Here is a 45,490-nt window from a genome sequence, read left to right on the forward strand (position 1 = left end):
TTCATCCACATCGATCCGGTCCGCGCGGCACAGACCCCGTTCGGCGGCACGATCGCGCACGGCTTCCTGACGCTGTCGCTGATGCCGCTGCTGTCGTCGAAGGTGCCCGACGCGCCGACCATCGAGGGCGCGAAGATGGGCGTCAATTATGGCGGCAACTCTGTCCGCTTCCTGACCCCCGTCCGCTCCGGCTCGAAAGTCCGCGGCCGCTTCAAGCTGCTCTCGTTCGACGAGAAGCGTCCCGGCCAGTGGCAGCAGACCAACGCGTTTTCCGTCGAGATCGAGGGCCAGGAAAAGCCCGCCCTGATCGCCGAATGGATCAGCCAAGTCTTCGTTTGAAACTAATTCCCCTCCCGCTTGCGGGAGGGGTCAGGGGAGGGTCCGATATAGCCGCGATTGCGCCGGCTGCTCTGGCCACCCCCTCCCCCAACCCCTCCCGCAAGCGGGAAGGGAGCAGATAAGGATAAAATCATGCGTTCAGCCGTCATCGTCTCCACCGCCCGCACCCCCATCGGCCGCGCCTATCGCGGCGGCTTCAACAACACCCCCGCCCCCACGCTCGCCTCGCATTCGATCAAGGCCGCGGTCGAGCGCGCCGGCATCGACGGGGCGGAAGTCGACGACGTCGTCTTCGGCTGCGCGCTCCAGCAGGGCCACCAGGCCGGCAACATCGCCCGCACGTCGTTGCTGCGCGCCGGCCTCCCCGTCACCGTCTCGGGCATGTCGGTCGACCGCCAGTGCGCCTCCGGACTGATGGCGATCGCCACCGCGGCCAAGCAGATCATCACCGACAACATGGACATCACGATCGGCGGCGGCGTCGAGAGCATCAGCCTCGTCCAGACCCCGCAGATGCGCGTCGCCCCCGATCCCCAGCTGATCGCGATGCACAAGGACGTCTACATGCCGATGCTGCAGACTGCCGAAGTCGTCGCCAAGCGCTACGGCATCAGCCGCGATGCGATGGACGCGTACGCGCTCCAGTCGCAGCAACGCACTGCCGCCGCACAGGCAGCCGGTTATTTCGATGCCGAGATCGTGCCAGTCGATGCCAACATGGCCATCGTCAACAAAGAGACGAAGGAGGTCACGTACAAGGACGTGACGATCACCAAGGACGAGGGCAACCGCGCCGACACCACGCTGGAAGGGCTCCAGTCGCTGAAGCCCGTGATGGGCCCCGACTTCACGATCACCGCGGGCAACGCTTCGCAGCTCTCGGATGGCTCGTCGTCGTCGGTACTGATGGAAGAGAAAATCGCCTCGCAGCGCGGTCTCCAGCCACTCGGTCGCTATGTCGGCATGGCGGTCGGCGGCACCGAGCCCGACGAGATGGGCATCGGTCCGGTCGTAGCGATCCCCAAGCTGCTAAAGCGCTTCGGGCTGAAGATGGACGATATCGGCCTGTGGGAACTGAACGAGGCGTTCGCGGTCCAGGTCCTCTATTGCCGCGACCATCTCGGCATTCCCGACGAGTTGCTCAACGTCAGCGGCGGCGCGATCTCGATCGGCCACCCCTACGGCATGACCGGCGCCCGCGCGACGGGCCACGCGCTGATCGAAGGCAAGCGTCGCGGCGCAAAGTATGTCGTCGTCACGATGTGCGTCGGCGGCGGCATGGGCGCGGCCGGGTTGTTCGAGGTGCTGTAAATTCGAAATGCAGCGCCGGTGTAGCCCACGTACTACACCGGCGCTGTCCCCATCGTCTTGCCTATATGGTCCCCGGCCGTGTTAGCAGCTCCGTTCAATATTCTGGAACAGCACGCAGTCGGGTCCCTACGACGCATTACGAAACTAAAACGCCGCCCGGCCCTTCTATTACTGAACTGCTCGACGCCTGGCTACGCCTGCTGCGGCTACTCGACGCGCCGCAGGACATCACGGTATTGGCGCCGCTTTGCGAGCATGGATCCCTTACCGCCTACTTCAGGGCGCGCAGGGAGCGATCGTCCGCCAGATCGCGCGTGCGGATAGCCGCCTTTCGCAGGTCGCCGCGCGATTAAGCTAACGCGAACAGTTCGACCAGCCTTTACGCGTCGAAGCGTTGACCGATGAGGCAGGCATGAGTTCGGCTTCGCTACATCGGCATTTTCGAACGGCAACGGCGATGAGCCCGCTACAGTATCAGAAGAGCTTGCGATTGCAGAAGGCTTGTCGACTAATCGTCAGCGGCCGCGATGTTGCCGCGGCCGGCTATGCCGTCGGGTACGAAAGCGTATCGCGATACAGTCGCGAGTATGCCCGGCTCTTTGGCTCACCATCCTCTCGCGATACCAAGAGCGCAAACGCCGCAGACCAATTCAGCGAGGTTTTCGCGGAACGAGGCAACCCGGCCCAATTCCGGACACTCGGACTGCCTTGCGACACCGCCAGCTTCGGTCCCGATACGGCGCCGGATCTGTCGGCATCGCGGTATGCGTCAGGCAAGGCTGTTGGCGAGCACCACGTCGAGCAGGCCCGGGAAACGCCGGTCGAAATCGGAGCGTCGCAGCGTGTTGATCATCTCGCGCCCAGCCTGCGTCGTCTCGATCAGCCCCGCGGCGCGAAGCAGCTTCAGGTGATTGGACAGCGTGCTCTTGGGGATCGACTCGCATGGTGCCGCGTCGGTGCAGCTCAGCCGCTCGGTCATGGCCAACCGTGCCACCATTGCCAGCCGATTGGGATCGGCCAGCGCGTGGAGAGCGAGATCGAGCGGAACGTCCTCAAGACGGGGATGCGTGAAACGGGGCATCGGGCTCATATAATGGAGCGGCTCCACTTTAATAGTTCGGATATGTTGAACTGTGGAAGCGTCAGCTTATGTTCCCTCTTGCCGACAGCACACGACGGCGTGATCGCGGGCCACATTTCGGAGAATTGACATGTCACTTCAGGGCAAAAAAGCGCTCGTCACCGGTGGATCACGCGGCATCGGCGCAGCAATTGCCAAGCGACTGGCTGCCGACGGTGCAGCCGTCGCGATCACCTACGCCGGCAACAAGGCTGCCGCCGACGCTACCGTGGCGGCAATCGAGAGTGCCGGCGGCACTGCCTTCGCATTCCAGGCAGACGCTGCCGACCCTGCATCGCAACGCGCGGGCGTCGAGCAGGCCGCCGCCGTGCTCGGCGCGATCGACATCCTGGTCCACAATGCCGGCGTGGCGGAATTCTCTGCCGTCGCCGACGATACGGACGAGACCTTCGATCGCCAGTTCGACGTCAACGTGAAAGGCCTCCACGTTGGCACACGCGCGGCGCTGTCGCACCTGAACGACGGTGGGCGGATCATCCTGATAGGCAGCGTCTCGGGCGAGCTCGCCTTCCCGGCGACCGCGGTCTACAGCGCGACCAAGGCGGCCGTTGCGGCGTTGGCGCGAGGCTGGGCGAAAGATCTCGCATCACGCAATATTCTGGTGAACACGGTGCAGCCAGGCCCGATCGACACAGACATGAACCCCGCCAACGGCGAGTTTGCGCAGCAGATGATCGGATACATTCCGCTTGGCCGCTACGGCAAAGTCGAGGAAATCGCGGGTGCGGTCTCGTTCCTCGCCGGTCCCGATGCGAGCTATATTACGGGTACCACGCTCAACATCGACGGAGGCGCGGCTGCCTAACGCTACCGGTCAGCCCCTCCGCCAAGTTGGAGGGGCTGATCGCGCTTGGGCGAGGGTGCGATCGAAGGGAGCACGGCTGTCCTGGAGTATCTCAAGCTGATCGCATCACCCGGGCTTGGCGCATCCTGCGTCTCAGTGCCAAGTACGCTGTTTCGACACTTTCGAACTCGAGGAAGATCTGTGCGGAAATAGCGCGATGAGCGACTAACCGGCCATGACGGCGGCCCCTTGCGAATGGCAAGTAGACGTTGGCGAACACGCTTGGACGGTCCGGATTGCTCCAGGAGATTGATCGGGATCTTGGCGATATGCAATCAGCCTTGCAGCGCTGGTGGAAGCCTCAGAACAACGTGATCAGGCTCAGGTAGCCGTTCAGTGCTGGCCCGAACCTTGGGCTGAAGATCGGATGCACCGTTACTCCCAAGCCCGGCTGGATATAGATCCCCGCCGCAGCGCGATAGGCGTAGCTGGCCGTGGCAGCCCAGGTACCTTTGTAGAATGATTGGTTTGTCGGGACACGAGCGCGCAGTCCCTCCGGACTATACACGTTATACGTTGTTACCAACGACGCCAGATCGAACGGACGGCTTTTGATGAGACCGACGCCATAGACGCGGCCTTCGTAATATTGCGTGAAGAAGTTCTGTTCCGGTGGCGCGTAGTTGAATGTCGCTCCGGCATAGATTCCGCGAAAGGGTTTCGCCGGATCGGTCTGCGTCAGCTGTCGATCGGCAGCGACGAAAACGGCCCAATTATCTTTTTGCGCACCATCCGAGAAATGCGTGTAGCGCGTCGAATTATGAATGCCGCCGAACCGTACCCAGGCAGATTTCGTTCCGGGCGCCGATGCCCGATTGAAACCGATTTCGTCGATCAATAAGACGCCAGTACCTGGCGGAGAGAAACGAAAACCTCCCGGGTTCACGGCGTTCTCCGCGGTCGCACCCCCGGGTGGCAAGCTGCGCTGAATACCGAATTTGTTGTAGAAGCCGGTCTTCGATCGTACCCGGACGTTGATACCGGGCGCTGCGAACCCGCCATAACTCAAACCGAGTTGGAACGGGATCGTCGCCTGCGGTCCGAGGTTTCCGGTTGCCAGATTGCCACCGACGTTGATCCCGAGGAACTCCTGCGTGTTGTCGATGTAGCCCGCTTTGAAGTCCAACACCCCGGCGATCACATCCTGATAATAGTGCAGACGACCGATCCGGATTTTCTTCGGACCGTTCACTGCTGGAAAGCTGTTGTCGACGATGCTCAATGTCGTTGCGATCTGTCCACCCTTGAGGCCAATACGGCCGAGATCATAGGTCGCGGTGAGGCTGGCCGTGGTATTGGTTCGTGTTATCCGCTGGCCGTTATAAAGCTGTGGTCCACGATAGCCGCGATCGTTCTGCAAGAAGTCATACTGGAAATTAGCCGTATTGATCGGCGAAATGCCGATGCCGATATCGGCGAGCGCATCACGAACGCCCAGATGATCGGCGAGGATCGTATCGGCGACCTTGGGATACGAGATCGCCCATCCCTTCAGACTAAGATCGTCGAACCGCTTGAAGCGATCGGGCGTGGGCAAGACGCTGTCGTCTGGCAGTGCGCTGGTTGTCGCAGGCTGTGTCGTCTGTTCGGGGGGATCCGGTCGCGGGGGCACCTGAGCAAGAGCCACGGAGGGCGCTGACACCGCCAATAGCGCTGCAACGCAGCAGAATGCGGTAGGATCGGACATACGCAACTCTCCAAATATCAGCGACGCGTCGCGCGCTCCGCCTGCGCCCAGGCCAGCGCCATCAATTCGGGCAGCACCGCGACGCGCTGGCGTGCCTCGGCAGACGCCGCCGTACCGTTCAGCACGCGGCCCTTTATTCCGTGGAAGATCGCGGCGAGGCGGAAGAAGTTGAACGCGATGTAGAAGTCGTATCCGGGCATCGAAGCCAAGCCACGCCGGGCACAATAGGCTTGCAGATACGCTTGTTCGGACGGGATCCGGAGCGACGCCGGATCCACACCACCAAGCCCGGCGACGATATGTGCCGGCATCCGGTACATCATGGCATGATAGGCGAAGTCCGCTCCCGGATGCCCGAGAGTCGACAATTCCCAATCGAGTACGGCCAATATCCGGGGTTCGCTGGGATGAAAGATCAGATTGTCGCAGCGGAAGTCGCCATGCACGATGGATGACGCATCGTCGTCGAGGGGAATGTTCGCCGGCAGCCATTCGACGAGCCGGTCCATATACGGATCCCGCCCTGCGGCATCGTCGGACAGATACTGGCTCGACCAACGCGCGATCTGACGTTCGAAGTAATTGCCGGGCCTACCATAGTCCGCGAGCCCGATCGCGTCTGGATCGATCCCGTGAAGCTGCGCCATCGTCGCATTCATCGCATCGAAATACGCAGCCCGCTCCTCGGCAGGTACGTCAGGGAAGGTCGCGTCCCAGACGACGCGCCCTTCGACCATGTCCATGACGTAGAACATCGTGCCGATCACCGTGTCGTCCACCGACAGTCCGTAAACGTGCGCCACCGGAAAGCCGGCACGCTCGAGTGCGATCAGCACCCTAGCTTCGCGGTCGACGGCATGAGCGCCCTTCAGCAACGGCCCGGGCGGCTTGCGACGCAGGACGTAACGTCGCTTCGGCGTGGCCAGATGGTAAGTCGGATTGGATTGCCCACCGCGAAACTGCGTGACGATCAGCGGCCCCTGATAGTCCGCAACATGCGCCCGCATCCACGTGTCCAACGCGCCTTCGTCAAGCTCGAAACCCGGGCGTACTGGCGTGGTCCCCAGATTGGCATCGGAGACCCGCGTCATGACGTGCTCGACCCCCAACTTGCGGCGCCGCGGTAGCCGTTCACCGGGAAAACCAGCGTCAGTTCGGCGGTGCGACACGCGGTATGGCACTGACCAACCCTGGTATGCCAAACCCTCAAAGCGTCTGTCCGTCGTCGATCGTCATCACCGAACCGGTCAGGTTCCGGCTTGCATCGGACGAGAAATACAGGATCATCGCGTCAAGCGCGTCGCTGTCCATAACGCGCTTTCGTGGAAAGGACGCGAGCAGCCCCTGCCCCGCCGGCTGATCCCAAAGCGTCTCGTTCATTTCGGTGGAGATGTAGCCGGGGCAAAGCACGTTGACGTTGATGCCCTTGCGCGCCCAGTCCTTCGCCAGCGATCGCCCCATCTGGGCGACGGCAGCCTTTGTCGCACTGTACGGCGCAATGCCCGCCCCCGGCTGATGCGCGGTGATCGACGATATTATCGTGATGCGACCATGTTCGCGGTCCTGCGATCCGGCTGCCACCATGCGCCGCGCACCTTCGCGTGCCGTCAGGAACACACCGCGCAGATTGACCGCGACGATCCGGTCGAAGGCGTCGGCCTCCAGCCCGAGAGAACTGCCTGCGACGTTCAGTCCGGCGTTGGCAATGACCGTATCGACCGGGCCGAAGCGTGCTGCGGCTTCGTCATAGGCCGCGATGATCGAGGCCTCGTCGGTGACATCCATCGCCAGCGGCAGCGCTTCGCCGCCATTGTCCGCTATCTCCTGCGCAAGCGTGTCGAGCAGTTCGGCACGCCGCGCGCCGATCACCGCTTTCGCACCGCTCGCCGCCAATATGGTCGCAAACCGACGCCCCAGTCCCGAGGATGCCCCTGTGACCAGCGCGACACGGCCGGTCAGATCGAACGAAAATCCAGTCATGCCGACACCAGTGCGGCAACCGCACGCGCGGCCATGGCCTTCTTGTCGAGCTTTCCGGTCGCGCCGATCGCCATCTCATCGACCAGGACCAGATGTTCCGGCCATTTCTTGCGCGACATGCCTTCGCGTTGGAGATGCGCGATCATCTCGTCGAAACTGATTGGCGACGCGCCATCGCGTATCCGACAGACTGCGCAAGCCTGCTCGCCAAGCTTGCGTTCCGGAACGCCGACCACTGCCACTTCGGCAAGTGCCGGATGGCGCAGTAGCGCGGCTTCGATCTCGGCGGGGTCGATGTTCAGGCCGCCGCGAATGATCTGGTCCTTGATCCGACCCACCACCCGGACATATCCCTCATCGTCGCGCACGATCTCGTCGCCGGTCAGGTAGTAGCCGTCGGGCGTCATGCGCTCCTGTCCGGCTCCCAGATTCTCGGCATAGCCCAGGAACAGCGAGGGTCCGCGCACGCCCGCCTGTCCACGCCCACCGCGTGGCAGCGAGCGACCATCCAGATCGAAGGCTTCCTCGAGCGTTCCCGGGAAGGGTCGCCCATCGGTCGATTGTCGCCGCAACAGCGTGTCTGCCGGCACGGTCGAACAATGTCCCATGCATTCCGACATGCCGAACATACGCAGCGCCTTCAGGCCCAGCAGAGCATCGGCATCGGCGATCAATTCAGGCGTCATGGCACTACCGCCAACGGCCACGGCGCGTAACGGCAATCGCCCCGACCACGCGCCTGTCTTTGCCGCCTCCACCATCGTATAAAGGTGCGTCGGCACCATGATCGCCCAGCCGCAGCCATGAAGGGTCGCACGTCGCATCGCTGTCACGGGGTCCCATGGATCGATCAACACGAGGGGGTGGCCAAGCGACAGGGCGAAATGCGCGGTGAACGTGAAGCCCGGCGCGCTGTCGAGCGGTACGATCCCCAGGATCGAGTCTCCTGGCTTCAGGCCGGCGTTGGCAGCGCAGGCACGCGTCGCGTAGTTCAACGCCGTCGACCCGTGCATCACACCCTTGGGCACGCCTGTAGTACCGGACGTGAACCCGATCAGCGCGGCGTCGCGGTTGCGAAAATCGTTGGAGCGAGCTGTCGAAGGAACGGGATCGATACGGATCGCGTCGTCGGGATCCACGAAGATGTGCGCGGCATGGCTCAGCCGGCTCTCCAGCATCGTCCGGTCGGCGTCGGACAATTTCGGCGAATAGGGGCAGAAGATCGCCTCGCACGCCGATACGGCGAGCGCGATGACCAAGGTGCTCGCACGCTTGTGCCCGGCGACCAGCACGCGGGATCCTGCGCCGACTCCCGCCGCACGCAGACGGACCTGGAGGGTATCCGCCTCGGCGCGAAGCTCGCCCCGTGTCCATCGTCGATCATCGCAATCGACCAGAGCCGTCGCGACTGGATCTTCGTCGGCCCTCGCCACGAACTGCGGCCACAGCCGGTCGTCCGACCAGACAAGTCCATCCGCGCTCAGGTCAGCCAATGGATTGCCCTCCGTCCACGAGGAAAGTCTGGCCGGTAATGAAACTGCCGGCCTGGGAGGCAAGTAGGGCCAGCGTACCTGAGACTTCGTCGGGGTGTCCGAAGCGCCCCATCAGGATGCGTGCCCGAGTTTTTTCCTGAATCGCGGGATCGAGCGTCTCGGTCATGCCGGTCTCGATCGATCCGGGCGCGATCGCATTCACGCGTATGCCGTGTTCAGCCCATTGCGCAGCCAGATCACTCGTCAGGTGGACGATAGCCGCCTTGCTCGTCGTGTACGGCACGACCTGGCCATCCGCAGGGCGGTAGGAGATGAAGGCGCCGACCGAGGCGATGTTGACGATCGCACCACCGCCATGCGCGATCATGTGCCGTGCCGCATGCCGGCACGCGAGGAACGTGCCGGTGACGTTCACCTCCATGACCTTGCGCCAGCCCTTGAGCGGAATGTCCTGTGGGAGCCCCCACCACGAGGCGCCGGCATTGTTGACGAGGATATCGAGACCGCCAAGTCGCGCGATCGTCTCGGCCATGGCGGCCTCGACGGAGTCCTCATCCGAAATATCGCAGGACAGTCCGATCGCCTGCGTGCCAAAGCGCTCGGTGATCGTGTTGGCCAACGCAACACATTCGTCGCCGTTGCGGGAGGCGAGTGCCACGGCGCAGCCTAGATCCGCCAAGGTCGCGGCCATTGCCTCCGCTAGTGCGCCGCGTCCGCCCGTGATGAGCGCACGCTGGCCGTCCAGTCGAAAGCCTTGCGCCATAAAGCCAGGAGAGAGTTCACTCATCTCCATACTCCTTCGACCGAACCGGCCCTTCCAGCAGATCGACCTCCTCGGTGATCAGGATGATGCGGCGGCCGCCCATTCCCCGGGTCTGGGCGGTCGCCGCCTTCCATTCGGGCGAGGCGAAGGCGACGTCGAGCGCCGCCTGATCAACGAAGGTCAGCACGGCGTGCCCGTCCCATCCCGGCGTTTCGGGACTGTCATAGTCCTTCGTCACGACGCCGTGGCGATACGCGACGAGACCAGGCAGCACCCGGGCGGCATCGGCATGGGGCCCGCGCCACCACTCGGTGAAACGCGCCTGCGTCCAGTCGTCGGGACGGCTTGCGAGCACGACCATGCTGACCTTCGTCACCTTAGTTGCCCGTCCAGACCGGCTTGCGCTTCTCGAGGAACGCGGCGACGCCTTCCTTCGCATCGGCGGAATGGTGGACGACGTTGCAGGTCATCGTCTCAAGCGTGATGAGCGTGTTCGTGTCCGCGTCCATGCCGCGGTTCAGCGCCATCTTGGTCATCCACATGCAGAACGGGCTCTTGTCGATCAGCGGCGCGCAGAAGTCGGCGATCAGCGCATCGAACTTGTCGGCGGGCGCAGACGCGTTGCACAGGTTCCACTCGACCGTCTCGTCGCCGGTCAGCAGCTTGCCGGTCAGCATCAGTTCCTTAGACTTGCGCATGCCGATGTAGCGCGGCAGGCGATAAATCGGTCCGGCACCGCCGAATAGCGCGCGGCGGATATGGAAATCGCCGATCTTCGCCTCCGATGCAGCCAGTGCGAAATCGCACGAGATCATCAGCTCGAAGCCACCAGCGACGGCATAGCCTTCGACTGCAGCAATGGTCGGCTTCGACATGTTGTAGATCTTGTCGTAGGTCCGCGCCGAATCGATCGCGAGCTGTAGCGAAACCGTGCTTTCGTGCAGCACCGGACCGACCAGCTGATCCAGATCGGCGCCGGAGCAGAACGTGTTGCCGCGTCCGCGAAACACCACGGCCAACGCCTTCTTGTCGGCAGCAGCGCGATCGACTGCGGCCTCGAGTTCGCGCAGCAGCTGAGGGCTGACGCAGTTCCGCTTGTGAGGCCGGTTCAGCCAGATCGTGCAGATACCATTATCCGCCAGTTCATACTGGATGACGTCTTTTTCGAGTTCCATGTCGCTCTCCGTTTTTAGTGATGGAAGTACTTGTAGAAAGTTCAGTCCGCTGCCGGTTCCAGCAGCGCGCCAACGGCCATCCAGGCGGCAACCCCTGCTGCGGGGATCGCGCAGAGCACCGCTTCGGCGATTTCCTCGTCGCTGGCGCCCGCCCGGCGGGCACCGCGAACATGCGTTACCGCCATCGGGCTATACCCGGCTGCGAGGATCGCCAGCAGCAGCAGTTCGCCATGCTTGGGCGACAGCGGGTTCGCGTCGATGCTGCCCCGACGCATGAGATAATATGCGTCCGCTGCCCGCGGCACGAGCCGCAGCAACTGGGCGAGTGGCGGCGGAATCGTTCCGAAATACGCCTCGAAATTGGCGACCGCTTCGCCAGGCGCAGCGTCGGGTAGCTGCTGTGGTTTCGGCAACTCGCCCAACGCCATGGCGCTGGTCACCAGTTGGGCGAATTCCAACGCCGCACCTTCACCGCGCAGGCTGCTCAAGACGATGATTCCGGCGGTTGCCTCCGTCACGGTGAGACCCAGACCCACGCCACGAACAAGTTCGCGGCGAGCAAGATCGGGATAGCGCCGATCGATCGCCGTGACCGCGACGAACAACGCCTTCAACCGCGCCGGAACGGCTCCGTCCCGATCGATGACGTCGCGAAAGGCCGCATACCCAGCCAGCGTGTAAGGGGCGTGAGACCGCAGCAATGCCGCGTCTTCCAGCCCGTTCGACGAACTCATCAGCACTATCCTCTCTCGCCGCCAATTGTGTCGACCGTCCGGTCGGGCGTCAATCTATTTTCTTGGTTGGCGGTCCGGTGGTCGCGATTACCACCCTGCCAAACCGATACTCCAACGTCAGTATCTAAGCACCGTCCGACCGGACGGTCGCCTGTCTAATTGGTCAATGGATATCCGAATCGATCTCTGCCGAACCCGGCGATTTGGCGCGTCCATGTTCCGCCCCAGGCGCCACAAGACCGGTTGACAGCCGACCGGTCGGTCGAATAGCTCTGGCAGGACACGACCGACCGGTCGATTGAGTGATCATTTATCCGTTAGGCAGGGGTAGCCGCATGAATTTCGAGCATTCGGATCAATCGCAGGCCTGGATGGCCCGTGTCCGCGCCTTCATGGACGAGCATATCATTCCTGCCGTCCCGGTTTATCACGAGCAAGCCGCGAAACTGGATCGTTGGAAAGATATTCCACCGATATTCGAAGAGCTTAAAGACAAAGCCCGCAACGAAGGATTGTGGAATTTCTTTATGCCCCCGTCGGAGCATGACGGTGAGTTCTTCACCAGTCCCGGGCTGACGAACCTCGATTACGCCCCGATCGCGGAGCTGATGGGTCGCGTGTCGTTCGCGAGCGAAGTCTTCAATTGCATGGCGCCCGACACCGGCAATTTCGAGGTCCTTCACCGCTATGGCACGCCGGCACAGAAGGCGCGTTTCATGGTGCCGCTGCGTGACGGGATCACGCGGTCTGCGTTCCTGATGACCGAACCCGCCGTCGCCTCGTCCGACGCGCGCAACATACAGACCGCGATCCGCCGCGATGGCGACGAGTATGTCATCAACGGTCGTAAATGGTGGTCGTCCGGTGCGGGCCATCCCAAGTGCGACTTCTTCATCCTCATGGGCAAGACCGATCCTGACGCGCCTGCCTATAAACAGCAGTCGATGATCCTGGTACCGCGCGACACGCCGGGCGTGACCTTGCTGCGCCACCTGCCCGTATTCGGTTACGATCACGCGCCGCACGGCCATTTCGAGGTATTGCTCGAGGACGTTCGCGTGCCCGTCGACAACATGCTGCTCGGCGAGGGACGCGGCTTCGAGATCGCGCAGGGCCGCCTCGGGCCCGGCCGAATCCATCATACCATGCGCAACATCGCGACGATGGAAGTGGCGCTGGAAAAGATGTGCCGGCGACTCCTGACCCGCCATACGTTCGGCAAGGCGATTGCCGAACATTCGGTGTGGGAAGAGCGGATCGCGCGCGCGCGCTGCGAGATCGAGATGACGCGCCTCCTATGCCTGAAGGCGGCCGACATGATGGACACCGTGGGCAACAAGGCCGCCCGCGCGGAAATCGCGATGATCAAGATCGCCGCGCCCCGCATGGCGCAGCAAATCGTCGACGATGCCATTCAGGCGCATGGCGGTGGAGGCGTCAGTGACGATTTCGGACTGGCCGAGTTGTGGGCGAACACCCGCATCGTCCGTCTGACCGATGGCCCCGACGAAGTGCACGAACGTCAGCTCGCACGCATGGAATTCGACAAGTACCGTGGGGAGTTGGCGGCATGAGTGCTCCCGCTGCAACGATCGGCCAGACCGAAGCAGTCGTGCCTGGTACCCAGTTCGACGAGGCGACGCTGAAGCGTTACCTCGTTGGGGCAGTACCTGGGTTTTCTGGTCCCATGGCCGTCGATCAGTTTCAGGGCGGCCAGTCCAATCCGACATTCCTGCTGACGACTCCGGATGCCAAATATGTATTGCGCCGGAAGCCGGCTGGCGTCCTGCTCGCGTCGGCGCATGCGGTGGATCGCGAATATCGCATCACGCGCGCGCTGTTCGAAGCGGGGCTGCCCGTTCCCGAACCGCTGGTGCTGTGCGAGGACCTCGATGTCATCGGCACGATGTTCTACGTCATGCGACATGTACCCGGCCGCGGCTTCTGGGACCCCCGCATGCCGCAATTGTCCCCGGCCGAGCGCGCGGCGGTGTATGATTCCGCAAACGACACGCTCGCCCGACTTCATCGCGTTGATTATGCGGCGCTCGGTCTCGCCGACTATGGTCGCCCGGGAAATTATTTCGTCCGTCAAATCTCGCGCTGGACGCGCCAATACGAGGCGTCACTGACGGTCGATATACCAGAAATGGACTGGCTGGCCGAGTGGCTGCCAGGGGCCATTCCGCCTAGCGACGAACGCACGACGATCATCCACGGTGACTATTCGTTCCACAATCTTCTGATCCACCCGACCGAACCGCGCGTCGCGGCGGTGATCGACTGGGAACTGTCGACGTTGGGGGATCCGCTCGGGGACCTGACCTATCACATGATGGAGTGGTTTCGCCCCGAGGGGGTTGATGTGCGCGGAACGTTGCGCGGCGCCGACCTGACGGCCCTCGGTATCCCGACGCCCGAGGCTTATGCCCGGACGTATTGCGAACGCACAGGGTTCGACGTCGACCCCACGCATCCCTTCTACACCGCGTTCAACCTGTTCCGGGTTGCGGCCATCTTGCAAGGCATCGCCGGGCGCGCGCGAGACGGTGTGCAGACCGCCGCCAATGCAGGCGAAATCATCCAGCGGATCCGTCCCCTCGCCTTGGCCGCATGGCATTCAGCGCGCGAAGCCGGAGCAGGCTGACCTTCCTTTCGTGGCCCGAAACCTACCGTCGGGTCACAGCGACCATCTGACTACGGAGCGAAACAAGCGACCATCAGATCCGACAACAGATCGGACGATATAAAGGAGAGGATTACATGACGCGATCGATGATTCCGTTGGCGCTAGGTGTTTCGACGCTAGCCCTGCTTACTCCGATGACGGCTTATTCCCAAGCCGCCGGCACCACGACGCCGGGGGAACAGGAACCCGTTATTCCGACTACGCCAGCCCCCCCGGCCGGCAGCGTGACGGACGCGGTACCGACGCCGCAGGCAGCAGCGGCAACTGGCATCGCCGGCGACATCATCGTCACCGCGACGCGGCGGTCCGAACGTCTCCAGAATGTACCGATCGCCGTCAGCGCGCTGGGGGAAGAGCAAATTCAGGCTCGCAAGGTCGACAATTTCGCCGAGATCGTGAAGATCGCACCTGGCCCCACCTTCGTACCGGTCAAAGGTACATCGGTCGTTACGGTACAAATCCGTGGTCAGGGTACCATCAATGATTCACCCGGTCTGGAAAGTCCGGTCGGGGTGTATATCGACGACATATTCTACGGGACGCTCGCGTCCTTCGACGCCAATCTCTATGACGTCTCCCAGGTGTCGATACTTCGCGGGCCGCAAGGAACGACTTTTGGGCGCAACGCCGTGGGCGGCGCGCTCGTCGTCACCAACAACATGGCCGAGATTGGCGTGAACAGCGGCCGCGCGACGTTGACTGGGGTCACTTATAAAGGTGGTCGTGGCGGATTGGAGGCTGACGGATTCATCAACGTACCGATATCGGAAACTCTCGCCGGACGTTTCGCTTACAGCGTGAAGTCGGTTGGCGGATATCAGCACAATTTGATCACCGACAACTACCTCGCGAATAACAAGGTATCTTCCTATCGGGCGTCTGTTCGCTGGCGGCCCAACGAGAAATGGAACATCGTCGCGAGCGGCTCCTACCTACGCCGCGTTGGGTCCGGCGATGGCCCTACCATCGTCGGCGACGGCGCCCTGGCAGCATCGGTACAAGAACGAACGAACGGCAATCTCCACAAAGTGCTTCTCGATGACGATGGGTTCACGCGGCGTACGATCGGCACCGCGTTGCTCAATGCGAGTTACGAGACCGCCATCGGACAGATCAGTTCGATCACGGGATACCGATATCTGAAGTCGAGGCTGGCGGAAGACGCCGATGGAGGCCCGAACCCCGTCAACTTTCCTTCACTCAACACGAACGACGAGTGGCAGGTAAGTCAGGAATTCCGGTTCACATCAGACCTTGGCGGCCCCTTCGATTTCGTCGCGGGCGCATATTTCGGCTATGAGGACTTGAACCACAAGATCACGTTCGGTTTCGACGGTCGCGATCCGAACCTCTTCTTCTCGGTCCTCAATGCGGGTCGATATACGCCAGGTCAGACGTTCGAGGGACAGATCGAGAATCGCAGCTTCGGACCGTATGCCGAGGGAAAATACAAGTTCACGGACAAATTGTCGCTGACCGCCGGCCTTCGTTACAGCTACGAGCGCAAAACGGGCTACACGCAGCATATCGGATCGTCTCCGTTCCAGGGCGGTCCTTACTTCCAGCAACTGCCGGCCAATGACGATGCGGTCGACAGCTGGAAAGGTTGGACCCCGCGCGTCATCGCGGAGTATCACCCATTCCGTGGCAGCCTGTTTTACGCATCGGCGTCGCGCGGCTTTCAGGGTGGCGGCTGGTCGTTCAACGTCCGAACGCCGCTGGCTGCCGCTACACCGCTGCGCGCCCAAACGACATGGAGCTATGAGGTCGGCACGAAGACCGATCTCTTCAATCGTGCTCTCACCATCAATATCGCTGCCTTCCACGCCGACACGGCTAATCTCCAAGTGCGCTCTCAGGTGGACGGCGTGTTTCAAGACTCGAATGCAGGGAAGCTTCGGTCTCGCGGCGTCGAAGTCGAGGCAGTGTTACGTCCCACGTCCAACCTGTCGATCGGCGCCAATTATGCTTACACCGATGCTTTTTACGCGAGTTTCGTCGGATGCACTGCAGCAGGTCTGAATTGCACCGGCAATCAAGCTCCATTCACGCCAGAGCATGATTTTACTGCCCTTCTCGATTATACTGCCGACCTTGCGAGCGGCGCTTCGGTGATTTTTCACTTCGATACGAAGTTTGCCAGCCCGTTCCAAGTTACCTCAACCGGACTTGGCCAGCCCGCAGTACGACTGACCGAGCGCAAGAATGTTGCCAATACTTCTTTGACTTTCAAACCGGCCGCCGCCGACTGGGATATCCGTGTCTGGGCGCGCAATCTGTTTGACAAACAATATGCCACCAACGGTCTCCAGTATAACTTCTATCATGTGTCGCGCGCCGAAGTGGCCGCTGCAGGTGGCTTGGGCAATCTTGACGTTGAACGGATCACCGTCGGCGCACCGCGGACGATCGGTGCGACCCTGACGATACGATATGGGAAATGATATGATGGGACAGGCCGCAGATACCCCGACGACGGCATCACGACGGATCGCATTGCTGGTGTTGATCGTGGTGTCGGTGTTCAACTATCTCGATCGGACAGTGATCTCGATCCTGCAGGTGCCGATCAAGCGCGACCTGTCCCTCAGCGATGCTCAGCTCGGCGCGTTGACCGGGCTGACCTTCGCCCTGTTCTATTCCACGCTTGGCGTTCCGATCGCGCGGCTGGCCGATCGGTACAGTCGCAGGATCGTGATTGCCGGATCGTTGTTGTTGTGGAGCGCGATGACTGCGGTAAGCGGGTTCGCTGGCAGCTTCGCCATGCTTGTCTTCTTCCGCATCGGCGTGGCGCTGGGAGAGGCTGGCAGCATTCCCGCAAGCCATTCGATGATCGCCGACTATTATCCGCCGGAGCGCCGAGCGACGGCACTCGGCATCTGGGGGCTCGCACTGCCGATCGGGGTGATGCTGGGGTATCTGTCGGGCGGCTGGCTCGCCCAGGCGATCGACTGGCGGGCCGCATTGTGGATTATCGGAGGGATCGGCGTCGTGCTGGCACCGATCGTCCTGATGATGCTCCGGGAACCGGTTCGCGGGCGCTACGATGCCGGGCCCGCCCCCGACGCCATGCCGTGGCGCGACGGGCTGGCGCTGATGGCGCGACGGCCGAGCCTGTTGCTGCTGTTCGCCGGTGGCGCGCTGAACAACGTCGTGCTCAGCGTCGCGCTGAACTGGAACGCGCCATTCTATACGCGGCTGCACGGCATGGCGCTTGGTGACGTCGCAACTGCGCTGTCGCTGATGACAGGCCTTGGCGGGGCGATCGGTATTTTCCTGGGAGGGTGGCTGACCGACCGTATCGGGGCCGACAAGCCCCATCTCCGGCCGGTATTAACCGGAATTGCGCTGATCGCGGTCACGCCTGCCGCACTCGTCCAGCTGTTGTCGCCATCGACCACGGTATCGCTGATCGCGTGCGCGGTGACGGTCATGCTGCTGTTCTTCTATTATGCGCCGATCATCGCGATGACCCAGACGCTGGTGCCCGCATCGATGCGGGCATTCACGTCGTCCATCCTGCTACTGTCGGTCAATCTTATCGGGCTCGGCCTTGGGCCATGGCTGACGGGCGTCCTGAGCGACGTCATCGGCATGGGCGACCAGTCGTTGCGTTATGCAATGGCCGCGATGTCCTTCGTCGGAATTTTCGCAGGGTCGTGCTTCCTGCTCGCCGCCCGTTATTACAAAAAGGATCTGGCAAAATGAGCGATTGGTCGAACGGCTGTGCCGTGATTACCGGTGGCGGCAGCGGGATTGGCGCTGCGCTTGCGCGCCACGCAGCGACATTGGGCATGAACGTCGTGCTCGCGGATATCGCGGTCGAAGAGGCGCAAGCGGTCGCCGACGAGATCGGCGCCGACCGTGCGATCGCGCTGCGCTGCGACGTGTCCTCCGAAGCGGACGTGGCCGCGCTTGCCGATGCCGCGGAAGCCAGGTTCGGCCGTGTCGGCCTGCTCTGCAACAACGCGGGGATCGTGCCTGGTGGGCGTCATCGACGCGTGTGGGAATATACCGAAAACGACTGGCAATGGTCGCTCGGCGTCAATTTGGGGGGCGTATTGAACGGCATGCGCGTGTTCGTGCCCCGGCTGTTGGCGGCGGAAGCGCCTGCGCATATCATGAACACGGCCTCGGTTGCCGGGCTGGTCAGCGGCTCGGGATCGGCCTGTTACGGTGCGGCGAAGCACGCCGTGGTCCGCGCGACAGAGGCCCTGTATGCTGGCTTGCAGGAAATGGACGCTCCGATCGGCGTCACGTTGCTCCTGCCCGGACTGGTAGCGACGCGGATCTACGATGCCGAGCGGTCTCGTCCGCAAGCGTTGGCAGGGCCAGGTGGCCCGCCCAGCGAGTCCGCCGCTCTGGAAGCGATGCGCGACGATCTCTATCGCGGTGCACTTACCGCCGAACAGACCGCCACGATCGCCTTCGACGCGATCCGACAGAATCGCTTCTACGCGACGACGACCGACGCGTTCGATGCCGCAATTCGCGCCCGTGCCGATGCGATCCTCTCCCGGACGAACCCCCATTTCGAGAGCATCGTCGACATGAGCCGCAAGGATGCCGGATTGGCCGTCACGTCGGCCGGATGAGCTTCGTCGGCCGCTCCGTACTGATCACCGGTGCGGCAATGGGCATCGGCCTCGCTACCGCGCGTCGTTTCCTCGAACGTGGGGCCGATGTCTGGCTCGCAGACCGAGACGAACGCGCGCTCGCGTCTGCGTGCGGTGAACTCCCCCTTGCCCGCCGCGATCGTACCATCGTGCTCGACGTCACGAACGAAGATAACTGGGCGGACGCCGCCAGTCGCATCGCCACGGCCGGCGGGTTGGACGTGCTGATCAACAACGCCGGGCGGGGTCATTTCCGTATGCTCGCCGAGACCAGCCTTGCCGAGTGGCGCGAGATCCGGGCGGTCAATGTCGACGCGCTGTTCCTGGGCACACGCGCGATGCTTCCGATGCTTGTCGCGTCGGGATCGGGTGCGATCGTCAACGTCGCGTCGATCCGGGGCATGATCTCGGGGCCGGGATCGGGTTCGTATAGTGCCGCAAAAGGTGCGGCGCGCATGTTCGGCAAGGCGGCCGCGTTGGAGTTCGCGGCGCTCGGCAACGGCGTGCGCATCAATACGGTCAATCCCGGCCTGATCGACACCCCGCTATCGCGTGCGGTATTCAACGATCCCACTGCGTCTGCCAGGCGATTGGCGGACATCCCGCTCGGTCGCGCCGGGACTGCGGGAGGAAGTCGCGGACGCTATTGTCTTTCTCGCGAGCGACGAGGCCGCCTATATCACAGGTGCGGACGTGACGATCGATGGCGGCCAAACTGCGGGCTGACGCCTCACGCCGTGACCAGCAGCGTCCCGTCATTGCTTCCGTCAAACAGTGCAACGAACGCTTCGGGCAGACGCGCGAACCCGGCGCGCTCGTCGATGCGGACGGTGAGCCGGCCTTCGTCAGCCCAGTGCCGCAACTTGGCGCGCGCGACAGCAGCGCGCCCGACGAAATCACCGACCACGAACCCTTCCATGCGGATGCGGCCATAGACCAGCTTCATCATGTCTCGCGGCCCTGGAGCGCCGCCTGCCCGGTCGTAGGACGAGATTTGCCCGCACAAGACGATACGGCCGCGGTCCGCCATCGCGTTCGCCGCAGCCTCGAGCTGCTCGCCACCGACATTGTCGAAGAACACGTCGATGCCACCGGGACACAGTTCAGCCAAGCGGGCTGGAACGTCATCGTTGCGATAATCGATCGCTGCCGTCGCACCGAGTTCTTCGACCAGCTTGCGACATTTGTCGGGGCCCCCTGCGATACCGATCACGCGACAGCCTATGATCCCCGCGATCTGACAGACAAGCGAGCCTACCGATCCTGCCGCACCTGATACGACGACGGTTTCTCCCGCCAAAGGCCGTCCGACGTCCAGCAATCCGAAATAGGCCGTCAGACTGTTGGGTGAATACAGGCCAAGCGCCTCGATGAACGTCACGTCGGAAGGTATCGGAAATGGCGGAACCGGGGCTGCACTCGGACGAAGCACGCTCCAGTCCTCCCACCGCGCCATCGCGACCATCCGCGTGCCAACGGGATGATCCGGATGGTTCGACTGCACGACCTCACATGCTGTCATGCCTGCGATCGTGCCGCCGATCGGGATCGAGCCGCGATAGCTCGCGGGTCCGGCGTTCAACCAGTTGCGGATCGTCGGGGCCACTGCGAAGATATGGTTGCGGACCAACACTTCGCCTTCGTCCAGCGCGGGAGGCGCGAATGGCTCGGTCAGCATGACAAAATCGTTTGTCGCGACCCGCCCGTCGGGCCGCTTGGCCAAAGTCCACTTGCGGTTGAACGTCACGCCGCGAGCGCCACGCGCGCCTCGCTGGCGCTGCCAAATGCACGTGCCAGCAGCATGACCCGGCGCAGGCCACGTCCGACCGGGAGTTCGTCGGTCACGCCCATCCCGCCGTGAAGGTGCACCGCCTCCTCGGCAAGCCGCTGTGCCGCGTCCGCGACATAGGCCTTGGCGCCCAGCACACCGCGCACGAACCCGGCGTCATCGCGGTCGACGATCGCGGCTTTCAGCATAAGCGATCGCGCCTGTTCAAGCGCGACGAACATCCGCGCCAACTTGTGCTGAACGACCTGAAAGCTGCCGATCGCGACGCCGAACTGCTGGCGTTGGCGCACATACTCCACGGTCTGCTCGTACAGCGTAGACATCGCCCCCACCAATTCTGCGACGTGGCAAAGGCGAATCATTGCCAAGGTCGTATCGCCGTCCCCTTGCGTCAGGGCCAGAGCGGGCGTGCCGTCAAACCGCACCATGCCGGCAGCCGATCCGTCGATCAGCCGCACCGGGTCGATCGAAAGCCCCTCGGCGTCGCGTTCGACGAGCCAGGTCGCGCCGTCGCCTATCACGACCAGTGCGGCTGCATCGACTGCCGACAAAACGAAATCCGCGCGTCCCGTCAGCCGCCCGCCATCGGTCGAAACATCGGCCACCGCGACGGCGAGCACATGATCGCCCGTCATTGCCGGTGCTACCCATGTCTCGATCGCTGCGGCGTCGCCCCCACGCGCGATCGCATCCGCGGCGCCAACGATCCCCTCGGCCAATGGCGTGATCGCAAGCGCGCGGCCGAACTCTTCTGCCACGATCATCACGTCCTGCGGACCGCCGCCCAGGCCGCCCGCTGCTTCGGGCAACAGGAAGCCGAAGAGTCCCAGTTCGCCCAGCGCATGCCAGTCATCCTGCGAGATCGGCCCCTCGCCGGCCGTTGCAGGGTCCGTCCGATCCGCCAGAAAGCGGCTGACGGTATCGCGCAACAGGACCTGTTCCTCGCTGGGGGTGATGTTCATGTCACACCCGCTCCACGATCGTGACGTTGGCAATGCCCCCGCCTTCGCACATCGTCTGCAAGCCGTACCGCCCACCGCGCGCATGCAGCGCGTGAACGAGGGTCGCCATCAGCTTCGTGCCCGTCGCACCCAGGGGATGACCAAGTGCGATTGCACCGCCATTCACGTTGAGCCGCGCTGGATCGGCACCGAGCGCGGACAGCCACGCCATCGGGATCGATGCGAACGCCTCGTTCACCTCGAACAGGTCGATCTGATCCAGCGCCATGCCCGCCCGTTGCAGCGCGCGACGGGTCGCGGAGATAGGCTCCTCCAGCATGATGACGGGATCGCCCGCCGTCACGGTAAGGTTGTGGATGCGCGCGAGCGGCGTCAGGCCATTAGTCCGAACCGCTTCGGCCGAGGCGACTAGGACACCGCTGGCGCCGTCGCAGATCTGGCTGGCAGTCGCTGCGGACAACGTGCCCTTCTCGCTTAAGAGCTTGACCGAACCGATCGACTCGAGCGACGCGTCGGCACGTACGCCCTCGTCATGATCATGCACGACCGAATTGCCATCGGGATCGATCGTCGTGACCGGAACGATCTCGGCAGTGAAGGCGCCGGACGCGCGAGCGGCTACCGCCTTACGGTGGCTTTCCAGCGCATAGGCGTCCATCGCAGCTCGGTCGAAACCGTATTTGTCGGCGATCATCTGTGCACCGGTGAACTGGCTGAAGCCCTCGACGCCGTAGCGTTCCAAGATCTTCGCCGAGAAGGGACTGCCGCCCATTCCGGCCTTGGCGGCGAGTGTCACCGGCGATCCCATATGGACACGGGACATGCTCTCGACGCCGCCGGCGATCACCAGATCCTGTGTGCCCGACATCACCGCTTGAGCCGCAAAGTGCAGCGCCTGTTGCGAGCTGCCGCATTGGCGATCGATCGTGACGGCGGGCACGCTGTCGGGCAGCGACGAAGCAAGTACGACGTTGCGGCCAAGTGCGAAGGTCTGCTCGCCGATCTGGCTGACGCAGCCGATGATGACGTCGTCGATCGCCGATGGATCGACACCGGTCTCGGCGATGATGGCGTCGAGTATCGTCGCACCCAGGTCGGCAGGATGAATCCCCGCAAGCCTGCCATTGCGACGGCCGCCGGGAGTACGTTTTGCTGATACGATGAAAGCTTCTGGCATGAAAATGGTCCTTCGATGGTCAGAGGCCGACGGCGGCCTTGGCAATGATGGTGAGCTGGATTTCGCTGGTGCCGCCGAAGATCGACCACGCCCGCGCGTTGAGATAGCGTGCGGCGGCCAAGCCTGCCTCGGGCGGGCCGACCAGTGCGGGCGCGTCGTAGGCGTGGAACGGGCGTTCGGCGGGGAGCTGCAAGCTCGCCATGCCGAACGCGTCGATCGCAAGGCCCTCGATCCCCTGGCGGATTTCAGAGGCGATGAGTTTCACCGCGAGGCTACGCGCATGCGGTGGATTGCCCTGCTCGATCTCCAGCAACGTGCGCAACTCGGTCATCTCGAGCGCTTCGGCCTCCAGCCGCAGCCGGACGGCGCGATCCGCCAGTTCGCCCCTCAACGTCGTGGCGCGCGTCAGACGATCGAGATCGGCCAGCAATTGCGGCGCATAGCCGGTACCACCGCGCTCGTTCTCGAGCAGGAACTTGGCGATCGTCCACCCCTGCCCTTCCTCGCCGACCAAGTTTGCAACGGGGACACGGACGTCTTCGAGAAAGACCTCGTTCAGTTCATGGTCTCCCGATGCACTCAGGATAGGTCGCACGGTAACACCGGGCGATGCCATGTCGATCAGCAGGAACGAGATGCCGCGCTGCGCCTTGACGGTGGCGTCGGTGCGTACCAGCGCGAACATCCAGTTCGCGAATTGCGCCTGCGTCGTCCAGATTTTCTGCCCAGAAACGATATACTCGTCGCCTTCGCGCACCGCGCGCGTGCGGAGCGAGGCGAGGTCCGAGCCTGACCCCGGTTCCGAAAACCCCTGTGCCCAGATGTGCTCGCCGCTGCGCAATGCGGGCAGAAACCGCTCCTGCTGTTCATCGCTGCCATAGGTATACAGGACAGGCCCGACCAGCTTCAGTCCCATACCGGGCAGGATCGGTGCGCCCGCGGCCGTGCATTCGGTCTCGAATATCCAGCGGCGCACGGCATCCCATCCGGGTCCACCGGCCGCTTGAGGCCAGAAATAGACAAGCCAGCCCTTGGCGTTCAACGCCGCCTGCCATGCAAGATACACGTCGGGTTCGGCGAACACGCCCGATGTCAGGGTTGCGCCCCGCCGCATCGCCGGCGTCAGCGCGTCCTGCAGGAACGACCGCACCTCCGTACGGAAAGCCTGCTGTTCTGGGGATAGCGAAAGATCCATCACGCGCGCTCCACGATCGCGACGCCCGAGACGCCGGGGGCGCCATAGACGTGACTATAGCCCAACCGGGGGCTGCCCGGCACCTGCCGCGCGCCAGCCTGGCCGGTCAGCTGGCGGTAATTCTCGTACACCTGCCGCAGCCCCGAGGCGCCGACCGGCTCCCCGCACGCGAGGCATCCGCCATCGGTGTTCACCGGCAGCGCACCGCCAATCCGCGTGCGTCCCTCGGCCAGCCACCGTTCCTGCTCGCCATCGGCACAGAAACCGTTCTCGGCCATGTGCATGATCTCTGCCCCGCTTTCGGTATCCTGCAATTGCGCGACGCCGATATCGGCAGGACCAACCCCTGCCATCTCATATGCAGCGCGCGAGGCGATCTCGGTGGGCGATGGCCCACGATCGATTTCCAGCGCCGGCGAAAAGACCTCGAACGACCCCGGCGGGCGGCTACGGACCGCTGCCGCACGAAGCCGCACCATCGGCAATCCCAGTTCGCGCGCGCGCTTGCCACTGGCGAAAATCAGCGCGACCGCGCCTTCGCCGGGCGAGCAGAACATGAACTTGGTCAGTGGATCGCTCACCATGGTCGAGTGCAAAATCGTGTCCGCATCGACCGGTTCGCGCCGCCATGCATGCTCGGTCAGCGCCCCATTTGCGAACGCCTTCTCCGCGACTGCCGCGAGGGTCGATGGAGTAATGCCGTAAGCCGCCATGTACCGTTGGATCTTCATCGCGAAGAACTGCGTGGTCAGCATCAGGCCGGTTTCACCATACCATTCGGGCAGGCCCCATTCGGCAGGCTTCGGATCGAAGGCACCGCGCGGATGCTTGTCGAAGCCGACAGCAATACCCAGGTCGAACTCGCCCGACTTGATCGTCGTATAGGCGCCGAACATCGCCGAGCCACCGGTCGCGCAACCGTTCGACACGTTGATGAACTGCAAGCCGGTCAGTCCCAGATCGGAGACCATGGTGTCGGCTTTGCCCGCGGCGTCCGATCCGCCATAGGCGAACTGCACGTCGGGCCAGGCAAGACCCGCATCGGCGAGTGCCGCGCGCACCGCGAACGCCCCCTGCTGCAAGCCGCTGCGGCCCGGCGTACGGCCAAACGGGTGAATGCCAGCACCGATGATGAAGACGTCGCTCATGCCGCCAACACCGCTGGCGCGAAAGCGAAGGTCGTACGAACCTCTCCATCCATTCGCGTAAAGGCCTGCGCCACCAGCGTCATCGGCATGTCGATCGCGAACCGGTCGATCGGTGCGCCGGTCAGCCGACCCTCGACGATCAGTGCCTCACCCAGAGCCACATAGCCGACCGCATAGGGTTCGAACGCTTCGGGCCCCGCATAGGGCGGCGACTTGGGACGGAAGCGCTGCACCGTCCACGACCACAAACGGCCTTCGCGGGGCAAAGTTACCGTTTCAAAACGGTCCTCGTCATCGGGTAGCGGAAAGGCGATCGCGCCCGTCATGCGATTGCGGCCCGCCAACAAGGCGACGTCGCCCTGTCCATCGCGGACAAGCAAGCGATCGTCGATCAGGGGCGCATCTTCCAGCGGTGCATCCAGCATATCTCTCTCTCCTTGGTTCGAGAGACTAGCGGCATCGCCAATGATACGCCGCTGACCTTTGTGTCAGCGCACCTTGCCGAGAAATCCGAGCTGCGCCGCCTTGAACAGCGCCTGGTCGCGATTGACGGCATCGAGCTTCTGCGCGGCGGAGCGGATATGAAAGCGGATGGTGGTGCGCTTCAGGCCAAGGATGGTCGCGATATCGTCGTTGGTCTTGCCTGCCCCCGCCCACCGCAGGCACTCTACCTCCCGCTTCGTCAGCGCCACCCCCGCCAGCTGCTCGCGTGGCTGTTCTGTTGCCTTGGCGTAGCTGGTGATGAAGATTCGCGCGAGCAGCGCCAGTGCCTCGTCATGCGCGCCGAAGATCGCGCTCAGGTCCTCCACGTCATGATCATGATGGACGAAACTCGCAGCACCGATCTGACCGAACGGGAGATGCACCGGCGCTACGATCGCCGCGCGCGTGAACGCCCGTGCCTCGAAATCGGAGAGATCGAGCGCTTCGAGCGCGCGATTACGCGACCGCGAATAAATGCCGCTTCTGTTGCACCAGAACGGTTCCCCCTCCAGCCGACACGCCTTGGGCAAAGGCGACGTCAGTCCGAGCAGGGGTACTTCCCACCATAACGCCCCAGCCTCGCCTGGCGTGAAGACATCGCCGGCGAGTACGCGGCCGTCCACATCCTTCATCGGCGTCGAGGTGGCGATATTGTGCGTGATGTTGACGAGTAGCCCGGTGCGCTCGCTCACCGCATCGCGCAGCGCCTCGGCAGCCGGACGTATGTCTGCGGACGTCTGTATCCGTACCGCGTCGAGGATATCGTCGTCGATCAGCATGGCAGCGTGGAGGGACTCACCGTCCAAGCATAAACACGGTGAGGATCAGGTCGCGATCGGTCGTACATGGACGGGGTCTAACAGGATCGCCGCCGGCGCGTTACCCCTGCGATGGGTTGGTCTTGAGCCCGTCGAAGAAGGGTTGGCATAGCGCATCCGCGACTTGCTCCGGCGTCTGCGTCGGGGCCAGCGGCGGGTACCATTTATACGCCCAGTTGCACATGCCCAGGAAGCCGTAGGTCGTAATGGTCGGATCGACGCTGCGGAATTCACCGCTCGCTATGCCCGCCTCGATCAAGCCCTTCACGCGGGCAAAATAATCGCGCCTTGCCTGGCGGATAGCATCGCGCATTTCCCCTTCCAGATCACCGTAATTGTCCATGAAGGCACGAACATAGCCCGGATGGTTGGCGATCTGGGTCAGGATGCCGACGCACGCCGCGCGCAGCGACGGCACCGGATCAGAGCCCTCCTCCACCGAAAGCCCGGCAAGCAAGGCCTGGATATGCGTGTCGTGGATAGCGTACAGAATGGAAATCTTGCTCGGGAAGTAATGGTATAGCGTCGGCTTTCCCATGCCGACTTCGTCCGCGAGCATCTGCATCGACGTATTGTGATACCCGACTTTGTCGAACAGGCCGGCGCAATGCTCGATGATCGCAATACGCTTCTCATCATGCGCTTCCGTGCGAACCTTGGTCGTCTTTGCCGGCATGCGGTGTCGTATCCTGTTGTCTAGCAGTTATCGTTCGTATGCCGTTCGAGCGCGTGCGTCCATGCATCCGCGCAGTCTTGGACTGTTATCCGCTCTTTGGCGCTTCCATCGCGGTTGCGCCGATCACCCATGCCGACAACCCGGCGACCGGGACCGCGCAGAGGATGGCTTCGGCGATCTGGGCCTCGGTCGCGCCTGCTTTTCGTGCGCCATCGATGTGAACGGAGGCCCAATTACTATAGTCCGCGGCGAGCACGGTCACGAGCAGGAGCTCCGCATGAGTCGGCTCCAATGCGGTCCCCGACAGCGTCCCCTCACGCATGAGATAATAGGCGTCGGCGCCGGTAGGCACGAGATCGAGCAACAGTCGAAGCGATGGCGGCACCGTACCAAAATATTTGATGAAGTTGCCTTCCGCCTCTCCTGGGGCGACCTCAACCGGCTGCTCGTCGGCCTCGATCACGGCATCGTCGGGATAAGTCACACTCAGCACTTCGGCGAAACGCAGCGCCGCCCCCTCGCCTCGCGAACTCGACAGGATCGTCATCGCCGCGGCGGCATGCTCGCTCGTCAGCCCAGCGGTCGCGGCCTGCGCCAACTCTCGTCGCGCCATCGCCTCATAGCCTTTCGTACAGGCGGCCGCGGCGACAAACAGACGCTTGAGCGAAGCCGGCAGCGCACCGTCCTCCTCGACCACCTTACGAAACCGCGCATAACCCGCGACGGTCTTCGGAGCGTTGGAGCGCAGTCGCCCGCTTGAAAGCAGCGGATTGGCTTGGGGGGCGTCGCGAGTCACGTCTTTCTCCTTCAAGCAGAAGCCGATGAGCCTTGGTTCGGCCTGTGTGCCGCCCTTCTTAACGACCATCCGGACGCTGACAACAGTTGACGACCGACCGTACGGTCGATTATCCGTCGTGACGATAATCGAGAAGGATGTCAGGCTATGACGAACGACCGGCAATCGACGTGATGAAAGCATTGGACAACCGCCTCGCCCTGGTCACCGGTGCAGCGTCGGGGATCGGGCGCGCTACCGCCCGTCGCATGGCCGAACACGGTGCGACCGTTATTCTCGTCGATCGGACAGCAGACGCCTTGCCCGGCGCGCTGGAAGACCTGCCGGCAGGTGCGCACCGCACCGTCACACTCGACGTCATCGACGAAAGCGGCTGGATCGACGTGGCGCGGACCATTGCCGATGATATCGGGCATCTCGACATCTTGGTGAACAACGCCGGCTTCGGGACCTTCCGCTCGATCGCCGATACGACGCTCGATCACTGGCGGATGGTCATGGCCGTCAACCTCGACAGTATCTTTCTCAGCACCAAATATCTTCTGCCCCTGCTCGCGAAGTCGCCGACGGGCGGTGCGATCGTCAATATGTCGTCGATCCGCGGCATCGCGGGTGCCGCCAACACCGGCGCTTACTGCGCGGCAAAAGGCGGCGTTCGCATGTTTACCAAGGCCACTGCTCTCGAGTGCGCGGCCTTGGGCAACGGGGTACGCGTCAACTCCATCCACCCCGGACACGTCGCCACGCCCCTGACGGCGGGAGCGCACGCGTCGGAGGAAGGACAGCGCGCGCTGCTGGCGGACACGCCGCTCGGGCGCAAGGCCTCCCCGGACGAGATTGCCGATGCCATTGTCTTCTTGGCCGGAGACGGATCGCGCTACATGACGGGCGCCGAACTGGTCGTCGATGGTGGATCCACCGCACAATAGGAGACAGTCTTGAAGATCAACGACATAGCCGCCATCGTCACGGGTGGCGCATCCGGACTGGGCGGGGCCACCGCTGCGATGCTCGCGGCCAGAGGGGCCAGGGTGACGATCGTAGATCGGGATCGTGCGGCCGCAGAGGCTCACGCCACAGCAATCGGCGGGCGCGCCGCGATCGTCGACGTAACGGACGACGCCGCCATCGAAGCTGCACTCGCCGAGGCGGAACAGGCCCACGGCGTCGCCCGGATATTGGTCAATTGTGCCGGCGTAGCGCCCGCGATCAAGACCGTCGGCAAGGAAAACGTTCCGCATCCGCTCGATGCCTTCCGCCGCGCCGTCGAGATTAACCTGATAGGCACCTTCGCGATGATTGCCCGCTTCTCGGCGAGACTGGTCGCGGCCGAGCCGATCGGAGAGGAACGCGGCGTGATCGTCAACACCGCCTCAGTGGCCGCCTATGACGGGCAGGTAGGCCAGGCAGCCTATGCCGCCTCGAAAGGCGGCGTCGTCGGCATGACGCTCCCCATCGCTCGCGACCTTGCGCAGCATCGCATCCGGGTGATGACGATCGCCCCCGGGATCTTCCTGACGCCAATGCTCATGGGCCTGCCACAAGCGGCGCAGGATTCGCTGGGAACGCAGGTGCCACACCCTAGCAGGCTTGGGAAACCAGACGAATATGCCGCGTTGGTCGAAGCGATCCTAACCAATCCCATGCTCAACGGCGACGTGATCCGCCTGGACGGTGCGATCCGGATGGCACCCCGATGAGCGGTGCCAGCATTGCCGCAGCCGTGGCAGGCTTCGTTCGCGACCAGATGGTGCCGTACGAACACGATCCCCGGCGTAGCGCGCACGGTCCTTCGGACGAACTCGTCCAGGAGTTGCGCGATCTGGCGCGCGCGGCCGGAGTCCTGACCCCGCATATTCTTTCCGACGGCAGCCACCTGTCGCACAGAGATACGGCGAAGGTGCTGCGCGCTGCCGGGTTGTCGCCACTCGGGCCATTGGCGGTCAACGTCATGGCACCCGACGAGGGCAACATGTATCTGCTCGGCAAGGTCGCCAGCACCGAGCAAAAGGCGCGCTTCCTCTCGCCGTTGGTGGACGGCACGGCGCGATCCGCCTTCTTCATGACGGAGCCAGCAGCCGATGGTGGCGCTGGCTCGGATCCTTCGATGATGCTCACGACCGCCGCTCGCGACGGAAACCACTGGGTCGTCAATGGTCGCAAGGCGTTCATTACAGGCGCCGATGGTGCCAAGGTCGGCATCGTGATGGCGAAAGCCGACGAAGGCGCGACGATGTTCCTGGTCGACCTGCCCGATCCTGCGATCACGATCGAACGCGTGCTCGATACGATCGACAGTTCCATGCCGGGCGGTCATTCGGTCGTCGCTATCACCAACCTGCGCATTCCGGCCAACCAGATGCTCGGCAATCCGGGCGATGGCTTCAAGCTCGCGCAAGTTCGGCTGGCGCCCGCGCGGCTTACCCATTGCATGCGGTGGCTGGGTGCCTGCGACCGCGCGAACGAGATCGCGACCGACTATGCCTGCCGCCGCCACGCGTTCGGCAAGCCGCTGGTTGATCACGAAGGGGTCGGCTTCATGCTTGCCGAGAATCTGATCGATCTGAGACAGGCCGAACTGATGATCGATTGGTGCGCCGACGTGCTCGATACGGGCGCGCTTGGTACCGTGGAAAGCTCGATGGCAAAGGTTGCGGTCAGCGAGGCGTTGATGCGGATCGCCGATCGCTGCGTGCAGGTCATGGGCGGCACCGGGGTGACCGACGACACGATCGTCGCGCAAGTGTTTCGCGAGGTGCGCGCCTTTCGGATCTACGACGGTCCCACCGAGGTTCACAAGTGGAGCCTCGCCAAGAAGATCAAGCGCGACTGGCGCGACGCCCAAAGTCCGGTTCATCCATGACAGGCCTGTCGTTCGAGCGCGTTGGACGCCCCTTTTGATCCTGCCGACACCGCATCGGACGACATGAATTCCGGAGATAGTATGACCCCGTCGACGAATACTGGCCCGATCCGCACCGAACGCCATGACGACGTGCTCGTCATCATCTCGAACAATCCCCCCGTCAACGCGCTCGGCGCCGCGGTCCGCCAGGGCCTCGAAGCGGCGATCAAGGACGGCGTGAACGACGACAGCATCACCGCGATGGTGATCCGCTGCGACGGCCGCACGTTCTTCGCGGGCGCCGACATCACCGAGTTCGGCAAGGAGATGGTCGAGCCCGGCCTGCCCACCGTCGTCGACATGATTGAGGCGTCGTCGAAGCCCGTCGTCGCGGCGATCCACGGCACCGCGCTCGGCGGCGGCTGCGAGGTCACGCTGGGCTGCCACTACCGCGTCGCCGTCCCGTCGGCGAAGATCGGCACGCCCGAAGTGAAGCTCGGCCTGCTCCCCGGCGCTGGCGGCACGCAACGCATTCCGCGGATCGCCGGCGTGAAGCTCGCGCTGGAGATGACCGCGAAGGGCGATCCGATCTCGGCAAAGAAGGCGCTCGATGCCGGCCTGATCGACAAGATCGTCGGCGAGGACTCGCTCGAAGCCGACGCCGTTGCCTTCGCGCGCGAGATCGCCACGAAGCGTCCCCTGCCCCGCGCGTCCGAGAAGACCGCGCAGGCCGATCCCGATGCGGTCGCCGCGTTCAAGAAGGAGAATGCGCGGCGTTTCCGTAACTTCGACGCGCCTGCTGCGAACATCGCCTGCGTCGAGAAGGCCGCCGACGGTTCGAGCTTCGAAGAGGGCATCGCGTTCGAACGCCAGGAATTCATGAAGCTCATGATGGGCGTGCAATCCGCCGCACAGCGCCACATCTTCTTCGCCGAACGCCAGGCCGCCAAGATCGACGACGTACCGGCCGACACCAAGCTTCGCGAGATCAAGCGCGTCGGCGTGATCGGCGCGGGCACGATGGGCGGCGGCATTTCAATGAACTTCCTGTCCGCGGGCATCCCCGTGACGATCGTCGAGATGCAGCAGGACGCGCTCGACCGTGGCACCGGCGTCGTGCGGAAAAACTACGAGGCGACCGCCGCGAAGGGCCGGATGAAGCCCGAGCAGGTCGAGCAGGCAATGGGTGCGCTGAAGCCAACGCTCGACTTTGCCGATCTGGCGGAATGCGACCTGATCATCGAGGCGGTGTACGAGACGATGGAGGTGAAGAAGGAGATCTTCACCAAGCTCGACGCGATCGCCAAGCCGGGCGCGATCCTGGCCTCGAACACGTCGTATCTCGACATCGACGCGATCGCGGCGTGCACCAAGCGGCCCGAGGACGTCGTCGGCATGCACTTCTTCTCGCCCGCCAACGTGATGAAATTGCTGGAAGTGGTACGCGGCGACAAGACCGCGGACGACGTGCTGGCGACCGTCATGGCGCTGGCCAAGAAGATCAAGAAGGTCGCTGTCGTCGCCGGCGTCACCTACGGGTTCATCGGTAACCGGATGCTGATGCCGCGGCAGGTCGAGGCGACCAAGCTTCTGCTGGAAGGCGCGAGCCCGGAGCAGATCGACAAGGTCCATGTCGCGTTCGGTATGCCGATGGGTCCGTTCCAGATGAGCGATCTCGCGGGCGTCGACATCGGCTGGCACCGCGATCCGAGCCGGATCGAGAACATCCGCGATGCGCTGGCGGCAGAGAACCGCTGGGGCCAGAAGACCAAGGCGGGCTTCTACGATTACGACGAGAAGCGGACGCCGTCGAACTCGCCGCGCGTCACCGAGATCATCGACGATTTCCGCAAGAAGTCGGGCGTGACGCCGCGCGAGATCAGCGACGAGGAGATCGTCGTGCGGACGCTCTACACCATGGTCAACGAGGGCGCGCTGATCCTCGAAGAGGGCAAGGCGCAGCGCGCGTCGGACGTCGATGTGGTGTGGATCTACGGCTATGGCTGGCCGGTGTACCGCGGCGGGCCGATGTTCTGGGCACAGTCCGAGGGGTTGCCGAAGGTCGTCGCGGGACTCGAGAAATACGGGTTCACCGTTGCGAAATCGCTCAAGGCCGGTTCGCTATGACGGCGTTTCCGGTCTCCAAATCCAATCGAGTTTACGACCGCCCGAACGGTGGCAGGAATGAAGCGGGGATCCATACTCTACTGACCTGCTAAATCTCTCAATACCAGAAATGGTCATAGCCGTCGGCGTAAGGGTTGCTATCGGCAATGCCGACTTTCGGAAGGAGTGCGGCGCGTATCCACCTTTACGCTGACAAGGCGGCGACCTCGATACACTCCTCCGCCTCGCAACAGTTTGCCAGATCACGTGTTTTCAAAGATCGATGGCCTTGACCCTTGGTGACGCCAGCATCAGCCACCCACTTCCAGCGACAAATACGCGACGGCAGGAACAGTGACGTCCGCGCGAAATCAGCCATAAATTGCCCGGTTGCCTCGGCGAAGACGACATCGGCAGTGTAGGCAGAGATCGAATTGTGGCGATACCGTAAGCCAGGCCGATTAGCGCGGGGATCTAAGGCGGGAATGCAGTGGATGAGTCGCCGCATCGAGGTTGTCTTCGTTACCCAGTGATGGTGGATCCTCAACGAACGCGGCCAGCCCCCGATCGCATCGTTAGGACATCCCGAATAATAACATTGCCGATCGCTATGCCGACGAGCAGTGTATTTTACGCTCTTTCCCGCCGGCCGGATGTCATGAACGGTGTTTGTCGACTCACCATAATAGCGCTCCGCGACTGCTCTGCCATTGTGAAGCAAATCTACGCCCGCAGATCGAGGTGTTCATCGTGATCGAACGCCGCGAGGACCGTTTCGAGAGCAAGGGGATACGCGGCGCAGAGGCAGCAGCGGACAACGCGACGGCGCTGGGCGCGATGACAGCAGTTTTGGTTGATTTCATAGGCCGGTTTCCTGAAGGGATACAGCCAGTACCTGCCACATGGCAGCGTTCGCGTCTTGTATCAGCTCAACATATCGAGATTTACCCTAATAGGCAGGAGTTATGTCGAGACGAGACTGGAAGGTTCTGGTCAGATGGGACTGATCGACAAAGCCTGCCGATTGCGCGACGTTGGCGAGCGACGCGACACCTTTTCCTAGCATCGCTACAGCTCACTCTAATCGGTGCTAGAGCTTTATGTCACTCGCCCTTGGGATGGGCCTGCTGTCGAGTAGCGCGTCAGAGAGCAGCGATGACCGCGAGATCATCGCTTAATCAGGCGCATTGGAAGTAGCAGCTGTTACTGCGCGGCGGCATTGGAGCTGTTAACCGAACCTTTCGCCATGCTGGCATTGCCAACCACGGTGGCAGAAACGCTCAACGGGAATGACCCCGTACAGGCGTACGCCCGCTCTGGAAGGTCAACCAAGACACCACCGGCTAGCTGCGCTAACTGCCTTCGATGCTCGCGACCCGTCGCCTCTTAGCGCAACGCTATTTTACCGTGCTTTTCTGCGCGGCAGCGTTGTTACTGAAGCTGCTCGTACCGACCGGGTACATGATCAGCAGCGAGCACGGCCGGATTACGATCGAGCTATGTTCCGGCGTTGCCCCCAACGCCACGACGATGGCCATGTCGGGGATGCACGGCGACATGCCCGATCACGGCAAGTCGCAGGATCACGGCAAGGCTGAAATGCCGTGCGCGTTTGCGGGCCTGTCAGCCGCAACGCTCGGTGCGATCGATCCCGTTCAGCTCGTCGCCCTGATCGCCTTCGTCATGGCGATCGGACTGTCACCAGCCGTCCAACCGGCGACGGTCCGCCGCGGCTACCTACGGCCTCCGCTTCGCGGTCCACCGGCCGCCCTTTGACCGACTGATCGTCTGCTCCTTCGAGAGCAACCACGTCCACGGACCGCGCGCTATCGCGAGGGCCGGTCAAAGGCCTATCCATGATCCGAACTCACTTGCTGGCAGGGGCGTGCCTGCCCTGCCTCCTGCTCGCCGTACCAGCGTCCGCTCAGGATGACGCGGCACGCATCACGAAGTCCGACCTAACAGTCACCAATGCGCAGGGCCTCCACGCAGCGCAAACCGGCGACATCATCGTCACGGCGCTGAAACGCCCGCAAGCGCTGCAGGACGTGCCGGCAAGCGTCACCATCCTGTCCGCCGACCTGCTTCGTCGCCTTAACGTGCAAGACTTCTCCCGCGTCGCGGACTCCGTGCCCGGCTTGGCCTTCGCGACCACCGGTCCTGGCAACTCGCAGTACATCATACGCGGGATCGGCGGGGTGGGGTTCGTCCAGTCGCCGACCACAGGCGTCTACTTCGACGAGACCCCGCTTCAGACCCGCGCACTTCGCGGCTTTTCACAACCCGACCTGCAGCTGTTCGATGTCGCTCGGGTCGAAGTGCTGCGCGGACCGCAAGGCGTGTTGTTCGGATCGTCATCGATGGGCGGTCTGGTCCGCATCGTGACCAACCAGCCCGACCCGACCAAGATCGCCGCACTGGGTCAGGCGAGCGTTTCGACCATCACCGATGGCGGCACGAGCTGGGACGCCAAGGCGATGCTCAATTTCCCGATCGTCGCCGATACACTCGCGCTGCGCATATCGGGCGGTTTTGCCCGGCAGGGCGGCTGGATCGACGATCTCCGACCCACCACCGGCGACCTGACCGAGAATGCGGGAACGTCGGCGGTCCGCAAGGACGTCAACTGGACGCGCACCGGCACGGTTCGCGCCGCTCTGCGCTGGAATGCAACACCGACCATGACGATCACCCCGTCGCTGGTCTGGCAGGACGCCTACAGCAATGCCGACCGTCCCCATAGTGACGTGACCTTTGGCAAGCGCGCGCGACTGAAGGCGCGGTATGCCGACACGTATGCCAAGGATCGGTTCATCATCGGATCGCTGTTGATGGAGAACCGGTTCGATGCGCTCGGTGGCTTCACTGTGTCGTCCAACTCGTCGTGGCTCGACCGGCGCAACCGGCTATCGTTCGACGTCACCGCGTTCGATTCCCCGATCGTCGAGGACATCGTCGGACCGGGTCCAGGCGGCAGGCTGTTCCCAACGCCGCTCGTGGATTTCAGCCGCACGAAACAATTCACGCAGGAGGTACGTGCGGTGTCCGATGGCTCGGGGCGGCTGCAATATGTCTTCGGCGCGCTCTACCGCGACCTTCATCAAGACTCCGGCCGTACGATCACCGTCGCCGACCTGTTCGGCGTCACCGCGCCGCTCCCCCTTGGCGCCAGCAGCCCGGCCGTCATCCAGGACACGACGGTGCGCTTCCGTGAGAGCGAGATCGCGGCGTTCGGCGAGCTGACCTATGCCTTAGTGCCGAAGGTGAAGGTCGCCGCTGGCGCCCGGGTGTTTGCCTATCGCCAGCGCGAAGCGAGCCGACGCTACGGGATCGGTGGCGTCGCGGGCGGCGATCTCGCCTACGATTATGACGAGCGCAATCGCGAGAACGGCGTCACACCGCGCTTCACCCTGAGCTATGAGCCAAGCCGGGCCGCAACGCTCTACGCCAGCTACTCGCAGGGCTTCCGGACGGGGGGCGTCAATGCGCCCGTGACCGATGATATCTGTTCGGCCCCGGAACGTCGCGCGGCAGGCATTCCCGATGTACCGCCGCCCTACAACAGCGATCGAACCGACAATTACGAGATCGGCGCCAAGACCAGCCTGTGGGGCGGTCGCGTGCGGATCAACGGTGCTGCCTATGCGATCGACTGGAAGGACTATCAGCAGGCGTTCCAGACGGCGTGCGGGATCAACAACGCGACGACCATCTCCTTCACCGTCAACGCCGGCCGGGTTCGTAGCCGTGGCGGCGAGCTCGAGGTTTCCGTGTCGCCGGTCCGGGGGCTCGATCTTCACGCGGGCGGATCGTTCACCGACGCGACCTACCGCAACGACGTACCCAACCTGCTTCTGCCGGCAGGCTCGCGTGTGCTCGATGTGCCCCGCTGGCTGTGGAATGTGCGCGGCGAGTACGAGACCGCGCTCACAGAAGGGCTGACCGGCACGCTGTTCGCCGCGGCGCGCCACGTCGGCGGATCCAACAGCGGGTTCGGCGAAGGCGAGGTGCTGCCGCGTCCGGCCTATACGCTGGTCGATGCCTCGGCAGGGGTGACGACGCATGGCGGCTTGGGGGTCGACCTGTTCGTCACCAACCTGTTCGACGCCGTGCCGGTCTTCGGTCAGGAGTTCACGACGTCGCCCGGCAACACCACTGCGACCAGCTACTTTTCCTATCTCGTCGGACCTCCGCGGACGGTCGGGATACGTCTGACCCAGGCATTATGATGGCGGGCATGGACGCTTCAGCGATGAACACGAACCCACCCGCCGGCCATCGGGCATCCGGCGCGCGGTGGTACAACGCGGTATGGCGTTGGCACTTCTATGCAGGCCTGTTCTGCATCCCATTCATTATCTGGTTGTCACTGACGGGCACGATCTATCTTTGGCGACCGCAGCTGGAAGCATTGCTGGACCGGCCCTACGACGATCTCCCCGTTGCCGGGCGGACCGTCTCACCCGACGCGCAGGTGCGGGTGGCACTGACTGCGGTGCCAGGATCGTCGCTGCATAAATACGTACTCCCGGAGCATCCGGGAAACGCCGTGCGTGTGATCGTCTCCGCTGATGGCGTTGATCACCGCGTCTATGTCGATCCGCACTCGCTTGCGGTGCTGAAGGTCATCGGCGAGGAAGACCGGCCGCTCAACGTTGTATCGCGCCTTCACGGCGAATTGCTCGCGGGGGTGTGGGGCAGCTACCTCGTCGAGATCGCCGCGTGCTGGGCGATCGTCATGCTCCTGACCGGGCTTTATCTATGGTGGCCGCGCAACAGGAAGGGCCTCGCGGGTGTCCTCTACCCTCGCCTGGGGGGCGGACGACGCGTGTTCTGGCGTGATATCCACGCGACTGCCGGCATCTGGGTTTCGGTGTTCGCGCTCGGGCTGATCCTCACTGGCCTTCCGTGGGCAAATGCCTGGGGCAGCTATCTAGGGGAGGTCCGCACGCTCACGGGCACGACGCAGGGTCCCGTCGACTGGACGATCGGCGGCAAGGCGCCAAAGCCGCAAGCGGACGCGATGCTTGGGGCTCACGCCGGGCATGACGGCATGGTCATGGCTGCTCCGCCGATCCGGCCCGATGAGCTTGGGCGCGTGATCGCTACGGTCCGGCCGTTGCGGATTGCACCGCCTGTGCTGCTGTCTCCCCCCGCGCATGAAGGCGGGCCGTGGGCGGTGTCATCGGACGCAGCCGATCGACCACTGCGATCGGACGCGCAGGTCGATGGTGCGACAGGCCGCCTTGTCGGCCGCGTCGCGTTCGCCGACCGCCACTGGATCGACCGGGTCATTGGCTACGGCATCGCGGCGCACGAGGGCGCACTGTTCGGCATCGCCAATCAGATCCTTGGCACGCTAACCGCGCTGCTGCTAACCGTCCTCGCCGTATCGGGCGGGATCATGTGGTGGCGGAGGCGACCGACGGGTTTGCTGGGCGCACCATTGCCGCAGAACCGTCCGCGCTTTCGGATCGGGTTGGTGGCGGCGATCGTCGGGCTTGGGATCTACATGCCGCTGTTCGGCACGACACTCGTGATCGTCCTCGTAGTCGAACGGGTTGTCCTGCGCCGCATTCCCGTAACGCGACGCTGGCTGGGGCTGGGAAGAGCCGCTTCTTCCTGAAGGGGATGCGGGAACAGTAGGTGTGATTGCACGGCGCCGGTCACTATCCACCTGACGAGCCGTTCGCCCCTGTGCCTCGACCGTATCTGACAGTGTCATGTTCCAACGCAGGGCAGCCCATACATCACAGGCGTTTTAGCCTGACACGCCGACGGATATCGGCGCGATGGCGCCGAGACGTCGGAACCCTCCCCCATCCTCCCGCGCTTTAGCCGTGAAGGAGAGACGGCATGGACGACCAGCGCGTGTGGGAATTCGAAGGCAGCCTATGGGTTGCCAGCGACGAGCGTTACCAGGACCGGATCGACGAGGAGATCGTCATGGTCTTGCCCCGGCCGCCTTATGTCTTCCAGGGGCAGGAAGCGAAGGATGCGGTCAAGGCTACGCCCGATTGGGATACGGTCGAGCTATCGGATCGACGAGTGTCACGCCCTCAAGAGGGCCTCATCGTCGTTGCGTACACCGCGCGCTGCGCGAGCGGCGACGAGACGTACGAGGCACATTGCACCTCGACTTTGCGGATGCGGGGACACGACGATTGGCTAGTCATCCAACATCAGCAGACGCCACCCTTGACCGCCAGCGTCGAGGCCTGACCGCGGGCTTGCCGTTGCGCCCAATACATATCTGTAACAGGCGCAACGGTACTAAATCGGGAAGGCAGCGCCCCTATTGCTGATGTAATCCCAACAGCCTCAACTACGACCGGTTATCGCGACCAATGGATCGCCCAGGCGACCGTCGGCGAGTAAGGATGCCGTGACTCCGCGAAAACCCGCCGTCTCGAGATAGAGGCGGACGAGCGAGGTGTGGCCCTGTGTATCGAGAGCGCGCCAGACCGCCACGGCCTTGGTCGGGAAGCACCGGTTCGAGAAGCTTATGATAACGCGGCCTCCCGGCTTCAGCACACTACGAACCTCGCGCAGTACCGCCAGGGGGTGTTGCAGATATTGAACGCCGACACAGATCAGTACGGCATCGTAGCGCGCGTCCCCTTCGGACAGGTCAGGCACATCGTTCAGGTTCTGGACGAACCAGCGATCGAGGCGCGGGTTGGCCGCGAGTTCCTCTGCGTTCATGCCGTGGCCTACGACCTCGGCATAGGCGACGTCGTCCGGCAGGTGGCTGACCCAGCTCGACATGAGGTCGAGCACCCGCCCGCCAGCGGGGATCGAATCGCGGTACAGGCTGGTCAGTGCGCCGACAGCTGCCTCGTCAATGTGCGTGACTAAACGCGGGGGTGCGTAGAAGCCAAGGTCGTCGCCATCATCCTGACGGTCGAAGGCCCGCGCCAGCAGTCCCAATTCGATCGCTTCGGTCATGCGGTAAGCCCCTGCCGATTAAATCGGCCAATATTTGCGACCACAGTGTCCGTTCGTAGCCGTATGCCCGAGCGCACCGCGAGATAGCGGTCGTCCTTGATCACCGGCGACGGCCGAGCCAGACACCGACCCCCGCAAGAACGAGAACCGCCATACCGCCCGCCGCGGCTGCCACCTTGCGCCCCCGGTGTGGATCGCGCCGGCCACCATCTGGACCGGCGGGGACGCCAGGTTCGAACAACACCCCATCGTTGTCGTTGCCGTCGGCCGCGCGGGCCGACCAGGAGTCGAGGAAGCCACTCATGATCGCCGCCAGCAGGTTCGGCGCCGCGAACTCGCCAAGTTTGAATGCGATTGCCGGTGCGCCGACGGCGGTAAGGTTACGAGGGTGCGTGGCAAGCCGCACGACTGCCTTCGCCACCGTCTCCGGTGCGAGCGAACCGGGGGGAAGCGAAAGCCGGGCGCCGGTATAGTTACCAGCATGGTCCACGCCGGGCGTATCGACGAAGGTCGGGCAGACGTCGCATATGTGGATATGCGGACGCTTCGACACCTCACCGCGCAAAGCCGAACTGAACCCGCGTAACCCGAACTTACTCGCCGAATAAGCCGCAGCATACGGCGTGGCGATAAAACCGCCCGCCGAAATCATGTTTACCCAGGTGCCGTGATCCTGCGCTAGGAAGATCGGCAGTACTGCATGGACGTCGTTCATGTGGGCGACGAGGTTCACGTCGACGACGCGGGCATGATCCGCAATCGGGACGTCTTCGTACCGGCCAAGCACTCCAACGCCTTCGCAGCTAAACCACAGGTCAATGCCGCCGAGCAGATCGCGCGCCTCGGCAGCGAACACGGCCACTGCGCCTGCGTCAGTGCAGTCAACTGTACGGACGATCGCGCTGCCGCCAGCTTCGACGCAACGCTGCGCGACGTCGTCCAGCCCGTCCTTGCCACGAGACCCCAGGACAAGCCGCGCTCCCGCTTTGGCAAAAGCCACCGCCGTTGCCGCGCCGATACCGCTTGATGCACCGGTTATCACGACACGCCGCCCGGCCAGGTTACGATCAGCTCTCATAGGACTATGCTCAAGGCGACTGCCCTTACACCTAAGGGAAGACAACGCCGGCGCGTTAGACGAACTGTCCTGTCATCATGCATAGACACTCAACGTCCCGGAGGCGCCGAGGTGTCCACCCGAGACAGCACGACGTTCCTCGAGATCGCTGCAGGGATGATCAGTTCGGATTTGTATGCGGTTCCTTGGGGCCATCGTTCAACGATCTGACCTGCGCCTCGCGGGTTGGGTTTCCACTACCGCCGTACGGAACCGGGACGTCGATAGGGCTGTTCGGCGTTGCACCACCGCTAAGCTTTCCCGATCCGCTCAAGCCATCCGCGGCATCGGCACCGCCTAGCCCCCCGCCGCCCGGCGTTTTGGTCATCTGCGAGTCGTCTAAAACGGTCGCGGCGCTCTCCGCGTCGTTCGGCTCCGGCTTCACGTCGTCAGGTACAATGTTCGGCTGTTCGGTCGCCATGTCGATCTCCTTTGCTCGCTCTAAAACCTTTCAAGCGGAGCTAGTTTCCCATCAATTCAACGAATCAAATGCTCGTTGCTAGAGCACGGGAGCCCCGAGAATACCGTCTCGGCCCGCCCCCCGACGGCCAATTCGTCCAGCATCACTCGGGAGGACAAGAGGCAAATTCCGCCGCTCCGCCCTCATGGATATGTTCCAAAATCTACGCGTTTGAACATCGACACAGGGAGAGCATGATGCCCGATACGTTCAAACCAACTGCGAAGATCGCCGCCAATGCGAAGAAGGGGCTAAAGTTACGCGACGATTTCGCACCAGCCGGTACGGACGTCGGGGTTCGTCGCGCCGAGCAACTGGCAGCGCAGAACGATGTGACCGCCGAGGATGTGAAGTCGATGCACAGCTACTTCGCTCGTCACGAGGTCGATAAGGACGGCAAAACGCACGAGTGGGGATCGGACACTGATCCGTCCGCGGGCTACATCGCCTGGCTTCTCTGGGGAGGCGATGAAGGCAAGGAATGGGCCGATCGACACGTCGAGAAGCTCGACTAGAAGGCTGTCGGAACGGAAAAGCGCGATCACGATCGTTATTCGATCAAGATCGACCACCACTTTTACCGCGGAGGGCCGGCACGATACCGTTAGCGCTCCTCGTCCCCTGTAATTGATCGGCGCCTATCAGATGTACGTTCTTATTTTTGCCGCGGCCGCAGCGCTAGTGCAATCGCCGGTTGCTGCATCCGTGGTGAAGCCAGGCACGATATCGATCGTGGCTGCTTATCGTCCGACCACGTCTCCCGCTATCACGAAAACGTTCACGGACGCCGTGCAGCGAACCCTCCTTCGAACAGCTTTCCTGCCCCTCCCCGACGCAAACCACAGCCTTTACGTCGCCAAGGTCGAGGTATCGCAGACACAGCGCGGCGTCGTCCGGTCCGGCAACGACCGATCAGGTTGACCGGGCATGGCAGCCGGGCTCGCAGGACTGTCGTTGACTTTGCCCTCGGGGAAGGATCAGTTGCATGGCCTGATCGTCACCCGTCTCGAGGTGACCGTGTCGCTGCGCCGCGACAATCACGTTGTCTGGACGGGACAGGCGACCACAGTACGCGCAAGCGGGACGCGAACAGGCGAACCCTCGGCTGTTGCCGCAGCTCTGTCCGATGCCCTCCTGAGATGGTTTCCCCGGCAGCTGCCCGGACCGCTGTCTGTGCCATAAGGTTGACTGACAAAGCAGTCGTCAGACCCTGATCTTCGACAACAAGCGCACCGCGACATTGCCGCGCCTGTCAAGCTTCCGCCCGTAGAGCAATGCCATCGACGGCGACGATCAACGGAGTGGTTGGACAATTCCACGTCATCCTCACCGGCGCAACAAGTCCGGAATAAGCCCTACGCGCAACGAGTGACTCAAAAGTGCCCCTACCGCCTTATGACTTTGGTGATCGGTATCTTTGCCAGCCCCTGACCAAAAACTTAGCACCACCCGACGATAGATCCCGTTGACGTACTGTCGGCTAATCGAAGCCGTCTCAATGGTGTAGGCGGTGTGCGCGGGGTCGGGCATCCTCCCCTTGAACGTCTCTTGCCAATAGCGCGCGTACCCTGCAATCGCGTCATAAGGCATCGGAGGAAATGATTCGCGCAGCCGACCTCTAGCGCCCCCGCCACGGCGGAAGACGGGCCCCTTGGTGATCGTGCTCACCACCCGCAGAGCGCGATGCGGCTCAGTGGATTAGCCGACAGTGATCCCTAAGCCCCCTGCCCTTTCGCTAACGCGGGCGTGAAGCCCTGCGCAAAAGTGCGTTGAAGGTTTTCGCGCGGCTTTATACTAGCACCGGATCAGCTACTTTGGTCGCCTCGCGCTCGGCAACCGCACCTAGCAACACGCGTAAAGGTAAATCGTCAGGATTTTGGGCCGCAATGAATTATCGTCATTCCTTCCATGCCGGCAACAGCGCCGATGTGGTGAAGCACAGCCTATTGATCGCGCTCGTCCGGGCCTTGCAACAAAAAGAGGGCGCGTTGACCCTGATCGACACTCATGCCGGCTGCGGTCTGTATGACCTAGGCGGCGAGGATGCCCAGCGCACCGGCGAGGCCATGCAGGGCGTGCTGCGGGCCTTTGCCAACCCGAACCCCTTGCTGGACGACTACCGCGCCGCCGTACAGGCGGTGAATGTCGAGGCCGAGCCGCATCTGTACCCCGGATCGCCGCGGATATTGGCGCAGCTTCTGCGGCCGCAGGACTTCCTGATCCTGAACGAAAAGCATCCCGAGGACGCCTATACCCTGCGCGGCGTGATGCGCGACACACCCGCTGCCGTGCATGAGCGCGACGCCTACGAGCTTTGGCTGGCGATGCTGCCGCCCCGAACCGCGCGGGGCGTGGTGGTGGTCGACCCGCCGTACGAGCAGACCGATGAACGCGCCCGTATCACAGCCACCCTTGCGGCTGCCTCTCGCAAATGGTCGCATGGCGTCACGGTGATCTGGTATCCGCTGAAAGACCGCGCCACGCATTGGCAGTGGAAGGAAGAGTTACGAAAGCTCGGTATCCCGAAATTGCTGGGGGTGGAGCATTGGTTGTACGATGGCGATCAGCCCGGCATCTATAACGGCGCAGGCCTTTATATCGTCAACCCGCCCTACGCTTTCGTGCAGGCGCTGCCGCCTTTGCTGGAAACCCTGCGCACTGTATTGGCGCCGGAGGGGCATGGGGGCGAGATCACAACCGAGTGGTTGCGCGATTAACGGTAAAGCCCCACCCCTTTTCAAAGGGGGTATCACCACACCACAGACTTCGGCGGGGTAGGTGTTGTTGGCGTGAATGCCGCCCACCTTGGCAGCCGCTAGCACCACGCCGTCAGGCTTCTCGCTTGCGAAGAAAGCACGCACCGCCGCCTGGTCTGTCAGGTTAAGTTCGGCGTGCGTGCGCGTGATCACCTCGACGCCGCGCTCGCGCAGTTTACGCGAGATCGCTCCACCGACCATACCGCGATGGCCCGCCACGTAGATGCGTGGGGTGCTGTCCATCAACCTTCGACCGAAACGGGAAGATCGTAGCCATGGGTCTTGAGAAGGGCATGACGCTTGGCCGTGTAAAGGTCGGCCGCGACCATTTCCTGGCACATCTCCTGCACGCTGATCTCGGGGAACCCAGCCAAGCCGGTCCAAGTGATATCTTGCGAGATCCGCTCAATGTTGGCTGGCTATCGCGGCCTGCGCTCCGCGTTTCCTAAGAGTGCTGGTAGGTCTGCTTTCTCTAGAAAAATATCGATTGGCGAAGACGCTATGAACAGTAACTAAAGTAGTTTTTGCTGTCCTCGAAAGCCGCGGCCGCTTGTAGACGCGTAGTCTGACATGAACGGCCTTGAGTCAGTATACGCGAAATCGCGGCTTGAACAGCCGCCGGGTCTGGCAAAGGCATTGGTTTTGTGGGTCACGCCGCCATATCCATGTTGTGTGCGACACTATAATATTGGCGTTCGGCTTCGGTAGGCAGGGTGTTGCCGACCGTGCCGACCGACGGCTCGATCCCGGCCTTGGCGATCGACCTACGCGGCGAGCTTGTTTCGATGGTGTCGCTATGTGCTGAACCAGAAACGCAAAAAGCCTCCGCCGGTCTGACCGAAGAGGTATTGCTCTATAGAGTTGGTTGCGGGGACAGGATTTGAACCTGTGACCTTCAGGTTATGAGCCTGACGAGCTACCGGGCTGCTCCACCCCGCGCCGAGATCCCATCAAGATATTACTTTGATGGGGCCCGAGTGTCCGCGTTGTGCGGAACTGAGTGTATGAGCAATTGTGAATGGGTTTTGGATATGGTGCGTGTTTGCATGTTGCACGGGCTTCAATGCCTGGCGACGACCTACTCTTCCATCGCTTGAGCGATAGTACCATTGGCGCAGTCGGGTTTCACGGCCGAGTTCGGAATGGGATCGGGTGGGACACCGACGCTATAGCCACCAGGCAATGGAGCCGGTGCGACATGCGAGCGCGTCATATCTGGGTCCCTCAGGGTTCCGCATTGCTGCGAAGCCTGAGGGTTTAAAATCGATACCGTGCATGGTTTGTAGCCAGCCTCTCGGAACACCGAGTGCTGGTGTAGTGGTATTTGTAACCAATCCCTCGACGGCGAGGGGATTGGCAATCTGGCGTCGTCTTAATCATCCGCACTATCGAATGGCTAGCTGGTTGCCCAGTGTTGTCATTGATGGTGTGAGACTCTCAAG

General features: G+C 63.0%; 42 protein-coding genes, 1 tRNA gene, 1 rRNA gene and 3 pseudogenes (1 of these 47 only partly in view). 22 read left to right on the top strand and 25 right to left on the bottom strand.

Annotation, left to right across the window (positions count from 1 at the left end; translation table 11 throughout):
• The 4 genes and pseudogenes from J4O76_RS10730 to J4O76_RS10745 all read left to right on the top strand — a co-directional run.
• Positions 1-339: the 3' portion of a MaoC family dehydratase gene (locus J4O76_RS10730; protein ID WP_426281866.1), read on the top strand. 96 nt of this gene lie to the left of the window's left edge; 339 of the gene's 435 nt are visible here — the last part of the coding sequence; its start codon lies beyond the left edge, outside the window; its stop codon occupies positions 337-339.
• 132 nt (positions 340-471) lie between these two features.
• Positions 472-1,650: an acetyl-CoA C-acyltransferase gene (locus J4O76_RS10735; RefSeq protein WP_253071098.1), complete on the top strand. Its 1,179-nt coding sequence runs from the start codon at positions 472-474 to the stop codon at positions 1,648-1,650.
• Between the two features lie 65 nt (positions 1,651-1,715).
• Positions 1,716-2,003 (top strand): AraC family transcriptional regulator N-terminal domain-containing protein, encoded by a 288-nt coding sequence (locus tag J4O76_RS10740; protein ID WP_426281787.1) that lies wholly within the window; start codon positions 1,716-1,718, stop codon positions 2,001-2,003.
• Positions 2,004-2,062: 59 nt separating this feature from the next.
• A pseudogene (locus tag J4O76_RS10745) lies at positions 2,063-2,200 on the top strand (helix-turn-helix domain-containing protein); the annotation flags it as partial.
• 219 nt (positions 2,201-2,419) lie between these two features.
• Here J4O76_RS10745 and J4O76_RS10750 read toward each other — a convergent pair.
• Positions 2,420-2,731, bottom strand: a complete 312-nt coding sequence (locus J4O76_RS10750) for an ArsR/SmtB family transcription factor (protein ID WP_426281788.1) — start codon at positions 2,729-2,731, stop codon at positions 2,420-2,422.
• A gap of 130 nt (positions 2,732-2,861) precedes the next feature.
• Here J4O76_RS10750 and J4O76_RS10755 point away from each other — a divergent pair, with 130 nt between their 5' ends.
• Positions 2,862-3,596, top strand: coding sequence for an SDR family oxidoreductase (locus J4O76_RS10755; RefSeq protein ID WP_426281790.1), 735 nt, complete (start codon positions 2,862-2,864; stop codon positions 3,594-3,596).
• 340 nt (positions 3,597-3,936) lie between these two features.
• Here the strand turns inward: J4O76_RS10755 and J4O76_RS10760 are convergent, their stop codons facing one another.
• The 8 genes from J4O76_RS10760 to J4O76_RS10795 all read right to left on the bottom strand — a co-directional run bounded on the left by J4O76_RS10760 (position 3,937) and on the right by J4O76_RS10795 (position 11,467).
• Complete coding sequence (locus J4O76_RS10760) at positions 3,937-4,995, bottom strand: carbohydrate porin (RefSeq protein WP_426281791.1); 1,059 nt, start codon at positions 4,993-4,995, stop codon at positions 3,937-3,939.
• A 344-nt stretch (positions 4,996-5,339) separates the two neighbouring features.
• Positions 5,340-6,413 carry a phosphotransferase gene (locus J4O76_RS10765; RefSeq protein ID WP_253071103.1) on the bottom strand — a complete coding sequence of 358 codons (1,074 nt, stop codon included), beginning with the start codon at positions 6,411-6,413 and terminating at the stop codon, positions 5,340-5,342.
• 115 nt (positions 6,414-6,528) lie between these two features.
• A complete protein-coding gene (locus J4O76_RS10770; RefSeq protein WP_426281793.1) occupies positions 6,529-7,302 on the bottom strand; it encodes an SDR family NAD(P)-dependent oxidoreductase in 774 nt (257 codons plus the stop codon).
• Entirely contained in the window at positions 7,299-8,795 is a 1,497-nt protein-coding gene (locus tag J4O76_RS10775) for a class I adenylate-forming enzyme family protein (RefSeq protein WP_426281795.1), read from the bottom strand. Before J4O76_RS10775 ends, J4O76_RS10770 begins: the two co-directional genes overlap by 4 nt.
• Positions 8,788-9,582: an SDR family NAD(P)-dependent oxidoreductase gene (locus tag J4O76_RS10780; protein ID WP_426281796.1), complete on the bottom strand. Its 795-nt coding sequence runs from the start codon at positions 9,580-9,582 to the stop codon at positions 8,788-8,790. Before J4O76_RS10780 ends, J4O76_RS10775 begins: the two co-directional genes overlap by 8 nt.
• Positions 9,575-9,919, bottom strand: a complete 345-nt coding sequence (locus J4O76_RS10785) for an EthD family reductase (protein ID WP_426281867.1) — start codon at positions 9,917-9,919, stop codon at positions 9,575-9,577. Before J4O76_RS10785 ends, J4O76_RS10780 begins: the two co-directional genes overlap by 8 nt.
• A 16-nt stretch (positions 9,920-9,935) precedes the next feature.
• Positions 9,936-10,733 (bottom strand): enoyl-CoA hydratase/isomerase family protein, encoded by a 798-nt coding sequence (locus J4O76_RS10790; protein WP_426281797.1) that lies wholly within the window; start codon positions 10,731-10,733, stop codon positions 9,936-9,938.
• A 41-nt stretch (positions 10,734-10,774) separates the two neighbouring features.
• A complete protein-coding gene (locus tag J4O76_RS10795; RefSeq protein WP_426281798.1) occupies positions 10,775-11,467 on the bottom strand; it encodes a carboxymuconolactone decarboxylase family protein in 693 nt (230 codons plus the stop codon).
• Positions 11,468-11,802: 335 nt separating this feature from the next.
• On the opposite strand from J4O76_RS10795, the gene J4O76_RS10800 reads away from it, so the two are divergent.
• The 7 genes and pseudogenes from J4O76_RS10800 to J4O76_RS10830 all read left to right on the top strand — a co-directional run bounded on the left by J4O76_RS10800 (position 11,803) and on the right by J4O76_RS10830 (position 19,498).
• Positions 11,803-13,041 (top strand): acyl-CoA dehydrogenase family protein, encoded by a 1,239-nt coding sequence (locus tag J4O76_RS10800; RefSeq protein ID WP_426281799.1) that lies wholly within the window; start codon positions 11,803-11,805, stop codon positions 13,039-13,041.
• A complete protein-coding gene (locus J4O76_RS10805) occupies positions 13,038-14,114 on the top strand; it encodes a phosphotransferase family protein (protein ID WP_426281800.1) in 1,077 nt (358 codons plus the stop codon). The genes J4O76_RS10800 and J4O76_RS10805 overlap by 4 nt, the downstream gene beginning before the upstream one ends.
• Before the next feature lie 116 nt (positions 14,115-14,230).
• On the top strand, positions 14,231-16,600 hold the full coding sequence (locus J4O76_RS10810; RefSeq protein WP_426281802.1) for a TonB-dependent receptor: 2,370 nt from the start codon (positions 14,231-14,233) through the stop codon (positions 16,598-16,600).
• A 1-nt stretch (position 16,601) separates the two neighbouring features.
• Positions 16,602-17,864 carry a spinster family MFS transporter gene (locus tag J4O76_RS10815; RefSeq protein ID WP_426281803.1) on the top strand — a complete coding sequence of 421 codons (1,263 nt, stop codon included), beginning with the start codon at positions 16,602-16,604 and terminating at the stop codon, positions 17,862-17,864.
• Complete coding sequence (locus J4O76_RS10820) at positions 17,861-18,751, top strand: SDR family NAD(P)-dependent oxidoreductase (protein WP_426281804.1); 891 nt, start codon at positions 17,861-17,863, stop codon at positions 18,749-18,751. The genes J4O76_RS10815 and J4O76_RS10820 overlap by 4 nt, the downstream gene beginning before the upstream one ends.
• A gap of 38 nt (positions 18,752-18,789) precedes the next feature.
• Positions 18,790-19,335 (top strand): annotated as a pseudogene (locus J4O76_RS10825) (SDR family oxidoreductase); the annotation flags it as partial.
• Complete coding sequence (locus tag J4O76_RS10830) at positions 19,325-19,498, top strand: SDR family oxidoreductase (protein ID WP_426281805.1); 174 nt, start codon at positions 19,325-19,327, stop codon at positions 19,496-19,498. The pseudogene J4O76_RS10825 and the gene J4O76_RS10830, both read left to right, overlap by 11 nt.
• Before the next feature lie 4 nt (positions 19,499-19,502).
• On the opposite strand, the gene J4O76_RS10835 is transcribed toward J4O76_RS10830, so the two are convergent.
• The 9 genes from J4O76_RS10835 to J4O76_RS10875 all read right to left on the bottom strand — a co-directional run bounded on the left by J4O76_RS10835 (position 19,503) and on the right by J4O76_RS10875 (position 27,816).
• Positions 19,503-20,519 (bottom strand): NADP-dependent oxidoreductase, encoded by a 1,017-nt coding sequence (locus tag J4O76_RS10835; protein ID WP_426281806.1) that lies wholly within the window; start codon positions 20,517-20,519, stop codon positions 19,503-19,505.
• Positions 20,516-21,523: an acyl-CoA dehydrogenase family protein gene (locus tag J4O76_RS10840; RefSeq protein ID WP_426281808.1), complete on the bottom strand. Its 1,008-nt coding sequence runs from the start codon at positions 21,521-21,523 to the stop codon at positions 20,516-20,518. Before J4O76_RS10840 ends, J4O76_RS10835 begins: the two co-directional genes overlap by 4 nt.
• Position 21,524: 1 nt before the next feature.
• On the bottom strand, positions 21,525-22,700 hold the full coding sequence (locus J4O76_RS10845) for an acetyl-CoA C-acetyltransferase (protein WP_426281809.1): 1,176 nt from the start codon (positions 22,698-22,700) through the stop codon (positions 21,525-21,527).
• A 19-nt stretch (positions 22,701-22,719) separates the two neighbouring features.
• Positions 22,720-23,895 carry an acyl-CoA dehydrogenase family protein gene (locus J4O76_RS10850; RefSeq protein WP_426281868.1) on the bottom strand — a complete coding sequence of 392 codons (1,176 nt, stop codon included), beginning with the start codon at positions 23,893-23,895 and terminating at the stop codon, positions 22,720-22,722.
• A complete protein-coding gene (locus J4O76_RS10855; RefSeq protein ID WP_426281810.1) occupies positions 23,895-25,043 on the bottom strand; it encodes a thiolase family protein in 1,149 nt (382 codons plus the stop codon). Before J4O76_RS10855 ends, J4O76_RS10850 begins: the two co-directional genes overlap by 1 nt.
• The gene (locus J4O76_RS10860) at positions 25,040-25,468 is read right to left on the bottom strand and encodes a Zn-ribbon domain-containing OB-fold protein (protein WP_426281812.1); all 429 of its coding nucleotides are present in this window, start codon (positions 25,466-25,468) and stop codon (positions 25,040-25,042) included. The genes J4O76_RS10855 and J4O76_RS10860 overlap by 4 nt, the downstream gene beginning before the upstream one ends.
• Positions 25,469-25,531: 63 nt before the next feature.
• Positions 25,532-26,305 carry a helix-turn-helix transcriptional regulator gene (locus J4O76_RS10865; RefSeq protein ID WP_426281814.1) on the bottom strand — a complete coding sequence of 258 codons (774 nt, stop codon included), beginning with the start codon at positions 26,303-26,305 and terminating at the stop codon, positions 25,532-25,534.
• A 100-nt stretch (positions 26,306-26,405) separates the two neighbouring features.
• Positions 26,406-27,020: a TetR/AcrR family transcriptional regulator gene (locus tag J4O76_RS10870; protein ID WP_426281816.1), complete on the bottom strand. Its 615-nt coding sequence runs from the start codon at positions 27,018-27,020 to the stop codon at positions 26,406-26,408.
• 85 nt (positions 27,021-27,105) lie between these two features.
• Positions 27,106-27,816, bottom strand: coding sequence for a carboxymuconolactone decarboxylase family protein (locus J4O76_RS10875; RefSeq protein ID WP_426281817.1), 711 nt, complete (start codon positions 27,814-27,816; stop codon positions 27,106-27,108).
• Positions 27,817-27,989: 173 nt separating this feature from the next.
• Between J4O76_RS10875 and J4O76_RS10880 the strand changes: the two genes are divergently transcribed.
• The 4 genes from J4O76_RS10880 to J4O76_RS10895 all read left to right on the top strand — a co-directional run bounded on the left by J4O76_RS10880 (position 27,990) and on the right by J4O76_RS10895 (position 32,788).
• Positions 27,990-28,745: an SDR family NAD(P)-dependent oxidoreductase gene (locus J4O76_RS10880; protein WP_426281870.1), complete on the top strand. Its 756-nt coding sequence runs from the start codon at positions 27,990-27,992 to the stop codon at positions 28,743-28,745.
• 9 nt (positions 28,746-28,754) lie between these two features.
• Entirely contained in the window at positions 28,755-29,516 is a 762-nt protein-coding gene (locus J4O76_RS10885; protein ID WP_426281818.1) for an SDR family NAD(P)-dependent oxidoreductase, read from the top strand.
• Positions 29,513-30,679, top strand: coding sequence for an acyl-CoA dehydrogenase family protein (locus J4O76_RS10890; RefSeq protein ID WP_426281821.1), 1,167 nt, complete (start codon positions 29,513-29,515; stop codon positions 30,677-30,679). The genes J4O76_RS10885 and J4O76_RS10890 overlap by 4 nt, the downstream gene beginning before the upstream one ends.
• 81 nt (positions 30,680-30,760) lie before the next feature.
• Positions 30,761-32,788, top strand: coding sequence for a 3-hydroxyacyl-CoA dehydrogenase NAD-binding domain-containing protein (locus tag J4O76_RS10895; protein ID WP_426281822.1), 2,028 nt, complete (start codon positions 30,761-30,763; stop codon positions 32,786-32,788).
• A gap of 928 nt (positions 32,789-33,716) precedes the next feature.
• On the opposite strand, the gene J4O76_RS10900 is transcribed toward J4O76_RS10895, so the two are convergent.
• Positions 33,717-33,833: an AraC family transcriptional regulator gene (locus tag J4O76_RS10900; protein ID WP_426281824.1), complete on the bottom strand. Its 117-nt coding sequence runs from the start codon at positions 33,831-33,833 to the stop codon at positions 33,717-33,719.
• Between the two features lie 299 nt (positions 33,834-34,132).
• On the opposite strand from J4O76_RS10900, the gene J4O76_RS10905 reads away from it, so the two are divergent.
• The 4 genes from J4O76_RS10905 to J4O76_RS10920 all read left to right on the top strand — a co-directional run bounded on the left by J4O76_RS10905 (position 34,133) and on the right by J4O76_RS10920 (position 38,989).
• Positions 34,133-34,543, top strand: coding sequence for a DUF2946 family protein (locus J4O76_RS10905; protein WP_426281825.1), 411 nt, complete (start codon positions 34,133-34,135; stop codon positions 34,541-34,543).
• Between the two features lie 80 nt (positions 34,544-34,623).
• Positions 34,624-36,996 carry a TonB-dependent receptor gene (locus J4O76_RS10910; RefSeq protein ID WP_426281826.1) on the top strand — a complete coding sequence of 791 codons (2,373 nt, stop codon included), beginning with the start codon at positions 34,624-34,626 and terminating at the stop codon, positions 36,994-36,996.
• A gap of 23 nt (positions 36,997-37,019) precedes the next feature.
• Positions 37,020-38,393 carry a PepSY-associated TM helix domain-containing protein gene (locus J4O76_RS10915; protein ID WP_426281827.1) on the top strand — a complete coding sequence of 458 codons (1,374 nt, stop codon included), beginning with the start codon at positions 37,020-37,022 and terminating at the stop codon, positions 38,391-38,393.
• A gap of 230 nt (positions 38,394-38,623) precedes the next feature.
• Positions 38,624-38,989, top strand: a complete 366-nt coding sequence (locus tag J4O76_RS10920) for a DUF4440 domain-containing protein (protein WP_426281828.1) — start codon at positions 38,624-38,626, stop codon at positions 38,987-38,989.
• Between the two features lie 99 nt (positions 38,990-39,088).
• Here the strand turns inward: J4O76_RS10920 and J4O76_RS10925 are convergent, their stop codons facing one another.
• The 3 genes from J4O76_RS10925 to J4O76_RS10935 all read right to left on the bottom strand — a co-directional run bounded on the left by J4O76_RS10925 (position 39,089) and on the right by J4O76_RS10935 (position 41,253).
• The gene (locus J4O76_RS10925; protein WP_426281829.1) at positions 39,089-39,715 is read right to left on the bottom strand and encodes a class I SAM-dependent methyltransferase; all 627 of its coding nucleotides are present in this window, start codon (positions 39,713-39,715) and stop codon (positions 39,089-39,091) included.
• Positions 39,716-39,815: 100 nt separating this feature from the next.
• A complete protein-coding gene (locus J4O76_RS10930; protein WP_426281831.1) occupies positions 39,816-40,793 on the bottom strand; it encodes an SDR family oxidoreductase in 978 nt (325 codons plus the stop codon).
• A gap of 160 nt (positions 40,794-40,953) precedes the next feature.
• Positions 40,954-41,253 (bottom strand): hypothetical protein, encoded by a 300-nt coding sequence (locus J4O76_RS10935; protein ID WP_426281832.1) that lies wholly within the window; start codon positions 41,251-41,253, stop codon positions 40,954-40,956.
• Positions 41,254-41,486: 233 nt separating this feature from the next.
• Here J4O76_RS10935 and J4O76_RS10940 point away from each other — a divergent pair, with 233 nt between their 5' ends.
• Together J4O76_RS10940 and J4O76_RS10945 are read left to right on the top strand one after the other, a co-directional pair.
• Positions 41,487-41,807, top strand: a complete 321-nt coding sequence (locus J4O76_RS10940) for a hypothetical protein (protein ID WP_426281833.1) — start codon at positions 41,487-41,489, stop codon at positions 41,805-41,807.
• Positions 41,808-43,178: 1,371 nt separating this feature from the next.
• On the top strand, positions 43,179-44,009 hold the full coding sequence (locus J4O76_RS10945; RefSeq protein ID WP_426281835.1) for a 23S rRNA (adenine(2030)-N(6))-methyltransferase RlmJ: 831 nt from the start codon (positions 43,179-43,181) through the stop codon (positions 44,007-44,009).
• Between the two features lie 57 nt (positions 44,010-44,066).
• On the opposite strand, the pseudogene J4O76_RS10950 reads toward J4O76_RS10945, so the two are convergent.
• The 3 genes and pseudogenes from J4O76_RS10950 to rrf all read right to left on the bottom strand — a co-directional run.
• Positions 44,067-44,291 (bottom strand): annotated as a pseudogene (locus tag J4O76_RS10950) (NAD-dependent epimerase/dehydratase family protein); the annotation flags it as partial.
• A 619-nt stretch (positions 44,292-44,910) separates the two neighbouring features.
• Positions 44,911-44,987, bottom strand: a tRNA-Met gene (locus tag J4O76_RS10955).
• A gap of 126 nt (positions 44,988-45,113) precedes the next feature.
• Positions 45,114-45,228, bottom strand: a 5S ribosomal RNA gene (rrf, locus tag J4O76_RS10960).
• Between the last annotated feature and the right edge of the window lie 262 nt (positions 45,229-45,490).

The sequence above is a fragment of the Sphingomonas sp. NFX23 genome, from assembly GCF_049887795.1.
In the GTDB taxonomy this organism is placed as follows: Bacteria; Pseudomonadota; Alphaproteobacteria; order Sphingomonadales; family Sphingomonadaceae; genus Sphingomonas.

Bases quoted from the DNA above. Each gene is read 5' to 3' on its own strand.
- J4O76_RS10880 (WP_426281870.1), top strand. From the start codon at position 27,990: ATGAAAGCATTGGACAACCGCCTCGCCCTGGTCACCGGTGCAGCGTCG.
- J4O76_RS10840 (WP_426281808.1), bottom strand. From the start codon at position 21,523: ATGAACATCACCCCCAGCGAGGAACAGGTCCTGTTGCGCGATACCGTC.
- J4O76_RS10905 (WP_426281825.1), top strand. From the start codon at position 34,133: ATGCTCGCGACCCGTCGCCTCTTAGCGCAACGCTATTTTACCGTGCTT.
- J4O76_RS10890 (WP_426281821.1), top strand. From the start codon at position 29,513: ATGAGCGGTGCCAGCATTGCCGCAGCCGTGGCAGGCTTCGTTCGCGAC.
- J4O76_RS10935 (WP_426281832.1), bottom strand. From the start codon at position 41,253: ATGGCGACCGAACAGCCGAACATTGTACCTGACGACGTGAAGCCGGAG.
- J4O76_RS10785 (WP_426281867.1), bottom strand. From the start codon at position 9,919: ATGGTCGTGCTCGCAAGCCGTCCCGACGACTGGACGCAGGCGCGTTTC.
- J4O76_RS10795 (WP_426281798.1), bottom strand. From the start codon at position 11,467: ATGAGTTCGTCGAACGGGCTGGAAGACGCGGCATTGCTGCGGTCTCAC.
- J4O76_RS10930 (WP_426281831.1), bottom strand. From the start codon at position 40,793: ATGAGAGCTGATCGTAACCTGGCCGGGCGGCGTGTCGTGATAACCGGT.
- J4O76_RS10740 (WP_426281787.1), top strand. From the start codon at position 1,716: ATGGTCCCCGGCCGTGTTAGCAGCTCCGTTCAATATTCTGGAACAGCA.
- J4O76_RS10750 (WP_426281788.1), bottom strand. From the start codon at position 2,731: ATGCCCCGTTTCACGCATCCCCGTCTTGAGGACGTTCCGCTCGATCTC.
- J4O76_RS10800 (WP_426281799.1), top strand. From the start codon at position 11,803: ATGAATTTCGAGCATTCGGATCAATCGCAGGCCTGGATGGCCCGTGTC.
- J4O76_RS10735 (WP_253071098.1), top strand. From the start codon at position 472: ATGCGTTCAGCCGTCATCGTCTCCACCGCCCGCACCCCCATCGGCCGC.
- J4O76_RS10915 (WP_426281827.1), top strand. From the start codon at position 37,020: ATGAACACGAACCCACCCGCCGGCCATCGGGCATCCGGCGCGCGGTGG.
- J4O76_RS10895 (WP_426281822.1), top strand. From the start codon at position 30,761: ATGACCCCGTCGACGAATACTGGCCCGATCCGCACCGAACGCCATGAC.
- J4O76_RS10820 (WP_426281804.1), top strand. From the start codon at position 17,861: ATGAGCGATTGGTCGAACGGCTGTGCCGTGATTACCGGTGGCGGCAGC.
- J4O76_RS10770 (WP_426281793.1), bottom strand. From the start codon at position 7,302: ATGACTGGATTTTCGTTCGATCTGACCGGCCGTGTCGCGCTGGTCACA.
- J4O76_RS10940 (WP_426281833.1), top strand. From the start codon at position 41,487: ATGATGCCCGATACGTTCAAACCAACTGCGAAGATCGCCGCCAATGCG.
- J4O76_RS10755 (WP_426281790.1), top strand. From the start codon at position 2,862: ATGTCACTTCAGGGCAAAAAAGCGCTCGTCACCGGTGGATCACGCGGC.
- J4O76_RS10925 (WP_426281829.1), bottom strand. From the start codon at position 39,715: ATGACCGAAGCGATCGAATTGGGACTGCTGGCGCGGGCCTTCGACCGT.
- J4O76_RS10910 (WP_426281826.1), top strand. From the start codon at position 34,624: ATGATCCGAACTCACTTGCTGGCAGGGGCGTGCCTGCCCTGCCTCCTG.
- J4O76_RS10805 (WP_426281800.1), top strand. From the start codon at position 13,038: ATGAGTGCTCCCGCTGCAACGATCGGCCAGACCGAAGCAGTCGTGCCT.
- J4O76_RS10780 (WP_426281796.1), bottom strand. From the start codon at position 9,582: ATGAGTGAACTCTCTCCTGGCTTTATGGCGCAAGGCTTTCGACTGGAC.
- J4O76_RS10815 (WP_426281803.1), top strand. From the start codon at position 16,602: ATGATGGGACAGGCCGCAGATACCCCGACGACGGCATCACGACGGATC.
- J4O76_RS10945 (WP_426281835.1), top strand. From the start codon at position 43,179: ATGAATTATCGTCATTCCTTCCATGCCGGCAACAGCGCCGATGTGGTG.
- J4O76_RS10845 (WP_426281809.1), bottom strand. From the start codon at position 22,700: ATGCCAGAAGCTTTCATCGTATCAGCAAAACGTACTCCCGGCGGCCGT.
- J4O76_RS10855 (WP_426281810.1), bottom strand. From the start codon at position 25,043: ATGAGCGACGTCTTCATCATCGGTGCTGGCATTCACCCGTTTGGCCGT.
- J4O76_RS10860 (WP_426281812.1), bottom strand. From the start codon at position 25,468: ATGCTGGATGCACCGCTGGAAGATGCGCCCCTGATCGACGATCGCTTG.
- J4O76_RS10870 (WP_426281816.1), bottom strand. From the start codon at position 27,020: ATGCCGGCAAAGACGACCAAGGTTCGCACGGAAGCGCATGATGAGAAG.
- J4O76_RS10790 (WP_426281797.1), bottom strand. From the start codon at position 10,733: ATGGAACTCGAAAAAGACGTCATCCAGTATGAACTGGCGGATAATGGT.
- J4O76_RS10920 (WP_426281828.1), top strand. From the start codon at position 38,624: ATGGACGACCAGCGCGTGTGGGAATTCGAAGGCAGCCTATGGGTTGCC.
- J4O76_RS10865 (WP_426281814.1), bottom strand. From the start codon at position 26,305: ATGCTGATCGACGACGATATCCTCGACGCGGTACGGATACAGACGTCC.
- J4O76_RS10765 (WP_253071103.1), bottom strand. From the start codon at position 6,413: ATGACGCGGGTCTCCGATGCCAATCTGGGGACCACGCCAGTACGCCCG.
- J4O76_RS10900 (WP_426281824.1), bottom strand. From the start codon at position 33,833: ATGCTAGGAAAAGGTGTCGCGTCGCTCGCCAACGTCGCGCAATCGGCA.
- J4O76_RS10850 (WP_426281868.1), bottom strand. From the start codon at position 23,895: ATGGATCTTTCGCTATCCCCAGAACAGCAGGCTTTCCGTACGGAGGTG.
- J4O76_RS10810 (WP_426281802.1), top strand. From the start codon at position 14,231: ATGACGCGATCGATGATTCCGTTGGCGCTAGGTGTTTCGACGCTAGCC.